Source organism: Lysinibacillus composti (assembly GCF_016908465.1).
Classification (GTDB): Bacteria; Bacillota; Bacilli; order Bacillales_A; family Planococcaceae; genus Ureibacillus; species Ureibacillus composti_A.
In genome coordinates, this window is sequence record NZ_JAFBDY010000014.1 from 1 (window position 1) to 57,671 (window position 57,671).

Sequence of the window (57,671 nt, forward strand, 5' to 3'; positions counted from 1 at the left end):
TCACACCCGTTCCCATACCGAACACGGAAGTTAAGCTCTTTAGCGCCGATGGTAGTTGGGGGCTTCCCCCTGTGAGAGTAGGACATCGCTAGGCTCAAAAAGTCATTACTGATTAAAATCGGTAGTGGCTTTTTTATTATTGATTTCTAACCTACGCAAGAAAGTAAAACTCCAAATTAATAGAACTAGCAAACTATTAAACTCAACCAATCAATTTGTATTACATTCCCATGTAACATTTATAGTAACTCAGAAAAAGAGTAATAATTAAAATAAAGAACAAGAGAAACAGATGGTAAGAAGATAAAAGGTTCTAACTTGTCTAGAATATTTTGAAATGTTGGAAATATACTACGCAAAACTTAAAAAAGCTAAAAAGTGTAAGAATATTATATAAATATATTTCCGAATAGTTAGAATAAAATTAAAATAGTTATTGACTTAAATATAAAAGTTTATTAATCTATGAAAAGACTAATTTAAATAGTTAGATAAATCTAACAATTCTGCGTAAGAAAACTAGAAGTTGTATTACATAAACCGGAAATTACCGCTTAAGGGAGTGTGGGTACTTAAACTAGAAAGTGGCTAGCCCTTATGCAAGTATAATTTTATCTTAGTTCGGAAAACAGAGGTTATAAAGGTTGAGCAGCCGGCTTAAAGAGACCCATAAAAAACTAGCACGTCATACATAAGCTACCTTTATCATGGTTAGATTGCTTGACCTTAGCTTTTTGAAATCCTCGTCGAAATCAAGTGGATAGACATAAACTAGGTGAACACAACAGAGTAATGTTTTAATAATTATCTGAAATTTCAAACAACAATGCTAGGTGATTAATTGTCTGGCAGTCCTAACATATTAATTATCGATGTTAGCCTAGTAAAAGTGAATGTAGATCGAATATCGATTGCAGATACAATTGGAATAGCTATACCAAAAGCAAAATTGCCTATGACTTACTTTTAAAAGTAATAAATATACGGGAGATACTCCTGTCACAGTTCAATTACATAATACAAGGGGATTAGGGTTTGTAAATTCATATAATACGTATGAAGAAGGTGTAACTATTTTTAGAGTGTAAGAATGAGAAAATAGAAAGAAAAAGGAGAATAAGTGATGAAGAAGATTTGGAACTTAATTATGGTATTAACTATTGCTACAATTCTTGCAGCTTGTGGTGGTGGAGAGAATGAAGAATCAACAACAACGAGTGGAGAAGCTAGTGGAGACTCTTATGAAAAGGCAACAATTCGCTTAGCTTATAATTTACCAGCAGAACACCATATTTCAAAAGGTATTGAAGAATTTGCAAAACAAGTAACAGAACGTTCAGGTGGACAAGTTGAAGTAGTAGTATATCCTTCTGGTCAGTTGTTAAGTGATAAAGATATGAACCAATCAATTCTAACTGGTGGTGTAGAAATAGGATTAAACTCAGCTACACTTTGGTCATCGACAGTTCCTGAATTAGGTGCTTTAGATTTACCATATATTTTTACTGACTACAACCAAGCTGGTGAAGCTTTAGCTGGGGAATTCGGTGATATTTTACGTCAAGCAATGGAAGCAAAAGGGGCAAAAGTACTTCTATTTGGCGATTATGGTTTCTCACAATTTGCCAATAGCGTACGTCCATTAAAAACTCCTGATGACTTTAAAGGTTTAAAGTTCCGTAGTTTCGGAGATATTCCATCAGTATTAATCGAAGCTTATGGTGGTGCACCAACGTTTATGGGTAGTGGTGAAGTTTATACTGCATTACAACGTGGTACTGTTGATGGTGCTACATCTGGTACAACTGCGATGCTTCAGCGTAACTACAATGAGGTTACAAAATATTTAACAATTAACAATTATGCATCTTTACAATTCCCATTAGTAATGAATAAAGCGTACTGGGATAAACTACCAGAAAAAACTCAAACTTTAATTGAAGAAGTAGCATCAGAACAAGAACAATGGATTCGTGAACAAGCTAAAATTGAAGACGAACGAACTGCTAAAGAACTTGAGGAAAAAGGTATGGAAGTTTATGTAGTTCCTGAAGAAGAATTAGTTGAATGGAAAGAAAAAGCACAACCAGTAATTGACCAATTCATTGAAAACAATGGTGAACAAGGTCAGAAATTATTAGATTTAGTGCAATAACATTCAATCGTGAACAGAAGGGGAATCCCTTTCTGTTCCGTTTCATTTAAAGGAGGAGAGATTTAATGTCAGCATTATATAAGGCTGTTGACGGATTAATCAAATTTGCTGGGATAATCTCTGGAATATTAATTATTCTTACAACTATTATGACCTGTTATGAAGTTGTTTCTAGATCATTTTTTGATAAGCCAACTTCTTGGGCAACTGAATTATCTGTTTATGCGGTTATTGCTAGCTGTTTCTTAGGTAGTGCATATGCAATTCGTACATATTCTCATATTACAGTCGACTTAATTATTAATTTAGTATCATATAAAGGAAAAGTAGTTTTAGGTTATTTAACAAGTTTATTAGGATTATTATTTACATCTATTTTTACATTTTATAGCCTTCATCATGTGATGAATACATATGAAATTGGTACAACTTCTGCTTCGTTATTACGGATTCCTATGTATATTCCTGAAATGGCTTTACCAATTGGTGGATTTTTAATGTCCTTAGCATTTATTTTGCAAATTATTGACGGAAAAGCGCATCAGGGAGGGGACCATTTATGAAATTATTCTTTACAGGTGGTTTAATCGCGCTTTTACTTCTAGGTTTACCTGTGGCGTTTGCCTTAGGGTTATTAGCTGTTGGGGGAATGTTCTTTTTTAATGGAGGAACACTTGCCTTTCCACAAATCCCAATTATCTCATATAAAACATTAGATGACTTTACTTTAACAGCTCTACCAATGTACGTACTTATGAGCCAAGTTCTTGTAATATCAGGTGTAGGTAGAGATTTATATGAAATGGCAAGTCGATGGTTTAGACATTTGCCAGGTGGTTTATCAATTGCAACAGTATTTTGTTGTGCTATATTTTCTGCAATTTCAGGTTCTAGTGTTGTAACAGCTGTAACCGTTGGGATGGTTGCTATTCCTGAAATGACAAAACGTGGTTATGATAAAACACAAGTATTAGGATTACTTGCAGCAGGGGGGACATTAGGTATCTTAATTCCTCCAAGTGTTCCGATGATAGTTTATGGATCGGTAACTGGAGAATCTGTCGGGAAGTTATTCATTGCTGGTATTGTACCGGGACTTCTATTAATGCTTATTTTTATGGTTTATGCTGCATGGAAAACTCGTCATATAAAAGAGGCGCCTGCAACTTGGGCTGAGCGTATGGAGGCCTCTAAAAAAGCGATTTGGGGATTACTCTTACCAATTCTTATAATTGGTGGAATCTATACGGGAATTTTCACACCAACAGAGGCTGCAGCTGTTGGGGTATTCCTAAGCTTCCTCATTGCTTGGTTAGTCTATAAAAGTATCAATAAAGAAACGATTAAAGATATGTTACTATCAACAGTTAAGACAAATGCAATGATCTTAATGATTATGGTTGGAGCTATGTTATTAGGTTTTGTAATGACAATATTGCAAATTCCACAGGATATTACAAATTGGGCAACTTCTTTTGATGTTTCAAGATGGATAATCTTTGCGTTAATCATAATTGTCCTATTAATTTTAGGTATGTTCCTAGAAACAATATCAATCTTAGTAATTACTGTTCCAATTTTATATCCAATTATTACTGCTTTAGGATTTGACCCGATTTGGTTTGCGATTATTTTAGTTATAACACTTGAATTAGCGTTAATTACGCCACCAGTTGGCTTGAATCTATTTGTATTAAAAGGAATAGATAAATCTTCAACGATTAGTCAGATTGTAAAGGGTTCTTACCCATATGCAATTATTATGTTGTTATTAATTGTAGTTCTATCGTTCTTCCCAGAATTAGCAATTGGCTTAATTGGTGAAGTAGAGTAAAAAAAGAAGGCTACTCAACAATTCAGATGAATGTTGAGTAGCTAAATTTTTATCTTAGAAAAGAATAAGTATAAACCCCAAAAATTGTGATTGTATAAAATAATAGTGGTCAAAGTTGGAATAAATTAATTGTTTTGACAATTTTCGCTTGCATACATGATAATTTTTGCTATAATAATCAATGTACTTAACAACGTTCCGAAGTAGCTCAGTGGTAGAGCAACCGGCTGTTAACCGGTTGGTCGTAGGTTCGAGTCCTACCTTCGGAGCCATTTTTTTTTTTTTTTGAAAAAATGATCTATAATCCAATGAAAAAAAGTAAAAAAGTGTTGCACTGTATTATTAATGATGTTAATATAGTAAATGTCTTGTTTGAGACGGCCAACTACATAGGCCCGTTGGTCAAGTGGTTAAGACACCGCCCTTTCACGGCGGTAACACGGGTTCGAATCCCGTACGGGTCACCAAAATTTATTAAGCTTATAAATACACTTTCTAAAATGGAGGATTAGCTCAGCTGGGAGAGCACCTGCCTTACAAGCAGGGGGTCGGCGGTTCGAGCCCGTCATCCTCCACCAAAAGTGTTAAGCTGGAGGGGTAGCGAAGTGGCTAAACGCGGCGGACTGTAAATCCGCTCCTTCGGGTTCGGCGGTTCGAATCCGTCCCCCTCCACCATTTTACTAATGGGGTATAGCCAAGCGGTAAGGCAACGGATTTTGATTCCGTCATGCCCAGGTTCGAATCCTGGTACCCCAGCCATTAAAATTATAAATGGTAAAGCTCAACAGGTTGATCAAATACATACTTTAATCCAATCCTTTACTCAATAGAGTGAAGGATTTTTATTTATTCAAATTTGAGATTGTAGATTAAATTAAAACTGTATAAGCCTCTGCGATAACCCATTCATAAAACAATGAACAATCGATAGCATGTTATTAAGGTGTGTTGTATTTAAAATTAAACAAAAATCTAAAAACCTGCTTAGTTGTGCAATATGCGTCTCACACTATAAAATAAAGGAACAATAAGGGGAAGATAGATGGGAAATGAAAGAGTATCAATTAGTGGGGTTCCTTCAAATAATGGTCAACATAGACGAAATCCTAGATGAAGGCGATATTTTAGTCGAGTGTGAATGAATAATCAAAATGAGTTTAAACGGCAGATGCTGCAGTTACGTTAATCTGCACTTTTTTTGGTGAAAACTTACTGTAGGTAAAATAATGCAAAAGGCTCATGATAAATGGATTAATTTGCTAAATTAGCCTTTATTACGAACTGCTGAATTTTGTTATAATAAATTTTAAATGAAACTTTTTTTTCAGTTTATCGTAAGTAGTAGTGAGCCAAAGAAGGTGGAGAGGAAACACAATGGATGCGTTAGTGAACAAAAGAATAAAACAAGTGCTTAAAGGTGATCAAAACGCATTTACAGATATCGTGAGCCTCTACCAGCACAAGCTGTATCAAATTTGTTATCGTATGTTAGGAAACAAACAGGAAGCTGAGGATATTGCACAGGAAGCATTTGTACGTGCCTATATTAATCTTCATTCTTTTGATCAAAAAAGGAAATTTTCCACTTGGTTATATCGAATTGGAACTAATTTATGTATTGATCGTATAAGAAAGAAAAAGCCAGATTATTATCTAGACGCACAAATTGCAGGTACAGATGGATTGGATATGTATTCACATATTGCAGCAGACGAAAAATTGCCTGAAGAAACTGTCGAGCAAATGGAGCTCCAAGATCGCATACAATATGAAATAAGCAGATTACCTGATAAATACAGATCGGTGATTGTATTAAAATATATTGAAGAATTATCGCTACAGGAAATTAGCGAAATATTAGATATGCCTTTAGGCACTGTCAAAACTAGAATTCATAGAGGGCGCGAAGCTCTACGTAAGCAATTAAACAATTTGTAATGTAGGAGGGAAAAGCATGAGTACGTGTCCAGAATATATTGTTGACTATATGCACGAATACTTAGATGGCGATATTAGTCGTGAACATGAACAGCAATTGAAAAAACATTTACAAATGTGCTCTGATTGCCAACAACATATGCATCAACTCAGTGACACAATTGCTTTTGTAAAGAGCGCATCGCATATTTCTGCACCTCCACATTTCGAAAATGAGGTAATGAATCGTCTGCCAAAAAGAGTACACGGTGTAGGTGTACAAAAGTGGATTAGAAGACACCCTCTTTTCATTGCAGCTGCAGTATTCTTTTTATTTATGAGTGTAACGTTACTAGGTAACTATCCAAATGATAATCAGTTTTCTGTAACCAAACAACCAAATTTAGTAGTTGAAGGAGAAACGGTTATTGTTCCCGCAGGTGAAGTTGTAAAAGGCGATATCGTTGTAAAAAATGGTGATATTGTTATTGAAGGTGAAGTGGATGGAAATGTAACAGTCATTAATGGAGAATATATGGCCTCTACAGCTGTTGTAACAGGGCAAATTGAAGAGGTTGATGAAGTTTTTGAATGGATTTGGTATGAGATGAAATCGATGGCCAATGACTTTATGTCACTATTCGACTCGGGAGAAAAAAATAATGAGTAAAAATAATTAAATCAATATAAAAATTTAATTAGGTTGGACTACAAAATTGCCATTGTATTATATATTATAAATTTACTACCATTTATACGAACATATACGTGGATGAAATTGCGTAAAAAGAATAAAGTAAACGAAATAGGGGCTGTGACTACGGCTAATGTCACAGCTCCTATTTCGTGAGGAAAGCATTATTTGGTTATATTGTGATATACTGTCTATAACCATATTCAACTTCTTAAGGACATTAATAGACAATTGACATGTTCTTCTGTCTGTCTCAATTTTTATTTCCAGATGTATTAAAGCCTCCTAATGTAGTGAGAGCCAAAAGTATGTCACATTTATGTGACAACAAGCTAACAGACATGTAATACAGTGTCTGAATTGGCTTACATTCATACATATTATGGCCAAAATTACGCGGAGGCGTGGTTGATTTATGATTAGCTAGGAAAAGTGGGGGATGCCACATGCAAATTATTGAGCAATTTATAGACTTAACTCCTGTAAGTGTTGTTTTTAGCTTTTTAGATGTACTTCTCGTTTGGTACGTTATATATAAACTTCTAACCCTCATTAAAGGAACAAAAGCTGTTCAATTGTTAAAAGGGCTATTCTTTATTGTTATAGCAAGAATTGTTACGGAAATATTTGCCCTTGATACGCTAGGATGGTTGCTTCAGGAGGTAATTGATTGGGGATTCCTCGCAATTATTATTATCTTTACACCTGAAATCCGGCGTGCCTTAGAGCAAATAGGGAGAGGGAAGATATTTCAAAGGGCAACTAATCAGCTAGAAGATGAGCAATCACGCCTTATTGAAGCAATGAAGAAGGCAGTCAGTTATATGGCTAAACGTCGAATTGGTGCGCTAATCTCTATTGAGAAAGAAACAGGTCTCAATGAATATATTGAAACCGGTATCAAATTAGATGCGGATATTACCTCTGAACTGTTAATTAATATTTTTATCCCAAATACCCCGTTACATGACGGTGCAGTTATCATGAAAAAGGATAAAATTACTGCTGCCGCATGTTATTTACCTCTATCTGAAAGTCCGTTTATTTCAAAAGAGTTAGGTACACGTCATAGAGCCGCCCTGGGATTAAGCGAAGTAACAGACGCGATTACAATTGTTGTGTCAGAAGAAACAGGTGCAGTAAGCTTAACGAGAAATGGTAACTTATACAGGAATCTTTCTATTGAGGAATTTGAAGAACAATTACGTAAAATGTGGTTTGGGCCCGATCAAGATTCGGAAGTAGCCTCTAAGTGGACTTGGAGGGGGAAAAAGAATGGATAAACTATTTGATAGTTATTGGGTATTGAGAGTTACGGCTCTTGTCTTAGCAATATTGCTTTTCTTATATGTAAAAGCGGAGTTAAACGATAATGACCAAAATAATACAACGTCAAATACCGATGTGGACATTATTACTGATGTTGAACTAGAGGTATATTATGACGATGAGAATCTAATTGTATCAGGGTTGCCAAAAACGGTAGATGTGACAATTGAAGGTCCGAAACCAATTGTTTTACAAACAAAACTAGCAAAGGATTTTAAAGTATTTGTAGACTTAAATTCATTGCTAATTGGTGAACATCAAGTCACAATTGATTATGAAAATCTGTCGGATAAACTCGATGTATCCATCGAACCAAAGACCGTAGATGTTGTTATAGAGGAGAAAGTAACGGCTGAAATGCGTGTAGAACCGGAAATGAATAACCGCTTAATACATGAGGGTTATGAATTAAACGGTATGATAGCTGATCCCGGTACTGTTTTTATAACTGGAGCTAAAAGTGTCATCGAGAGTATCAGCTATGTAAAAGCAACCGTAACAGGTGAACCTGGGATCAAAGCTCCTTTTGAACAGAATGCTAACGTAAAAGTTCTAGATAGTAATTTAAACAAGCTTGATGTCGTCATAGAGCCGGAAAGTGTAAAAGTGAAAGTTGATGTTTACGAATATAAACGTGAAATTCCAATTGTCATTAAACAAAAAGGAAGTCCACCAAAGGGCGTAACCATTAGGCGCTTAACCCCTGAAAGTAACCGGATTACAGTGTATGGACCAAAATCTATTATTGACGCATTTGCAGAATTAGTCGTAGAATTTGACGTATCGGAAATTGAAGAATCTGGAGCTTACAAGGTTGACCTTAGTTTACCAAATGGAGCAACAAGACTTTCATCTAAAACAATCGATATCCAGGTAGATCTCAAACGTGTGGTTCCAGAAGTTAAACCAGAAGAAACACCAACAACATCACCTAATAATACGAATAATACGGGTGGTGCAGATACAGGAACAACAGAGACTGAAACAGAAACAGATGTAAATGTGGAAGATAATACAAATGAACAACCATTACAATAATAATAATCAAGTCATCAAAACTAGAAATTACAGTATATAAATGTCATTAATGAAGCATGGAATGTCTAGCATTGAAGGAGAGAAAAGGAATGGGAAAATATTTCGGAACTGACGGCGTCCGTGGAGTCGCTAATAGTGAATTGACGCCAGAGTTTGCATTTAAACTTGGACGAGTTGGTGGATATGTTTTAACGAAGAATGCAAAAGATCGTCCAAAAGTAATTATTGGGCGAGATACTCGAATCTCAGGTCACATGTTAGAAGGTGCTTTAGTGGCTGGCCTTTTATCAATCGGAGTAGAAGTTATGCGATTAGGTGTAATTAGTACACCAGGAGTAGCGTATTTAACACGTGTTATGAATGCTGATGCGGGTGTTATGATTTCAGCATCTCATAATCCAGTAGCAGATAACGGTATTAAATTCTTTGGTCCAGACGGTTTTAAACTTACTGATGCACAAGAAAATGAAATTGAGCAATATATTGACTCGGAAGAAGATACAATACCGAGACCTACCGGCAAGGATTTAGGATCTGTTAGTGATTACTTTGAAGGTGGACAAAAATATATATCTTATCTAAAACAAACAGTAGACGAGGATTTCGTAGATATTCATGTTGCGCTTGATTGTGCACATGGAGCAACCTCCTCATTAGCAACACATTTATTTGCTGACTTAGAGGCAGATATTTCGTCTATGGGATCATCACCAGATGGTTTAAATATTAACGAAGGTGTTGGATCAACACATCCAGAAAAACTTGCAGCATATGTACTTGAGCGCGGTGCTGATATAGGACTAGCTTTCGATGGTGACGGGGATCGCTTAATCGCCGTTGATGAAAATGGCAAAATCGTGGATGGAGATCAAATTATGTTTATTATTGGAAAATATTTAAACAGTGTTGGTCGTCTAAAGAAAAATACCATTGTTTCGACTGTGATGAGTAATATGGGATTCTATAAAGCTTTAGAACAAAACGGAATGACAAGTGTAAAAACAGCTGTAGGTGATCGTTACGTTGTAGAAGAGATGCGTAAAAATGATTATAACGTAGGTGGAGAACAATCAGGTCATATTGTATTCCTTGATTACAATACTACAGGTGATGGTTTATTAACGGCTATTCAATTAGTGAATATAATGAAAGTAACTGATAAACGATTATCTGAGCTTGCATCTGAAATGAAAGTATTCCCACAACGTTTGGTAAATGTACGTGTTACGGATAAACATGCAGTAACTAATAACGAAAAAGTGGCTGCGGTCATCGAAGAGGTTGAATCTGAAATGGGTAATGATGGCCGAGTATTGGTTCGTTCTTCTGGTACAGAACCATTAGTCCGTGTCATGGTAGAGGCAGCTACTGAAGAAGAATGTGAAAACTATGTTAATCGAATTGCAAACATAGTACGTGAAGAAATGGGCTTAGCAGAATAAGATCATGTAAAACCAGTTTGACAATGAACTTTTCCTCATTGTGAACTGGTTTTTTGTTTAGCACGAAATATATTCGGAAATAGTATTAGGTGTACAGTGAAAAAAGGAGTGAACATGATGGCAAAAATAGCAACTTTAATAACAGACAAATTTGAGGATATTGAATTTACAAGTCCGAAAGAAGCACTTGAAGCTGCAGGTCATACAGTTGTAACGATTGATAAAGAAGGAAATAAATCGATTAGAGGAAAACAAGGAGAAGTAAGAGTTGAGATCGATTTTGGTATTTCAGATGTAAATCCAGAAGAGTTCGATGCGCTATTTATTCCGGGTGGATTCTCGCCAGATTTACTGCGTGATGATGACCGAGTTGTGGCATTTGCAAAATCATTTATGAAAGAAATGAAGCCTGTTTTTGCTATTTGCCATGGACCACAGCTGTTAATTACAGCTAGATCTTTAGAGGGCCGTGACATTACAGGATATAAATCAATCCAAGTAGATTTAGAAAATGCGGGCGCGAAATTCCGTGATGAAGAAGTAGTTGTTTGTCAGAATCAACTAGTTACAAGTAGAACTCCTCAGGATCTTCCTGCTTTTAATCGTGAAATTGTTAATGTGCTAAAGGAAAAGGAAGTATAAGTTGTTTCCACCAGGCTAATTACCTGGTGGAAATTTTTATCCTAGCAAATAGAGGAACGTACCTTAGTAAAGAATCTAATCTATATGAAAAAATCTGTTTACTATTACGCAAAGGTGTACATAATTAAATATTTATTACAATATTAGTTCTATATATACAAGTGATTGACGAGAGTTTGCATATTATGTATGATGAAAATGCTTGGTGTTTGAATATAAGAAAATATTACCAACACCAATCAAGCGAGCGCATATAAGGAGGAATAATTAGCGCTATAGAAATTACTAGGAAAACAATGAAAGCGCCTGAGCTAAGGAAATAGGACGGAAAATTAATCCTTAGTTGACGAGGTGGAGGATTATCGATATTTCGGCGGATGCCTCCCGGTCGAATGCCCGATCGTTATTTTCGTTTTAAAACATAAAAGTGATTTTATGGACAGGAAAACGAAAAAGGCAAATAATAACTTGAGCAATATTGAACTGCAAAGGTTTTGATGTAAAAGTGGTTTTAATCAGAATTCCACCGCAAAATAACCATTTGTAGTTTTTTAAATACTCTTATTAACGAAGTTTTGTTATTGCTCATCATCGGAGGATAAATAATATGTGTGGTATCGTAGGATATAATGGCGAATTAGATTCGAAAGAGATTTTATTAAAAGGTCTAGAAAAATTAGAATACCGTGGCTATGATTCAGCTGGTATTGCTCTGCACAATGCAGAAGGTATTACAGTCTTTAAAGAAAAAGGTCGTATTGCTGACTTAAGAACAGCCGTAAATGACGATGTAATTGCGCATATCGGAATTGGCCATACTCGATGGGCTACACATGGTGTTCCTAATAAATTAAATGCGCATCCTCATAAAAGTGCATCTGGCCGATTTACTTTAGTTCATAACGGGGTAATTGAAAACTATCACTTACTACAAAAAGCTTATTTAAAAGGTATCCAAATGCAATCAGATACAGATACAGAGGTAATCGTACAACTTGTTGAATTATTCGCTAATGAAGGGCTAACTACTGTTGATGCATTCCGCAAAACGTTATCTTTATTACACGGTTCATATGCGTTAGCTTTATTAGACAGTGAAGATGAAAACACAATTTACGTTGCGAAAAATAAATCACCATTACTTGTAGGTGTTGGTGACGGGTTTAACGTTGTTGCTTCTGATGCTATGGCAATGTTACAAGTTACAGATCAATTCATTGAACTTCGTGATAAAGAAGTAGTATTAGTTCACAAAGATCGTGTTGAAATTTCGACATTAGATGGTCGTCAAATTGAGCGTAAACCATTCAAAGCAGAATTAGATATGAGTGATATTGAAAAAGGAACATATCCTCACTACATGCTTAAAGAAATGGATGAGCAGCCAGCTGTTGTCCGTAAAATTATTCAAGCTTATGAAAATGAAAACGGAGATTTAGCAATTGACCAAGATATTTTAGATGCAATTTCTAATGCTGACCGTTTATATATTATTGCTGCAGGAACTAGCTACCATGCTGGTTTACTTGGAAAGCAATACTTTGAAAAATTAGCTGGGATTCCTGTTGAAGTTCATATTTCAAGTGAGTTCGGCTACAATATGCCTTTATTATCAGAGAAACCTTTATTTATTTTCATTACGCAATCAGGAGAAACTGCAGATAGCCGCCAAGTATTAGTGAAAATTAAAGAACAAGGTTATCCAGCATTAACGATTACAAATGTTCCGGGTTCAACTTTATCACGTGAAGCGGATTATACTTTATTATTACATGCAGGTCCTGAAATTGCTGTAGCTTCAACAAAGGCTTATGTTGCACAATTAGCGGTATTGGCAGTTGCAGCGTATGTAAAAGGGAAATCTGAAGGTAAAAATATTGATTTTGATTTAAAAACAGAATTAGCAATTGCTGCGAATGGTATTCAATCAATGATTGATTTAAAAGATGAATTAGAGCAAATTGCAGAAGATTATTTAAAAATTGCTCGTAATGCATTCTTTATTGGACGTAATGCTGACTTCTACGTAAGTTTAGAAGGTGCTCTTAAATTAAAAGAAATTTCATATATCCAAGCTGAAGGTTTTGCTGGTGGCGAATTAAAGCATGGAACAATTGCTTTAATTGAAGATGGCACACCTGTATTTGCCCTTGTAACACAAGAGCAAGTTGCTTTAAATATCCGTGGTAATGTAAAAGAAGTAGTAGCGCGCGGAGCAAATGCATGTATTATTTCGATGGAAGGACTTGAGGAAGAAGGCGACCGTCTAATCATCCCAAAAGTACATCCAATATTAACACCGCTAGTTTCAGTAATTCCATTACAATTAATTAGCTATTACGCAGCACTTCACCGTCGCTGTGATGTCGATAAACCACGTAACTTAGCTAAATCTGTAACGGTTGAATAATGTTTAATAATAAAAAGACAATAATTTATTACTCTTAAAGATCCAGGACCGAGAATGTACTAATGTACGTTTCTCGGTTCTTTTTTGTATCTAAATTTAATATTCGCATTTAGCACAGAAGCAGGTAAATCATTAATAGTATGTAAATCAAATTTTAACTTGATGAAGGTCATTGTTGCAAATATGCATCAATGATTTTTTCTTTTAGCTTAGTGGTGAAGTCAAATTATTACCCTCCTTTTTTGATGTAACTTTTTGTAAGTTGAAATTTTGAGCTCAAATCATAAGATTATACACAAATAATGACTCACTTTTTTAATGGAGCTTTTTTATAATAGACGTGTAGGAAAGGACGAAAGGAGGATATAAAGAAAAATAAGTAATAAGTAAAAAGTAGCTAAATAATCTCTTGTTTCATTAAATTTCTATAGTGTAATAATTCTTATCTAATTTAATTCTTAATATTTACGTCTAAAAAATGCATTACTAAGGTTTTAAAGAAAAAGTAGAATGTACAGTTAATATAGGAGGACTAAAAATGGAAAATGGTTATAAAGGCACAAACAAAATGATTATTGGTATTGTGTTCGGTGTTATTACGTTCTGGTTATTTGCTCAATCAATGGTTAATGTTGTTCCGGATGTACAAGCAGATTTAGGCGTATCCATCGGAACACTAAACATAGCAATTAGTTTAGCTGCCTTATTCTCAGGTCTATTTATCGTTGCAGCAGGTGGTCTTGCAGATAAAGTTGGGCGCAAAAAAATAGCGGTTATTGGTTTTATTTTAAGTATTATTGGTTCACTTTGTTTAGTATTTGCTCAAGGTGCAATGTTATTAGTTATTGGACGTATTATTCAAGGGATTTCCGCGGCGTTCATTATGCCATCAACAATTGCTTTGATGAAAGCGTATTTTGAAGGTGCAGATCGCCAACGTGCATTAAGTTTCTGGTCAATCGGTTCTTGGGGTGGTTCAGGGTTCGCTTCATTTGCAGGTGGGGCCATTGCAACATCATTAGGTTGGAGATGGATTTTCATTTTCTCAATTGTCTTTGCAATCGTTGGATTATTCTTACTGAAAGATACACCAGAAAGTAAACAAGAATCATCTGGTAAGTTCCAATTTGACTATGCTGGCTTAGGAATCTTTATTGTTACAATGTTAGCATTAAACTTATTTATTAACTACGGTGCGGATTGGGGTTGGACAAGTGTTAATACACTAATCGCTCTAGCGGTTGCAGTGATTGGTTTAATTGTGTTCATTAAAGTTGAAAAAAGTAAAAAGGTTGCTTTAGTTGATTTTGCAGTATTTAAAAACAAAGCATACACAGGTGCGACAATTTCTAACTTCTTACTTAACGCGATTGCTGGTGCGTTAATTGTTACAAATACTTATGTACAACAAGGTAGAGGCTTCACTTCTCTACAATCAGGTATTTTATCATTAGGTTATTTATTTGTTGTATTAGCAATGATTCGTGTTGGTGAAAAAATCCTACAAAAAGTCGGAGCTAAGAAGCCTATGGTTTGGGGCGGAATCATTACAACAGTTGGTGTTGCTATGATGGCTTTAACATTCTTACCAGGGTTTACTTATACTGTTGTTGTATTTATCGGATTTGCTTTATATGGACTAGGTTTAGGACTTTATGCAACACCTTCTACAGATACATCTGTATCAAATGCACCTTCAGACAAAGTAGGTCAAGCAGCGGGAGTTTATAAAATGGCAAGTTCATTAGGTGGAGCATTTGGTGTTGCAATTTCAGCAACAGCCTATGGTGCAGTAGCAGCAAGTGGAGATTATCACACTGCAGGTTTAGTAGGGTTAATTGTTAATATCATCTTCGGTGTTCTGTCAGTTGTATCGGTAATGTTCCTTGTTCCTAATAATGCGGGTAAAACAGCAGCAACATCTAAAAAAGTAAGTAAAAAACTAGCAATGGGTGCAAAATAAAAAGCAGGAATGCGTATTGGTTAATTAAATAATCTAATACGCATTCTAAATAAAATTAATCGCATTATCATTTTCATAATCATATTGAATAAAGGACGTGCATTCTTTTGAAAACAAAATTAATGGAAATGCTTGAATCTCGTAAAGACGAAATGATTGAAATTCGCAGACATCTACATGAAAATCCAGAGATCTCTTTTAAAGAAGAAAAAACAGCAAAGTATATTCTTGACTTTTATAACGGAAAAGACGTTGAAGTGCAGTCAAATGTAGGGAATGGATATGGAATCGTTGTGACAATTAAGGGCGGGAAACCTGGGAAAAATATTGGTCTCCGAGCTGATTTCGATGCACTTCCGATTAATGAGGAAGCTGATGTTCCTTTTAAATCAAAAAATGAGGGTGTCATGCATGCATGTGGTCATGATGGTCATACGGCATACTTACTTGTGTTAGCAGATTGTTTGATTCAATTAAAAGACGAAATACCTGGTACCATTAAAATCATTCACCAACATGCAGAAGAGGTACCACCAGGTGGAGCGAAAAGTATCGTAGAATCAGGTGTTCTTGATGATCTAGATAATGTTTTTGGTATACACCTTTTACCAATAGGACCATCTGGATTTGTCGGTTATAATTCAGGTTTTGCTTTTAATGGTCGAGCATATTTAAAATTAAAAATTCAAGGTAGAGGTGGGCATGGCTCTTCTCCGCATTTAGCGAATGATGCAATCGTGGCAGGTGCTCATTTTGTTACAGCAGTTCAAACGGTAATTAGCCGTCGCTTAAGTCCATTTGATATTGGAGTTATTACAATTGGATCGTTTGATGGAAAAGGAACATTTAATGTTATTAAAGATAGTGTTGAACTTGAAGGCGACATTCGATACATGACACTAGAAACAAAAGCAAGAATTGAAGAAGAAGTAAGAAGACTTGTAAAAGGTTTAGAAGTGGAATTTGATGTTACTTGTGAATTAACGTATGAAAATGACTATCCACCATTGTATAACAATCCAGAATTAACAGAAAAAGTTGCTGAATTTTTAAGAAATGCAAATGATGATGCGATTACAGAAGTTAAGGAAATTCCACCAATGTCACCATCTGAAGATTTTGCCTATTATGCTGAGAAGTTCCCTTCAACTTTCTTCTACATTGGTTGTACACCAAAAGGAGTGGAAAAACCTTATTTCAATCATCATCCTAAATTTGATATAGATGAAGATGCTCTTCTAGTTGCTGCAAAAGCAGTAGGCCATGTTGTTTGTGGTTATTATGAATTAGACTAAGATTTAAATGAACTGATAAAAGTAGTCATCTCTCCAAGCTTGTAAATGGGGAGATGACTTTTTTTTGAAAAACAAACGTTTATTTATAAGAAGGTTCTGCATGGGAGAAAGTAAATTTTATATATATTACATTATAAAAAATTCATTTTTGTAGAAAACTCAAGACAAAATGATTGACGAATTATAAGTAAACTTGTAGGATTTTAATTACTTAACTGATGAGTCAGTCAGGAGGTGTGACGTTGCAAGCACAAGATCGCAGGCAGGAAAGAAAACGGCAATTATTACAAATCGCATTAGAACTTTTTGCAACCAGAGGATATGAGAATACAAAAGTTTCTGATATCGTGGCGAAAGCTGGTGTTTCCCAAGGTACATTCTATTGGTACTTTGAAAGTAAGGAAGCAATTTGCTTAGAGATGCTAGAAGAAGGTCAGCAAAAAATATTAGAAGCAATTAATATTGGATATCGTGTTACAAAAGTTGATGTTCAGGAATCATTAAGATCATCTGCAAGTATTTTTGAACATATTTTTAAATTTGCTGAAGAAAACCCATTTTTAATGCTAATTATTTTAAAGGGAATTCATTCCCAGACGGATTTACAAGCAAAAGTCAATACGATTAAAGCGAATATGGAAGCTGCTTTTGAGAACAATATAACTAGAGCGAAAGAATTAAATATGGTCGCTGAAAAAGTAGATCCCGCTATGCAAGCTGTTTTTATCATGAGTCTTCTTGAAGGTGTTTTATCAAGATGGCTATTTAATACAACATCTTCAACCAATGTTTTGCAACAAAAATCACTACAACAAATTATTGAGGAAACAGTACACTTTGAATTCTTCGGGATATTCGGTGTATAAACAGGAGGGAAAAACATCATGAAAAAAGCAAAATGGTTAATGACACTTGTAGCCGTTTCGTCACTTGCATTAGCTGCATGTGGCAACAATACTACGAAAGAAACGGAAGACAAAGAGTTAAATGCCCTTGAACAGATACAACAAGAAGGAAAAATGACTGTGGGTATTATGGGAACGTACGCTCCATATAACTTCTTAAATGAAAATAAAGAATACGATGGGTTTGACGTGGATATAGCGAAAGAATTAGCAGAACGTATAGACGTTGAAGCAGAATTTGTAGCACAAGATTTCTCAGGACTAATACCAGGTTTGCAAAAAGATAAATTCGATATTTTAGTCAGCCAAGTAACCATTACAGAAGAACGACAAAAACAAATAGACTTTACAGAACCTTATATTACAAACCAAGTAAAAGTAATTGTGAAAGAAGACAATTCGGATATTCAATCGGTAAAGGACTTCCCTGGAAAAACAATCGGGGTTGGTTTAGGTACTAATGATGAAACGTATTTACGTACAGAATTAATGCCAGAAGTTGGTGACTTTAAGATTAATACGTACGATGATGTGATTACAACATTAAAAGACCTAGATGCAGGACGAATTGATGCCACTATTAACAATAGTTATGCATTAAAACCAATCATTGAGGAAAATGGTTATGCGGTAAAAGCGGTTGGTGAAGCAATTAAATCTGACAAAGCAGCTGTTGCAGTTAAAAAAGGGAACACAGAACTTGTAAATGCTTTAAATACGGCACTTGAAGAAATGAAAGCCGACGGAACGTATGAAGAAATCTTTGTGAAATGGTTTGACGAAGCGCCACCAGCAGAGTAAGAAAGTAGGATAGGCCAGATGGATATTGTTATTGATAATCTCCCTTTCTTATTGAAAGGAGCATACTATACATTACTGATTACAGTGGTGTCGATGTTTTTTGGTTTAATCATTGGCTTACTAACTGCGATTGCTCGAATTAAGGGCAATCGCTTTCTGCGTATGATTGCCAGAGTATACGTGTCTATTATTCGCGGAACACCACCACTAGTCCAAATTGTCATTGTTTATTACGGTTTAGTAGACTATGGCATAGAATTAGGACCATTAACGGCTGCATACATTGCGCTGAGTGTTAATATTGGGGCTTATGTTTCGGAAGCTTTCCGTGGTGCAATTCAATCTGTACCAAAAGGACAGACTGAAGCAGCTATAGCGACCGGTATGACAGAACGTCAGGCTATGCGTCGTATTGTTATTCCTCAAGCAATCCGTTACGCCATTCCGCCATTAGGAAATACATTTGTTGGTATGTTAAAGGAAACGTCACTTGTATCGGTTATTGCAGTAACGGAATTAATGCGTTCAGCTCAATTATTAGTATCGCAATACTATGTGTACATGCCTTTTTATTTAGCCATTGCTGTAATGTACTGGATTATGAGTACAGTGTTTACTATGATATTGCACCAAATTGAAAAACGGTTGTCCGTTTACTAAGGGGGACGACGAATATGATTAACATCCAACAACTACAAAAAAGCTTTGGCGAATTGGAAGTATTAAAAAATATTTCTCTCTCAATTCCAGATCATCAAGTTGTTGCAGTAATCGGTCCAAGTGGTTCGGGAAAGAGTACATTTTTAAGATGCCTTAATGGACTAGAAACGATCACAGGTGGAACGATTACAGTAAACGGCCATGAGATTAGCATGAAAGCGCCAAGAAAAATATTACAAAGGGAAATCCATGCAATACGTCAAGAAACGGGTATGGTATTCCAACAATTTAATTTATATCCGCATAAATCTGTTGTGGAAAATGTGATGGAGGCTTTAATTGTCGTAAAAAAAATGGAAAGAGGAGCGGCACATAAAATTGCGTCTGACTTGCTTTCTAAAGTAGGTCTTGCTGAAAAGGAAGATGCTTATCCGTCTCAATTATCAGGTGGTCAACAACAGCGTGTTGCGATTGCGAGAGCACTTGCGATGGAACCAAAGTTAATGCTATTTGATGAACCTACATCTGCTTTAGACCCTGAGTTAGTGGGTGAAGTATTAAAAGTAATGAAGAATTTAGCAGAGGATGGCATGACGATGGTCATTGTCACACATGAAATGAACTTTGCAAAAGACGTGGCAGACCGGATTTTATTTATGGCGGATGGTGTAATTGTTGAAGATGCTGAACCAATTTCATTTTTCGAAAACCCACAAACTGAAAGAGCACAGAAATTTTTAAGACAAGTTTCTGAATTTTAGTTTTTACGTATTATGAGCGAATTGAAAAGAAGAAGGGAATTGAATCGATATGCAAATTAAAGCAAAATGGCAAGGTGGCCGTGCTTTTGAAGCTGTTGGACCTACTGGACATCCAATGCTGATGGATGCAACAGCTAACTATGGTGGAGAAGGTAATGCCGCAACACCAACAGAAATGCTACTAGCCGCACTAGCGGGGTGTATAGGGATCGATGTGACGATGATATTAAAACCGCACTTAGATGATATTGAAAACATAGAAATAACAGTAGATGGTGAACGTCGCGAAGAAATGCCAACTGCCTTTACAGCTGCAACCCTAACATTTACAGTAGATGGCAATATTACACCTAAAAAAGTATGGCGTGCAATTAACTTAGGTGAAGAAAAATATTGTGCGGTTTCCGCATCATTAAAAGCAGAAATAACGTATAAATTAATCTTAAACGGTGAAGAAATCACTACAGACCAAATATAAAATTAAGCGATTGAAAGAGGATTTTTATTCCCTTTCAATCGTTTTTTTGCAATAAAGGGAGCTCTTAATAAAAAACTCCACTAATAATTCCTTTAATTGGTGTATAGTATTGATATCGATTCTATTCTGACAGAAAGAGGAAATTTCCATGCTAGATAGTTTAAATAAAAGGCTGCAAAAATGGATGCCAATCTTAACACCAATTAGTTTAGTAATTGGTGTGCTGCTAGAGGATATGGGAGGGCACTTATTATTTTTAGTACCTTTACTTTTTGCATTTATGACGTTTGCTGGTAGTTTAAGTATGAACTTCGAAGGGCTAAAAAGTTTTACGAAATTTCCTATTGTTATTTTAGTTACTATTGCGTTTTTACATATCGTGATGCCTGTTTGGGCGTATTTTGTATCAACAATTTTATTTGATGATCACTTATTGACAATAGGTTTTGTTTTATCTGTAGCGGTACCAACAGGGGTAACAAGTTTTATATGGGTAAGTATTTGTCGAGGAAATCTTGCTCTTTGTTTATCCATCATTCTTATAGATACTTTGCTGTCTCCGATAATTTTGCCTGCTATTGTTTATATTACTGTAGGAAAGGCAATTGAAATTGATACCCTATCTATTATGGTCGATATGTTATGGATGATCGTCTTGCCTTTGATTGTTGGTCTAATTTTAAATGAATGGACAAAGGGGAAGATTGATGAAACCCTTGGGAAAAAACTCGCCCCTTTTCAGAAATTAAGTTTGTTCTTAATTGTAATGATCAATAGTAGCGTGATTGCTCCCTATATTAAAAACATTTCATGGGAGCTAGTTGGAATCATTTTCGTTGTGTTATTCATTTCAATAAGTGGCTATGCGTTTTGTTTAATCATTGGACAGTTTCTTTGGAAAGATGTCAGTATTATTACCTCCATTGTATTTACCGGTGGGATGCGGAATATTGCAACTGGAGTGGTTGTTGCGACGACGTATTTTCCTTCAAAGGTAGTAATGCCAGTAGTATTTTGCATGCTTTTCCAACAAGTATTGGCATCTCAATTTAGTAGAATAATAGAAAGATATCGGGGGAAACTTGAACGCGTTCCAACACATGAAAACCCGGATTAGTAAGTTGTCATTGATATGATTCTACTCTAACTCTCTCTTAAAAATAAGATATATAATAAAATAGATTACAATTTTCAACTTTGGAGGAATTTATGATATTAAAAATAATGCTTCCACTACTAGCCGTAGTAGCGGGAATGGTCATGGCAGTACAAGGACAAGTAAATGGTGGTTTAGGAAAGAAAGTTGGTGTGCTAGAAGGATCATTTATTAGTTTTAGCATCGGTACAATCGCATTGTTATTATGTTTAGTATTCTTCGGCAATGGCAATATTTCAGCGATTTCAAGTGTTCCGAAGTGGCAATTAACTGGTGGTTTACTAGGCGCATTCTATGTTCTAGTCATGGTGTTTGTAGTTCCTAAAATTGGAGTTTCCGCTGCTTTAATAGCCGTCATTGCAGGGCAAATTATTTTGGGTGCAGTTATTGATCACTTTGGCTTTTTTGGGGGCAACCGCTTTCCATTTGATAAACAAAAGGCAATCGCTATTGTATTATTGTTCGCCGCATTGTACTTATATAATAAAAAGTAATTTATATGTAAGTGTGCATTTCCATTACTACTGGTTCAAATAAAGACCTTAATAATGAAGGCCAGTCTCAATTTCAAAGAGACTGGCCAGTTTTGTTAGTTATTTAAATCTTTTAACCCTGGGCTATGTTCATTAGGCATTTCAGGTAAATCTGGAACAGGGTAAGGTGTTGGTGGATCAGTAACTCGTAATTCACCATTATTACGGCTTGGAGTTACTCCCTTAAATATTTCACCTGCTCGATGTTCATCTAAACGGAAGTTGAAGAATGCATTATGGAAGCCCATATCGATATACTTTTGACACTCAGGATATTTGTTAATATCATAATTCGGAATTGGGAGGATTTTACCCCAATCTACACCTAAAGTTTCTAATGCTTTTGCAAATGCATTTTGATGGGCATTATCTCGAACAATTAAGAAAGCAAGAGTTTCCCTAAATGTTTTATTAGAACTCATTTCGTATATACGTGTTTTTTGTAGTACTCCAGTTGATTCAAGAACAAGGTTATCAAGAAGATCAGCTACTAGATTCCCATGACTATAAACATAATTGCCCATCCAAGGATTCCCGGCTGCATCCACCGGTAACGAGGCTTGAGCCCCCATAATAAAGTGATGTGGATTAGCATGCTTTATTGCTTCGTCTAGTGGTGCATCATCTATTCCTGCACTTCCGACTCCCGGTTCTCCTGAGCCATTCAATAATTGGTTAATTGTTGTTTGTACAAGTTCAACGTGACTTATCTCTTCTAAAAAAATCCCACGTATTAAGTCTCTATATTGCTTTTCCTTTCCACGGAAATTAGCAGATTGGAAAGAAAACTGCATCATCGTACGCATTTCACCAAAACGACCGCCTAAAGCTTCTTGTAATACCTTCGCAGCTGCAGGGTCTGGTTTATCTGGGACAATAATATTTATTAAATCTTCTTTATAAAAATACATACGAGAACCACCTTTCAATTGTCTGTCCACAAAAGAAAGTATTTGATGATATGAGATTTTTATTCTATAGAAGTGAAAAATTATAATAAAAAACTTATTCATAAAAGTTAATTCTCAACTGAAGCGCTTAAAAAGTTTAAGATTTGATAAAACTTATAACTAAAAGCAATAGACTATATAAAAACCTCAGTGATATTGATTGTAAAAAAATGTTGTAATCGAGGGTTTGCCAATAATTCAAATAAATAAGCGGTATGTAGGAGTGAATAGTTATTCTTTTTTGATACGTTAGTTTTCAAATAGATTGTAGAGAGGTATAAAAATGATTAACTTTGTAGCAATTACGACTGAAAATCACCTCGAAAAAAATATTTCCATTACAAATGCAGATTTCACCGAATATAAATGGATTTGGGTTGACTTTAGTGAACCAACAGAGGAGGAAATCCAACGATTATCGGACATTTTCCATTTCCATCCGTTAGCAATTGAAGATTGTATTCAAGAAACCCAACGTCCTAAATTAGATTATTATAAAAATTACTCTTTTTTTGTAACCCACATCGTAGAAGAAAATGATGGGAAAATCATACGCGATCAATTAAACTTTTTTGTTGGTGAAAATTGTATTGTAACCTTTCATAAAATACCTTCTATGGAGGTCACAAAAGTTTGGAGTCAATTATTAGGGCAGGAAACGCTTGAAAAATGGGACCCATATTATGTGTTTTATGAAGTTTTAGACAAAATAGTTGATAACTATTTTCCATTGATTTATAAAATTGAGGATGAACTCCAAAAAATGATTGAAAATACAGACGATCAATCAATGAATCAGCTTATGAATGAGTTATTTGAGACGAGAAACCGTTTATTAAAGCTCTTACATACGGTTAATCCAATGAGAGACTTATTATATCGAATGTTAAATTCTCATCATTTAAATTTAAATGGAATTGAGAAGAGACGGGAATACTTTTCGGATATTTATGACCATTTATTAAAGCTGTCGGATATGGTTATGACTAATCGAGAAGTAACAGCAGATATAAGAGACAGTTATCTTTCCATGAATTCTCATCAGACAAATAACGTTATGAAACTTTTAACCATTACAACTTCTATTTTTGCTCCTTTAACATTTATAGCTGGTATTTATGGGATGAATTTTAAAAACATACCAGAGTTACAATGGGATCACGGCTACTTTATCTCTCTAGGGGCAATGTCACTAATCGCATTATTTATGTTGCTTTACTTTAAGCGGAAAGGTTGGTTTAAGTAACAGCCTAGCATATAAAGAGAGTGCTGTTTCAACTATAGATGCAAATATCACTATTACGGGAAAAGACAGTAAACAAAAAAGGTGAAACAAACTAAACTGTTTAGTTTGTTTCACCTTTTTAATTTTGAATTTATAATGTCTTATTTTTGAGTAAATCATTTAACAATTTTGCTTGTGTTAAGGCAATTTCATCACTTTGGATTTGCCCGGGCCTACTTGCTTTTCCGATAATATAATTAGTGAAAGGCATACCTAAAAAATCAAATGTGTAGCGGAACTGTTGCATGAGGGGCAAGCCTTTTATTCGTGGGTCATCGCCACCTACTGCAACAACAATCGTTTTTACTGTTTTGAGATGTTCTTTAAATAATGGATAGCGTTCATCACGGATTGCCTGGCTAAACCGATCAATCATGTTTTTCATTAAACCAGTCATACTATACCAGTAAATTGGAGTAGAAAATATAAGTACGTCACTTGCTAAAATTGCTTCAATAATTTGATCATAATCATCATCTACATATTGGAAACCATCTTCAGTGTGCCTTAAATCTTCTATTGGCTTTATGGAAAGATCCTTTAAGTAAATTTTTTGATGATCAACATCTTTAAGTAGTAAATCAGTAAGATATTCCGTATTACCATTTGGTCTTGAGCTACCGATAAAGGTAACGATGTTCATAGTCTAGACTCCCTTCCAAATTATTGAAAATTGAGATTCAATATAAATCATTATAATTGATAGGTTGATTCTAAGTGTAAAATTTATTTAGACAAAATGAATTATGTATGTCTTTTACTTCATTTTGAGGCTAATTAAAATTAGTACGATTCCGCCAAAGAGACAAATCATTTTTGCAAAGGAAATTTTTTCGCTTAGCCCCGATATTCCAATCCCTGTTGTTATAAGTAAAATACAAGGGCCGACTAAAGCTAATAAAGTATTAATATAAAAGGCCTTTTCTAAATCATTAAATTTGAGCATAAGAGTAGCAGCAGTAATTTCGATACTTCCCGATAAAAACCTCAATAAAATCATATAAATCAGCGCTGTTTCCAATCACACACCACCATGAAAAAAATTAAAGAACAATCAGCCCTCTTACAAATCTATGTTTGACCAATACGATTTATTTATCATCTAGCGATGAGAAAGGAAAATAAAAAAGATGCACAGTAGTTGTGCATCTTTTAAGAAACTTTTACTCTTTAAAGTAATTTAATGAGTTTGTAATATTACAGCTGATTAATAAGAGCGTGAATTGTTTCTTTTAGCTCATCATCGTTATCAGAAAGCTCAACTAGGTTTGCAAGGCGTTCTTTTAAAATTGGACGCTCAATAACTAACTTTTCATCAAGTACTTTAACTAATAATTCGATAATTAAACGGTCACGAACTTGAAGAGCTTCATCAACACGTTCAGGTGCAATTTTACCTGTTTTCAATGCTTTTGCCATTGGTCAGTTCCCCCTTAGATTATTTGACAATAATTTTATCATACTATTGATTTTTTAGAAATATATTGGCAGTTAAAGATTTAATGAATAGCGCTAAACTATTATATTAAAAAAATTTTAATTTTAGTAGGAAAAATAAAGATGTATTTAGAATATATATTTAGAGGAAGGGAGAGAGTAATATGAGAGGGACAATCCATAATAGAAAACGAGAAGTTACAGAAGAAGAAGCATATCACTTTTTAAAAATGGCTAAAGTAGCACATGTTGCGACTGTTGGCGAAGATGGGTATCCATATGTTATTCCACTAGTTTATGTGTATGAAGAAGGGAATAAATTATATTTACATATTGGAAATTTGAGAGAAAGTCATTTCTGGACAAATGTAAAGCAAAATCAAAAGGTAAGTATCGAAGTATGCGAGATGGGAGCGTTGGTTCCTGGCAAAAAACATGCCTGCCATTTAGCTTTAGGGTATACGAGTGTTGTTTTATTCGGAACAATTAAACACATTGAAGAAGTACCGAAAAAAGAATGGTTTTATGACCAATTGTGGAAAAAATATGGTGATCCAAATTGGGTATTTGAAAAAGAAGGATATCCAGCACTTCCAGCAACAGAGTTGTTTGAAGTGGAGATTGAAAAAATTACTGGGAAATATAGTGACGCAACTAGTCATTAAAACAAAAAGGATGGGGACCGTTTTAAAAATGGTCTCCACACTTTTTTATGACCTTATAAAACTATTGAACGGTGATACAAATACAAGTAGCGCTTGAAGAGGAAAATGGAATAAAGTTTTGACCATCTGGTATCAATGCATTAGTTGAAGGAAAGATTCACGTATATTTCCAAGTTCCAAAACTAGTATCTGAAACAGACAAACCACTTGTATTAACAGTAATGATTGGTGAGGAGCCATACGAAATAAAATTACGATAAATGTGGGGTTGTCCAATATGGGCAACCTTTTATTGTTTATCAAACATATAATATGTATAAGCCTGTAGAAGAACTAGATTCTTTTCGAACTTTTCTACAGGCAGCTTTCATAGAAGAAAATATCATCAAATCATTTTTAAAAGTGCTTCTTCACCAATCATACCTTTTGTTATCCCAATCTTTTCTGCTTCAAGAGTAACCGATTCTAATGGGGCATTAAGCAATTCATCGATTGTCTTGACTCCAACAGCTCGACCAGCAATAATTTTGCGATCGGCTAATCGAGTATTTAAAAGTTCAACGTCCAGTGCCCCACACATGATATACCCATTTTCATTAGAAATTGTTAACAAAGTAGTTTTTGGCAAACGAACAGTGACAGCAGTGAAACTATGTCCATTTAATTCCATTGGTTCTATCGAAACCATTTCAATCGCCCCTTTCCTATATATATAAATATGGAAAGACGCAAAAAATGTTCTAGTTTTTCCCCTGAATTGAATACCTTCTTAAAAAAATCTCTTTTTACACTTAACGTTAATCAGTGTATTCTTTTGTATAAAGAAGGTGATGTGTCATGTATAGTCTACTTGCTCAAATTAGTGGGTTGATTAGTGAGCCCATTACGACATTCTTGAATTCATATGAGCATTCCCACATAGTGGTCGCTTTTCTCCTTGGGATGGTGGGGGCCTTTGCACCGTGTCAATTAACAGGAAATATCAGTGCCATCACATTCTACGGGAACCGAAATATTCAAAAGGAAAACATTTGGATTGATATTGCTTATTTTATATTGGGGAAAATTGTAGTCTTTAGTTGTATTGGATTGTTAGCTTGGTTCTTTGGCCAATCTTTCGAGTCGGCGATGACAAAATACTTTCCAATCTTCAGAAAAGCAATTGGACCTCTGCTAATCATGACTGGTCTAATCCTATTGGGAATCATTAAGTTGGTATTTCTTCATAGAATGACATCAAAATTACCGTTGATTATGAAAGAAGGGAAATGGGGCGCATTCCTTTTAGGAGCTAGCTTTGCATTAGCCTTTTGTCCAACAATGTTTGTCCTATTTTTTGTTTGGCTAATGCCAACAGTTGTGACGTCCACTTACGGATTTATATTGCCAGCAGTATTTGGAATTGCCACTTCCATGCCACTTCTCATTATTTTTGGGTTAATTGAGGCTTTCGATACTAAACGTTATCTATTGAAGAGGAGCAAAAAGATTGGATCAATTTTTGAGAAAGTAACAGGTGTTATTCTAATTTTGATTGGAATACTTGATACAATTACGTATTGGGGTACGTAGAATAACATGGCATTTCCATAATACTGAAGAAGTATTTACGAATTACAAATTAATTGGATTAAGTTCCTTCATATTCTTATAGATGAATAAGCGTTAGGTTTTTGAAATTAACGTATAGTTTTACAGTATTGAATCATACTAAAATGGATTTCACTAAGATATCTCACATGATAATTAGGAGGGAAATCCGATGAGTAGACTGGAAAAGGTAGATCCAACAGCTCAGAAGTTTCGTCAAAATTGGACTAGAAATAAGCATACTGGTTCTCAAATAAATGGTAAAACGGAGATTAGTCTTCACAACCGAATATTGAGATCTAATGCAAAGGCCCATAAGTTCTAACCAAATCATGTAAGATTTTGTGAGATCATGCCCGGATTTATTCCGGGTTTTTTTATTTAGTAAATATTATTAACGTGTTTTTTAAACTGATACATTAGAATGTTACTCACACTTAAATGGTGGGAGTAAAACGAAAATTAGAATATGAAATGGAAATGTAAATAGAATGTATGAAACAAACATAGTGAGTGATACTATAAAAGATTTCACTTAACAATCCGACATGAAAGCAGGAGGGATTTGCGATGAAAAGGGACGGAAGCAGTTTTGATTCAGACAATCCACCAAAAAAGTGCTGTATAAGAAAGTAGTATTATTATGTCCTTTAATCGAATATTGGTTTGTCCAAGTCGAACAGAGGTGTAACCGATGCGAAATCTAAACAGTTTTGCGTACATGTAGGAATAGTGAAATTAATCCCGGAAATTAATTTTCCGGGTTTTTTTGTGATACAAGTGCTTAAAGCTAATCTGCTTTAAGCTTTTTATTTTGCCCTTGTATAGCTGTTAAAAAAAGTAATTAGCCAAGAGGCCGTATCTTACTTGTACAATAAAATGTAGCTCGAATTGCCCCAATTATTTTAGCTAATTTTTTTAACTCACATTGTTAAAAAGGCTAGTCCTTTTGGTTGTTTTTTCATTTATAAAAAATGCAGCATCGTATTGAATTTTGGTATGTTGAATAGTACAATACGTCTCTAGGCCTATATTCGAATATTTCTCCAGTCGGTTCCGTAAAGCTAAAAAAGTTTTTAAAATATAAGGGATTACGAATGAAGGAGAATATATGTAAATGGAAAAAGTGTATTTATTATTAACTGATACCGGAACAATGTTCACAAGGATGATCAAGTTATATACAAAAAAAACATATAATCATGCTTCTATTTCATTTGATAGGAACTTCTTGGAGGTATATAGTTTTGGGCGAAAAAAACCACAAAATCCTTTTATAGGGGGATTCGTGATTGAAGATGTAAGGAAAGGGTTATTTAAAAACGCAAGATGTGCCATTTATAGTTGTTCAATATCAACAGAGCAGAAGGAAAAAATGAGCCATTTTATAAAAGAAATTGAAAGTCAAAAGCATTTATACCGATATAACCTCATTGGGTTAATAAATTTTGTAATAAATAAACCAATCCGTAGAAAACGTGCTTATTTTTGCTCAGAGTTTGTTGCATGTGTGCTGTATGAAGGTGATTTATTACATTTTCAAAAACCCCTATCGCTAATTTCCCCATATGATCTACAAAGTTTACAAAATCTGAATTTAGAGTATGAAGGACATTTATCAGACTTGTTCATGAATGAGACAAAAAAGCATGTATATTCACTTGCAGTAAGGTAACTAATGTGAATTTTACGCGGTATTGTTAACAACTGTTTGCAATAGTCGGAATAAATAAGGCTAAATATGTTTAAAGAGTAAACGAATTCAACTGGAGGTAATGCATGGAAAGTTTACAACAGAGAAGTAATATATTTGGAAACAGAATTGTATCTGCCATTATGGCATCAAACTTTTTATTACAATTAGGTATTTGGATTAGAAACTTTGCAATTCTTTTATATGTAACAGATATTACGGACAATAATCCGATTTACATTTCATTGATTTCGGTAGCAGAATTTGCACCAATTTTTATTTTTTCATTTATTGGTGGAACTTTTGCTGACAGATGGAAACCAAAATTGACGATGGTCTGGTGTGATTTCTTATCGGCTATCTCCATTTTTGTTGTGCTAATAACACTAATTTATGGTTCGTGGTACAGTATCTTTTTTGCTACATTAGTGTCTGCCATACTATCACAATTTTCAATGCCTTCAGCAATGCGTTTATTTAAACAGCATGTTCCTGGTGACCAATTACAATCAGTAATGGCTATTTTCCAATCGTTAATGGCTATTTTCATGGTGGTCGGTCCACTAATTGGTACATTCATTTATCAAAAGTTCGGTATATACACTTCGATTGGCATAATGGGTGTCATGTTCTTATTATCGGCCTTTGTTTTGTTATTCTTACCTAGAGATGTTGAAAAAGATAAATCTGAAGAAGCATCAAACTTTAAAAAAGAGTTTGTGGATGGTTTCCGTTATGTATTATCAAACGATATCTTAAAATCAATGGGGGTCGTTTTTGCGGTATGTGGTTTAGCGGTTGGAATCGTTCAGCCACTTGCTATTTTTTTAGCAATCGAAAATTTGGGAATGACGAAGGAATTTCTTCAATGGTTATTAATGGCTAGTGGGGTAGGAATGTTAATCGGAGGTGGTGTAATCTTTGCTCTATCCCGTAAAGTATCACCACAAACGCTTTTAACCATCGGAGTCGTTGTCAGTATGATTGCTACAATTATTATAGGGTATTCTACAAATGTAACCTTAACGTTAACTTTACAGTTTATTAATGGTTTATTCTTACCTTGTATTCAAATAGGAATTAACACTTTAATATTAAAAAATACAGAAGAATCCTTTATAGGACGCGTAAATGGCGTGCTAACACCAATGTTTATGGGAATGATGGTAATAGGTATGTCTATTTCAGGAATTATTAAATCTTCATTAACTCTCCCAGGCGTTTATTTAACATCAGGGATTCTATTTCTGATTGCAGCTTTGTTTACGATCCCATTATTCAAACATAAAGAACAAAAGGATCATTTGCCTAAATTAAATTAGTGGATTTCAAAGCATCTCTGAAAAGAGGTGCTTTTTTAAATCTAAAAAATAAGCATAAATATGAAATGTTTAGAAAGAATAGTATCAGTAAGATTGAAGAGGTGACTAATTTGGATAATCAAATACCACGCGAAGAAGGTCTTGATCATAGCATAGCCCTGTTAAAAGAAGGATACAATTTTATTCTAAATAGAAGTCAAAGTATGCAATCAGATATTTTTGAAACAAGGATTTTAGGGAAAAAGGCCATTTGCATGATTGGAGAAGAAGCTGCAGCACTTTTTTATGACGAAAATAAATTCCAAAGAAATGGCGCGGCACCCAATCGAGTAGTCCAAACCTTGTTTGGTAAAAACAGTGTACAAACATTGGATGGGGAAGAACATAGACATCGTAAGGAGATGTTAATGTCTATGATGAATCCTGAGGAAATTGAAAAACTTGTAGAGATCGTGAAAATGGAATGGGAGCACTCAATCGATCAGTGGGCGCAAATGGAACAAATAGTTTTATATGAAGAGATGAAAAAGTTACTCTGTAAAGCAGCATTCAAATGGGTTGGGTATCCTCTCCATGAAGACGATGTAAAGGTAATAACGAAGGGGATAGCGGCGATGTTTGAAACCCCTGCAGTTCTTGGCCCGACTCACTGGATTGGAAGAAGTGCGCGGAATCAAATCGAAAAGAAAATTGAAGGACTTATTCAAGAGGCGCGAAATAAACAAATAATGTTCTCTGAAAACACAGTATTACACAAGTTTGCATTTTATAAAGACTCAAATGGAAACCTTATGGATGGAGAAACGGTAGCTGTTGAAGTACTAAACATGCTACGTCCGATTGTCGCAATAGCAATCTATATGAATTTCACCGTGTTAGCATTGCATAATTTTCCTCATGAGAAAGAGAAACTAAGAAATTATTCTGATTACTCTCAGTTGTTTGTGCAAGAAGTAAGGCGTTATTATCCGTTCTTTCCTTTTGTTGCAGCGAAAGTAAAAACGAACTTTACTTGGAACGGTTACAAATTTGAAAAGGGTACACTTACACTGTTAGATTTATATGGAACAAATCATGATCCAAATATATGGGGGCAACCTAACGAATTTAAGCCTGAACGTTTTGCGAGATGGAAAGGAAGCCCGTTTAGTTTTATTCCCCAAGGTGGCGGAGATTATAACAATGGGCATCGGTGTGCAGGAGAATGGATCACAATTGAAGTAATGAAGGGGAGTTTAGACTACCTAGTGAAGCGTTTAGAGTACGAAATCCCCGAACAAGATTTAAGTTTTAATATGGATGATATACCAAGCATTCCTCAAAGTAAAATTATATTGAAAAATGTAAGACGGTCGCTAGAAAGCTTACATTAAAGTAAAGAGGCTGGGACAAATCCAAAAAACTGCTGTTAATTCTAATAATGAATCCTTTAAGTATCCGGTGAGAGCGGACTAAGAGGCCAACACGACGTTGGTCATGGGAGCAAGACATGCGGACGTGGCGCTTTCGCTCCCCACACAAGCCGAAAAGCCACGTGGTACGTGTCTTTACGACTTGTCTTTGAGGCCGCGCGCGTGCTTGGTCATGGGGGCAAGACATGCGGACGTGGCGTTTTTGCCCCCGGCTTTGTGTTAGGTCCGCTCACATAAAATTTGTCCTTCTAAACTTTCCGGAAACTGGCGCGGCTTACAGTGGTAGGCCGCGTTTTTTCGGAGAAGGGCTACCACTTATTGCTCTCAAACTATAAAATATCAATATCTTACTAATAATAATAGTGGCCTTCCTTAAAAATTCTACTTATGTCCCGGCCTCTTTTTCCTATATATGGTGTTTGTTTATCGAATACATTTAATTAATCATTGGAGCCGTATTACTATCATATTGAGTCTATGAACAGCATTTCCCCATAAAATATTAAAAACGAAACATAATCACTTATTTAAACCATATATTTTTATAGTAATTAAATGGGGTGAATAAATGTTTTTTACTGCGCTAATTGGTATGTGTTTAACCACAATTGGATTTTGTTTTGGAGGCTGTATTGCAATTTTATTAAAGGGGTTTCAAACAAAAGTTTCAATTATATATGCAATCTGTACTGGAGTCATTTTGGGCATGATTGTTTTGGATATTGCACCAGAGAGTATTGAGATGGGGAACAACAAAATATTCTTCTGGGGATTGTTAATGGGAGGAATTCTATTCCTTCTTTTGCATGAAGCATCTCATCAACTAACTCGTTTTCAAGTTAATAAAAATACATACTTACGTACTGCTAAATTACTAGCATTAAGTATCTCGGTACATAACTTGCCGGTAGGAATTGCAATAGGATCAAGCCAAATGTTTGAGATGAACAGTTCAATGATTTATTTGCTCATTCTGCATAATATTCCTGAAGGAGTTGCCTTATTTACACCTCTATTATTGGGGAAGGTAAAAGTTCGCACTTGGTTTATGTTAATAGGAATCATCATCACTCCAGTCGGTATTGGAATTCTTTTAGGTAGTTCTTTAGGGTATTTTATTCCTGCATCTCTTTGTGCGTTGATTCTAAGTCTTGCGATAGGGATGATGTTAACAGTTACAATAAAAGAGATGTTTATCGTAGCGATTAAGAATTCATCAGCAAGTTTATGTATAACCTATACTATAATCGGATTTATATTAATATGGACCTACTTAATATTAATATAAATAATATAGTATTTGCCCATTTGCTTAAGTAGTAGGACATGAATTGATACTAAAGAAGGGTAAGAAACTTATATCTCGAACATACTAATATTAGGAAATTACATATGTCTGAAATTCTATTGAAGCTTATTGAATATTTAATAACTAAATAAGTGGGTTATCGACGTCGTAGATTAGAAATATCCATTTGATCAATTTTAAAGATCCAGCACGTTTATAATTAACCAAAATTTGTGTTATAATATACTTACTTATGAAAAGAAGGGAAGATGGGTGGCCGATGATTAACTAATCTTATTTTAACTTTGAAGTTACGCATTAAGTATTTCAAATTACAAAATAGGATTAGTCTGCCCATTTTTCAATATTATTTTTGTAAAGCTATTAAAAAGAGATAGCTTCTTTTCACATTGAAATTGCGACTAATCCTTCCAAGTGAAATTGGGAGGATTTTTTATTTGCTTTTTAAAGTGTGATTGGAGAAAATGTAATGCTTTTTTCTGTCACTCTTTTTAGAGCAAGTTACCTCCCTAAAGAAGGGATGGATTTTATGATAGAAATTTTAAAACTCAAAGATATAAGTTATGAAATTCTAGATTCTATACTATTAGAAAACATTCATGCATCTGTACAACGTGGGGATATTATTGGGATCATTGGTAAGAATGGCGCTGGAAAGTCTACATTACTCCATATGATAGCTGGAGAAATTCACCCGACGAAAGGTCAATGTATTTGGCTTCAACAAAATGTAGAGACTTCGATTGTAGAGCAGGAGACGCAAAACTTCTCAACACTTGACGTACCTGCACATGAGGCTACATTATTATCGAAATGGAAAGTACCCTCAAGCAACTTTTCAGTATTGAGCGGTGGAGAAAAGTTGAAAAGTCGACTAGCGAAGGGTTTTTCAAAAAACGCACAATTACTTCTATTAGATGAACCAACGAATCATTTAGATGAAGAAAGTACTAAGCTATTGATTGATCAAATTAAGCAATATAAAGGAACTGTCATTTTAATTTCCCATGACCGGTATTTCTTAGATCAAGTTACAACTAAAATTTGGTCAATTGAAAATAAGAAACTCTATGAACATAAAGGGAATTACACTAGTTACATGAAGGCTAGAGAACAAAGAAGACTAACTCAACAAAGAGAGTTTGAAAAACAGCAGAAAATGGTTGAACGAATTGAAACTCAAATAGCGGAGCTTTCTTCTTGGTCGCAAAAGGCACATTCACAGTCAACAAAACAAGAAGGTTTTAAAGAATATCATCGAGTGAAAGCGAAGCGTACGGATTCACAAGTAAAATCAAAGAAAAAAAGACTAGAAAAAGAGCTGAAAAGGGCAAATGTAAACCAGGTTGAACCGGATTATGAAGTGAAATTTACATTACAGGCAAATGAAAAACGAGGTAGACGTTTTTTAGAAGTAAAGAACTTAAATAAGAAGTATCACGAAAGGACCTTATTTAATAATGTAAACTTTACCATCCAACATGGTGAAAAAGTAGCCTTAATGGGAGTAAATGGCTCTGGAAAAACGACATTGCTTAAAATTATTATGGGATTAGAAGCAGCAGTGGATGGTGATGTATGGATTTCACCAACTGCAAAGATTGGCTATTTAACGCAAGATGTATTTGACTTGCCCCTTACTAAAACTCCTGAAGAGCTTTTTCATAAAGAAACGTTTAAGGAAAGAGGTAAAATTCAAAATTTAATGAAGCATTTAGGCTTCTCAGAGTCAGCATGGAAAGAACCAATACAGAATATGAGTATGGGTGAACGCGTTAAATGCAAATTGATGGTTTATATAATGGAAGAAAAAGATGTGCTTATTTTGGATGAACCGACGAATCATCTTGACTTACCATCTCGTGAGCAGTTGGAACAAACATTGTCAAACTATAATGGTACATTACTTGTTGTTTCCCATGACTACTACTTTTTAGAAAAAATAACAGATATAAAACTTGTCATAAAAGACCAGGGGATTAGCAGGCAGCTTAAGAATAAAAGACCTAAAGAAAAAGAGGAACAAGAGGAATTACTTTTAAGACTTGAAACTGAGAGACAAGAAATATTGGGGAAAATAAGCTTTATGACACCAAAAGATCCACAGTACATTGAACTTGATTTGAGATTTAATGAGGTAACGAAGCAGATATTAGGCTTGAAGGAGAAATAATAGAAAGAATGAGGTCTTTAAAAGAGGGGATATATTCAATTTCGTGTGGTATATAAGAAAGGAATACGAAAGGATAGCAACTTATTATAGGATTTGACTAATGACCTCAATGAATGGGGTCATTTTTTTAAACTGTTTAAAGGTATTAATGGAATTACTTTACAATCATTAATAAAACATTAATACTACATTAATATCCTCAGAATAAAATAGGAAATAATCCCCTTACGGAAAAGGAGTAATTATGAATTCAGTCTTACATAATAGAGGAAATTATATTAGCCTTTTTTCCTATCTAAAATACATTAAGCACCGTAGACAGCAAGATAGATTATATTTGAAACGCTTTGCAGAATTGAAAAGGATTATGAAAAACCATGCCTTAGATACTTATTTTCAGCCCATAGTAGATTTACAATCAGGGGAAACATTCGGATTTGAAGCCTTAAACCGTCCCGATTACTCAAATCTTTTTCCAAATACAGATCAGTTTTATGAATTTGTAGGGCAAACAAACATGGTATTTCAATTTGAAATCTTTTGTCGAAATCTTTCTTTAAAGCGTTATATTGAAAGCTTAACGGAAGACAGAAGAGATCTAAAGTTTGTACTATTTTTAAATATTCACCCTCATGTACTTCTTGATAAAAAATATCATAGTGGTGAGACATTACAATTATTAAAAGAACTTGGGATTTCGCCACAGCAAGTGGTTTTTGAACTTACGGAAAGAAGTGCAGTTACAGATTTCCAAGAATTTGAACGGGTACTTTCACATTATCGTTCTCAAGGTTATCGGATTGCTATCGACGATGTAGGGTCAGGTTACAACAGTTTGAAAACAATCATATTTCTTCAGCCAGAATTTATTAAACTTGATCGCTCACTTATTCAAAACATCGATCAGAGCAACACAAGCCAACAGCTCGTTTCATTAATATTTGAGTATGTGAAACTATCAGGAACAAAAGTAGTAGCGGAGGGAATTGAACGTATTGAAGAAATGCAGTACCTTCAACAATTAGGAATCAATTATGCACAAGGATATGCATTAGGTAGACCAGATAAAGAAATCAAGCTAGGAATATATCCTTTAAAATAAAAATTTCCGCATGATGATCGTGCAAATAAGGTGAGAAAATGGTGGCAAATTTAGGTGAAATGGTAACGAATATAGGCGAAATTGCAAAGAAAGTACCCACTATCAGCCCAAATATGAAAAATAAACAGGTGGATGAAATCTTTACCAAAAACCCTAACATGCGAGGAATTGTTGTCGTTCATAATAATAAGCCAATTGCACATATAACACGAACACATTTTTATCAAAAAATTGGTACCATGTACGGCTATAATCTTTATATGGGTAGAGAGAGTAAATTATTAGCAAAAATAGATCCGCTGATTGTCGATTACTTACAACCAATCACTGAAGTTAGTAAGTTAGCGATGCAACGAACAGAAGAAGATTTGTACGATGACGTCATTGTAATACAAAATGATGAATTCTTTGGTGTGGTCAGTATCCGTGCATTATTAATGAAATTCGTAGAAATTCAAGTGGAATTTGCTAGTTTTTTAAATCCGTTAAGCAATTTGCCTGGGAATCATTTAATCGAACAAAAATTAAAAGAATCATTAGAACTACCTCAGTTTAGTATATTATATTTCGATCTTGACTTTTTCAAAACATACAATGATTTATATGGTTTTAATAAAGGTGACAAGGTATTGCTCCACCTAACAGAAATATTAAAAAGAAACATCCAACAGCTTGGGTATTTCCTAGGGCATATTGGTGGTGATGATTTTATGGCGGTAATTCCTCAATACGATATTAAAGAAATTTGTGAGAATATTATTCATGAGTTCGATGAGACAATCCCTTATTTTTATGATCAAGCTCATTTATCAGAACCTCATTTTAAAGTGAAAGGTCGCGCAGGGCAATTGGAATTGTTTTCGATTATGTCATTATCAATTGCCGTATTAACAAATAAGGAAATTAAGTTTGAGAAGGTAGAAGAACTTTCAAATTGTGTTGCAGCCGTAAAAAGAAAGTGTAAAAAAGTAAAGGGTAGCTGTTATCTGATCAATGAATATGAATTAGCAACGTAAGTCCAAACGGAGGGGTTAATTTCCCTTCTTTTTTATTTACATTTTCTTGTAGTTCCTATACTTTTTTTGTAATCTACAACAAAAGAGGTGATTGAAATGAACTTTTTGACGGTTGAACAATATCAATTTGTTAAAAAGCAGGCTAAGAAGATTCTTAATACCTGTGTAACATCAAGGGATAGTAAAGTCGTTCAAGCAGTACAGATGCTTGTCTCACAAGAAATTGCTGAAAAACTAAATCATATTTCAGAGGAGAAACAAAAAATCCTGCAGCCAATTTTAACTTTGCAAACAAAAGAACAATTAGAATCATTTATTAATGAATTAAAACAATATGTTATCCCGTTTGATATGCCAACTGAAAGTGAAATAAAGAAACTATTCTTAAAGGATAAAAAGCTAAAACTCCCAAAACTCGATCAATTCAATCCAATAGAAGTATCCTATTTAAGTTGGTTTGACTCGGGGACGAATCGTAAGTATTTGGTTTATAGAGAAGCAGGAGTATTAAAGGGTGTTCGAGGTGTCTTTAGTCCGTCTAACAACAAAGGGATTTGTACAATTTGTAATCAACATTCAAAAGTTGGGATGATTATGGTTTCTAAAAAAGGTACGGCACTTGGTACTTATAAGAAAAGAGGAAATTATATTTGTGAGGATAGTGCGATTTGTAATGAGGCATTAACAGATATGAATCGATTTATTAACTTTATTGATGTTATACAACAAAAGTACTAATGGAGTGTAGAAGGTCATGTAAAGCAGACCTTCTCTTTTTTATTTATAAATATTAATAATTAAGTTATTCTAAAAGGATATTTTGATGGAAAGTTCTGAAAAATGATAAATTATACGTTTTTTTATTACAGAATTTCTGTTTTAATGATGGGGTGGATGACTTTGTTAATATAATATATCGTTTGTAAAATGTTAGCGAAAATGGAGGGCGAAACAGCTAATTTTGTAAAATAAGCAAATTGTTTAATAGTATAAATTTCTAACAGTTTTGCTAGAAAAATAAAATAATAGTTTATTTATCAAATAATTTTTGCTATTATGTAAATTGCTAACATCTATTTTCAGAAAATATAGAATAGATGGAAAAGTGGAATAGCAAAAAGGGGGATTTCTATGAAAAGACATAATATTCTTTTGTTATTACTGTTGCTAGCGTTATCTCTAGTATTAGCGGCATGTAACTTCGGAGGAGAAACAAGCACTGAAGAAACAGATGGTACAGAGACAGAGGGGACTGCTGAAGAAGGACCAAAGGAAATTAGTTTAGTTGTTGCTTCAGAACCACCATCATTACACCCACAATTGGCAACAGATAGCACATCTAGTGCAATATTAAAAAATATATTTGAAGGTTTGACTAGTATTAAAGACGGCGAAGTAATTAATGCTGCCGCTCAAAATATAGAAATTAGTGAGGATAAATTAACTTATACATTTACTTTACGTGATGCAACGTGGTCAAATGGTGACCCTGTTACTGCAGAAGATTTTGCATATGCATGGCAATTTGCATTAAACCCGGAAAATGCTTCTGAGTATGCATCAATTCTTTATCCTATTAAAGGGGCTCAAGCTTATAACCTTGGAGAAGGTACAGCTGAAGAATTAGGTATTAAAGTAGTCGATGAAAAAACTTTAGAAGTAACATTGGATAATCCAACTCCATACTTTTTGGAATTAACTGCATTTAAAACTTACTTCCCGATACACAAAGCAACAGCTGAAGCAAATGAAAAATGGTATACAAACGCTGGCGACAGCTATATAACAAATGGACCATTCAAATTAACTGATTGGCAACATAGTGGCTCTCTAACTTTAGAAAAGAATGAAAGTTACTGGGATGCTGCAAACGTTGATTTAGATAAAGTAAATATCGCAATGGTTGAATCTGAAACAACTGCTGCTACAATGTTTGATGCTGGGGAAATTGATTTCTTAGGTGCACCATTCCAAAACGTAGCTTTAGATGTCATTGACCGTTACAAACAAGAAGGCAAATTAACTATTAAAGATTATGCAGCTGTTTATATGTATAAATTTAATACAACAGGTGAATTCACATCGAATGCTAATATTCGTAAAGCATTGACACTAGCGATTGATCGTCAAGCATTAATTGATAATATTACTAAAGGGGAACAAACACCTGCTTTAGGTATGGTTCCTAATGCAGTTACAGGGTTTGAAGAAGATCGTGGTTATTTCAAAGATAACGATATTGAAGAAGCAAAAAAGGCGCTTGAACAAGGTATGAAAGAACTTGGAATTACTGATCCTAGTCAAATTAAATTGGGCTTATCTTATAACACAAGTGAAGCACACGCAGCGATCGCGCAATTTATACAAGAAGGTTGGCGCACAAACTTAGGGATTGAAGTGACTCTTGATAACTCAGAATGGCAAGTATTCCTTGATAAACTAACGAATTTAGACTATGATATTGGCCGCTTGGGTTGGATTGCCGACTATAATGATGCATACACATTCCTGGAAATGTATAACTCTGCTGATAATGGTAACAACGATACAGGTTGGGAAAATGCAGAATTTACTAAGTTACTAGACCAATCGAACGCTGAAACAGATCCAGCCAAACGTCTAGAATTATTAAAACAGGCGGAAGCAATTTTAATGACAGAGTTCCCTGTGGCACCAATTTACTACTATACAAATCTATCAATTAAAAAAGATGGTTTAGAGAATATTGAGCCAGATAATTTAGGAAACGTTAACCTGAAATATGTTAAATATAATAATTAACTTCATAAAATGATTAGGTTTTTAAAGTCAACAGTTCATCCTAAAGAGGGTGGGCTGTTTTTTTTATTAAGTGATAAAAAATTGTTAAAAGTGTCTTATGGTTTATAAGTGTGTATTTCATAAATCGGAATGTTCAGATTTATTAATTAAGCAATAATTCCTTATATTCAGATAATTTTATTGTTATATTTTAATTGGTTTCGGAAAACGCTTACATAAAATGGTATAATTGTTATACTTGAAAAATGGCTTATAATTTATGGGTAATGAATTTATTAGAAAAATTAAATTTTAGTTTATTTACTGAAAACTTTTTGGTAATATAATAATTACACTAAACACCGTTTTCTGAAAAATGGAAAATATATAAGATAAGTTTTCTGAAAAATGGCGAACAACTTAGTAAGAGGAGGATTCTAAACTATGAAAAAAAGTAATTTTCTATTATTAGTAATGTTACTAGCATTATCCTTAGTATTGGCTGCTTGTAACTTTGGAGGAGAAGAAGCTACTACAACAGAAGATGGTAAAAGTGCAAAGGAACTTAATTTAGTTATTCCATCTGAACCACCATCATTACACCCTGCATTAGCAACAGATACTACTTCAGGTGTGATTTTACAAAATGTATTTGAGGGATTAACAACTTTAAAAGATGGTGAAGTTGTTGAGGCAGCTGCTGAAGACATTAAAATCAGTGATGATCAATTAACATATACGTTCACATTACGTGATGCGAAATGGTCTAATGGGGATTTAGTTACAGCTGAAGACTTTGCATATGCTTGGAAATGGGCTTTAAATCCTGCTAATGCTTCTGAATATGCATCAATTCTATATCCAATCAAAGGTGCTGAAAGCTACAACGTTGGAGAAGGTACTGAAGAAGGATTAGGTATTAAAGTGATAGACGAAAAAACTTTAGAAGTAACTTTAGAAAACCCAACACCTTACTTCTTAGAGTTAACAGCATTTAAAACATATTATCCGGTTCACAAAGCAACGGCTGAAGGAAATGATAAATGGTATACAGATGCTGGTGAAACTTATGTAACAAACGGGCCATTCACATTAGCTGATTGGCAACATGCAGGTTCAATCACTTTAGAGAAAAGTGAAAACTACTGGGATAAAGAAAATGTCGCCCTAGACAAAGTTAACATTGCAATGGTTGAAAATGAAACAACAGCTGGAACAATGTTTGATGCTGGTGAAATTGATTTCTTAGGAGCGCCATTCCAAAACGTCTCTTTAGATGCAATTGACCGTTATAAAAAAGATGGCACTTTAAACGTAGAAGACCTTGCATCAATTTATACGTATAAGCTGAATACAACTGGTGAATTTACTTCTAATGCAAACATTCGTAAAGCTTTAACATTAGCGATCGACCGTCAAGGATTAATTGATAACGTTGCTAAAGGTGAACAAACACCGGCATTAGGTATGGTTCCAAAAGCTGTAAAAGGCTTTGAAGAACAAGCTGGTTACTTTAAAGATAATGATATCGAAGAAGCGAAAAAAGCACTTGAACAAGGTATGAAAGAACTTGGAATTTCTGATCCAAGTCAAATCTCAATCGGCTTATCAATTAACACAAGTGAAGCACATGCCGCAATTGCACAATATGTACAAGAAAGCTGGCATAAAAACTTAGGTATCGAAGTAACAATTGATAACTCAGAATGGCAAGTGTATTTAGAAAAATTAAATATGTTGGATTATGATGCGGCTCGTATGGGTTGGGGAGCAGACTATAACGATGCATACACATTCTTAGAACAATACGATTCAGCTAAAAATGGTAACAATGATACTGGTTGGGAAAATGCAGAATTCACTAAGCTATTAAAACAATCCCAAGTTGAAACAGATCCAGAAAAACGTATTGATATATTAAAACAAGCTGAAGCAATTATCATGTCTGAATATCCGGTAATTCCTGTTTATTACTATACAAATTTATATGTAAGTAAAGATTATGTTGAAAATATTGCCCCAGATAAGCTTGGAAACATTTATTTAAAATATGTGAACGTTAACAAGTAATAAATAATGCATTAAAGTACTTTTTACTTAACACTATAGTAAAAAGGCTGCTGCTCCTCGAGTAATCGAAAAGAACAGCAGCCTTTTACACACTATGAATCTTTTTTTAATCTAGAAGGAGGGATATAGAATGATAAAGTACATTTTTAAGAGATTAATATATATATTAATTGCTCTGTTTATTATTGTTTCTGCAACATTTTTCTTAATGCGGCTAGCACCTGGTAGCCCATTTGCAAGTGAGAAAGACTTCCCACCTCAAATAGAAGCACAATTGAATGCTAAATATGGCTTAGATAATCCTTGGTACATTCAATATAAGGATTATTTAATCGATACTGTGACATTTGATTTCGGCGAATCAATGAAATATAAAGGCCGTTCAACTAACGATATGATTGCTGAGAGTTTTCCTATTTCATTAACACTTGGTATTGAAGCAATGCTGATTTCTATCGGCTTCGGGATACTTTTGGGGGTAATTTCGGCACTCTATCATAATAGATTCCCAGATTACCTAGCATCGACAATTGCGGTCTTGGGTATTTCAATTCCTTCATTTATACTAGCAGGCTTAATGCAATATTTCTTAGCATTTAAGTTAGATCTTTTCCCTGTAAGTGGTTGGAAGGGTTTTATTTATAGTATTTTACCAGCAACAGCTATCGCAATTACTCATATGGGGTTCATTGCAAAGTTAACTCGCTCAAGTATGCTTGAACAACGTAGTAGTGACTATGTAAAAATGGCTCGTGCGAAAGGCCTCGGTAAATGGACTACGGTGTTTAAACATACATTACGTAACGCTTTATTACCAGTTGTTACATACTTAGGTCCACTTACTGCTGGTGTAGTAACGGGTAGTTTCATTATTGAACAAATTTTTGCAATTCCTGGATTGGGGAAACACTTCGTAACAAGTATTACAAACCGTGATTATACTGTAATTATGGGAACAACCGTTTTCTATTCAATCATTCTATTATTTGCAGTTTTAATTGTTGATATTTTATATAGTGTAATCGATCCTCGCATTAAGCTGAAAGGAGCGAAAAAATAATGTCACAACAAGAACAACAAATTAAAAAGTTTTCACCAGATATGTTTCAAGTTGTTGGTGGTCGTCATAATGAAACTGAAAAATTAGCAGACAAATCAGTATCATTTTGGAAAGAAGTATTCTATCGCTTCTCTCAAAATAAATTAGCGATTTTTGGTTTGATTGTGATCATTATCGTTACACTACTCGCAATTTTTGTTCCGTTTTTATCACCATATAGCTATCGTGAACAATTAGGAGTATATAATGCGGCCCCATCCGCAGCGCATTGGTTCGGAACAGATGATTTAGGACGAGATATCTTTGTTCGTGTATGGCAAGGTGCTCGTATTTCATTATTCATCGGAATTACTGCAGCGGTAATTGATTTAATTATCGGAGTCTTATGGGGAAGTATTTCAGGTCTTGCAGGAGGCCGTGTAGATAACATCATGATGCGTATTGCGGATATTTTATCGGCTGTACCTTATTTACTAGTAGTTATCATTTTATTGGTCGTTTTACAACCAGGTTTGATACCAATGATTATAGCCTTATCGATTACGGGATGGGTAAATATGGCCCGTATTGTACGAGGAGAAGTATTATCTATTAAAAATCAAGAGTATGTATTGGCGGCAAGAACTTTAGGTGCAAATACTTGGCATTTAATAATTCGTCATTTAGTACCGAATGCTTTAGGGGCAATCCTAGTTACAATGACATTAACGATCCCTACTGCAATTTTCACTGAGTCATTTTTAAGTTATTTAGGTTTAGGTGTTCCAGCACCGATGGCAAGTTGGGGAACAATGGCTTCAGAAGGAAATAAGGCGTTAACTTCTGCACCATGGCGTCTATTCTTCCCAGCATTCTTCATTTCGTTAACGATTTTTGCGTTTAATGCTATAGGGGATGGGTTACGTGATGCACTAGATCCGAAATTACGTAAATAAAGAAGGTGAAAACGATGAGTAAAAAGCTCTTAGAAGTAAAAGATTTAAAAATTAACTTCAAAACATATGCAGGATTAGTCCAAGCAGTTCGAGGGGTAAATTTTGAACTGAACGAAGGAGAGACGCTCGCTATCGTTGGAGAATCAGGTTCGGGAAAAAGTGTAACTAGTAATGCAGTTATGAAACTTATTCCTCAACCACCTGGCATATATGCAGATGGTCAAATACTATTTCAAGGGAAGGATTTAATTCCTCTAACTGAAAAGGAAATGTCAAGGATTCGAGGAAATGAGATCGCTATGATTTTCCAAGATCCGATGACAGCATTAAATCCAACTATGCGTGTAGGAAAACAAATTACAGAAGTAATTTTAAAACATAAAAAGGTCTCTCGTGAGCAAGCAAAACAACGTGCAATTGAGCTGTTAGATCAAGTAGGTATTCCAATGCCTGAAAAAAGATTTAGTCAGTTTCCTCATGAATTTAGTGGTGGGATGCGCCAACGTGTTGTTATTGCGATTGCATTAGCAGCTGATCCGAAGCTTTTAATTGCCGACGAGCCAACAACTGCACTTGACGTAACAATCCAAGCACAAATATTAGAATTATTAAAAGAAATTCAAAAGAAAAATAATACATCTATTATTTTCATTACCCATGATTTGGGGGTAGTGGCCAACATTGCTGATCGTGTAGCTGTAATGTATGCTGGACAAGTTGTGGAGTATGGAACTGTAAATGATATTTTCTATAATCCACGCCATCCATATACATGGGGGTTATTAGGGTCTATGCCGGATTTAAAAAATAATGTCAAAGAAGATTTACGGACAATTCCTGGATCACCGCCAGACTTAATTCACCCACCTAAAGGGGATGCATTTGCCCCTCGAAATGAATTTGCTTTGGCAATTGATTATGAGCAGGAACCACCGATGTTTAAAGTGTCAGATACACACTATGCCAAAACATGGTTATTACATCCTGATGCACCGGAAATTCCAATTCCTGAAACAATTTCGAAACGAATTGAAGGATACTTGAAGGAGGCTGAAAATAAATGACAAATAAGTTACTAGAAGTGAAAAACTTAAAACAGTATTTCGGCTCACCTAAAAATCCAATCAAAGCAGTTGATGGAATTAGTTTTGACGTGTATGAAGGAGAGACTCTTGGTTTGGTAGGGGAATCAGGTTGTGGTAAATCAACAACAGGTCGTTCTATTATTCGTTTGTATGATATAACTGATGGTGAAATCCTGTTTAGAGGAAAAAACATCCGTGATGCAAAATCTCGAAAAGAATTAAAACAATTCAATCGTGAAATGCAAATGATTTTCCAAGATCCATATGCTTCACTAAATCCCCGTATGACAGCTGGAGAAATTATTAGTGAAGGTTTTGACATACATGGGCTTTATAAAAACAAAACAGAGCGTAAAGAAAAGATAGGTTCCTTATTAGAAGCAGTGGGATTAAATAGAGAACATGCAAATCGATATGCTCATGAGTTTTCAGGTGGTCAACGCCAACGTATCGGAATTGCACGTGCCCTAAGCCTAAATCCAAGCTTTATTATTGCAGATGAACCGATTTCTGCTCTTGACGTATCTATCCAAGCACAAGTAGTTAACTTATTAAAACAGCTTCAAAAAGAACATAAATTAACTTACCTATTTATTGCTCACGATTTATCGATGGTTAAATATATTAGTGATCGTATCGCGGTAATGTATCGAGGGAAGATTGTAGAACTTGGAACTGCTGATGAAATATATCATCATCCGATTCATCCATATACGAAATCGCTATTATCTGCTGTTCCACTCCCTGATCCTATGTCGGAAAGAAAACGTCAGCGAATTCCATACGTACACGAACAAAATGATGGGTCAGAAAAAGTGCATGAAGTATTGCCGAATCATTTTGTTTACGGAACAGATAGCCAGATTAAAAAATGGACGAAGTAGTTTCCGTGAAAAGGTTCACTTTCTTTCATAATTTGGAACCTTTTCTTTTATAGTAAGTCAATATAGATGAAGCCAACGAATCTTATCGTTGGCTTTTTTTATTTACTATAGGATTTTTGGCAGCGTATTTGTAATATTAATGATGCATTTTATTAGTTTTTAAAAAAACGAGATTTTTAGTGATGATTTAAAGTTTAATTGAATAGGGTTTTATAATAGGGTAGCATTATACACAAGAAACATATCGTGATGTTCGTTACAATAATAATATATTTATACATAAGGAGAGTTTAATGGAAAACTGGATAACAACGATAATGGAAGACTTCGGATACGTTGGTGTGTTCTTATTAATTATGTTGGAAAATTTATTTCCCCCAATTCCATCAGAAGTGATACTAACCTTTGGAGGGTTTATGACAACTCAAACAAACTTAACTGTTACAGGTGTTGTTATTGCCTCAACAATTGGTTCAGTCGTAGGAGCGATTATCTTATATGGAATTGGTGCTATTGTAGGCATTCGACGTATAGAGAGATTCGTGGATAAGTGGGGGAAAATACTAAGGTTAACTAGTTCTGATATTCACAAAGCGAATGCGTGGTTTGAAAAATATGATGTATGGACAGTGTTTTTCTGCCGCTTTGTTCCTTTAATCCGTAGTTTAATTTCGTTACCAGCGGGTCTTGCTAAAATGAACTTCTGGATTTTCTTATTACTTACGACTTTAGGTACATTGATTTGGAATTTAGTTTTAGTAAAAGTTGGAGCAGCAGTAGGTGATTCGTGGGAGACGATCGTTCATTACATGGATATCTACTCAAACTTTGCATATGCAGTACTAGCCATTATCCTTATAGTAGTAATCATTCGCTTTTATCGCAAAAAGATGAGAAGTTAAAAATTAAGGAGGAATCTCTAGTGATCTAGAGATTCCTCCTTTTTATAAATCACACCGCTTTTTCAACTTGGTCTTTAGGTAAGAAGAAAGCAACCACTAATAAGATCGGAAGAACTGATATTATTTGCATAGTTGTTTCAATTCCGATTGAATCCAGTAATATTCCAATGACAACAGAACCAATTGCACCCATTCCAAATGCAAAGCCAGTAGTTAATCCAGCCATTGTTCCTATTTTACTTGGTACCAGCTCTTGTGCATACACAACGGTCACAGAGAAACTAATCATGATAAGGGTACCGATGACAATTAAGAGAACAGGAACAAGCCAAATAGGAACGTAAGGTAGAATTAAACATAATGGAACTGGTACTACTACTGAAAGTAATATGACGTTTTTCCTGCCAATACGATCGGATAGAGAGCCGCCAAAGAATGTACCCACTACACCAAAGGCCATAAAAATAAATATAAATACTTGTCCTAATTTTAATGTTACATCGTAATGATCCATTAAATAGAAAACGTAGAAACTCGTAATGTTAGTTGTGTAAAATGACCGAGCAAAAATAATCATCATTAACAGAGCTAATGCTATTCCAATTTGCTTTTTCGTTAATGGTGGGAGTGATGAAATAAGAATTCGTTTTTTCTTTTTTTCGGATTTTTCAGCCATTAGTTGACGGTAATACCATCTTGAAATTTTTAATAAAATCCCGATTCCAATAGTGGTTAATAAAAGAATTATTGCGGCACCATGTTGGCCGTATACATCCAAAATGAAAGCACTAATTAACGGGGCAAGGGCTTGTCCTGAATTTCCACCAACTTGATAAATAGATTGTGCCAGACCACGCTTATTGCCTGCAGCCATAAAGGAAACACGTGAACCTTCTGGATGGAAAATGGCAGAACCGAAACCTAAAAATAAAACTGAGATTAGAATTAGCCAATAATCTTTCGCCAAAACAAGCATGAGTAACCCTACAAAAGAGCTCATCATACCAAGTGGTAGAGCGTACGGCATCGGTTTTTTATCGCTAATGAACCCAACAACTGGTTGTAGTGTGGATGAAAACATATTTAAAACAAATGATATCATTCCAAGTTGAGTAAAGGTTAATCCCAAATCTCTTTCAAGTAGGGGAAACATTGCAGGGACTACTGATTGCATTGTATCGTTAATTAAATGTGCAACCCCAATAGCGATCATAATTGGGTAAACGGGATTGTTAGGTGTTGATTTTATTTCACTCATTAGTCTTAGCACCTCATAATATAAATCAAATAAACACTTGGCCAACCTGAGTCCGAATTTTGAATTGTATTTAGGCATAAACCATGGCCAACAAACATGAAAACGACGCTTAACGGGCTAAGGTCAGTTAGCTGTCATGTTTACTTTTGATGTGTTATTGCAAAGGATACCATGGATTAGATGCACATATGCTAGCCTCACTTCAAAATGCTTTTAAGAATATCCTTGGCAACCTTAGAGAATTGTATTAACAATTATACCCTTTTATTTCGAAATTCAAAGGGGTTATATCTAAAACAAAATTAATGTTTGTTAAAATATTCTAAATAATTGATTGGCAACTTTCCTTGTGGTGCTATTACGCCTTAAAGAGTACCTGAAGATTAGCTTAATGAGCTTATAGGAAGTATGGTATACAAGCACTAGTCATTCTTTAATCACTTATGACAAGCGGACAGTATGATCATTAACTACAATAGAATTTACTTTTTCAGAAATGTAATTACAGCTTTTATTCCATTGTCATTTTAGTATTCATTAATAGAATGGCTTTTAATGTACACCGAATAAGGAAGTTTATAATTGGGAGTAGAGAATTAGTAAATGATTTAAATAAAAAAAGATTTCGGCTAAAACCGAAATCTTTTTTATTTAAATCATATTAATATGCTAAACCATAAAGAGCTTTAATGTGTGATAAGTAGCGTACGTGACTAGCTTCTTTCATTAATGAAGCTGTAATTCCTTTTAGTTCGATGTTGTTTGAACCAACTTGTGCTACGCCGTCTTTACGTCCAAGACTTGCTAGTGTACCAGAGTTGATTGGATTAAATTCTTCTAATTTTTGACCTCTGATTGTAGCGAATAGGTTATAACCAGCAGTTTCACCCATTTGCCATGCGTTTTGCGCAGTTGGAGCATATAATGGACGACCTCCACCTTCAGGTAAAGATACTGATGCATCACCTACTACAAATACGTCTGGATGTGATTTAGAGCGTAAGTATTCATCGATGATTGCTTTACCGCGGTCACATTCAAGACCAGATTCTTGTACGATTGGAAGTGCAGCAACACCGCCTGTCCATACGAATGTATTAGCAGTAATAGTAGAACCATCTTTTAATGAAATAACATTTCCTTCAACACCAGTTACAGGTAGACCTGTTAAGAATTCAACTCCACGAGCTGCTAAACTTTCAGTTGCGCGTTGAATTAATGAGTCAGGTAAAACTGGTAGAATTTTTGGACCAGCTTCAACAAGTTTAATGTCTAGTTCTTTGAAGTCTACACCGTATTTTGCTGCAACTTTAGGGAAGTTGTCGATGATTTCTCCTACAAGTTCAACTCCAGTTAAACCGCCTCCGCCAATAACGATTGTTGCATCAGCAGGATTTTTCGATTTTGCATATGAAGCAATTTTGCTTTCGATATGATTGTAAATTTTGTTAGCATCTTCAACTGATTTCAATACCATACTGTTTTCTTCTAGACCAGGGATGCCGAAGTAACCAGTTTGACTTCCTAATGCAACAACAAGGTTGTCGTAAGAAAGTACTGAACCATTAGCAAGGTAAACTTCTTTTTTATCAACCGAGAAAGATTTAACTTCTTGGATGACAACGTTCACATCTTTACCTTTGAAAAGTTTTTCTAAAGCGAAAGAGATTGCTTTTTCAGTTGTTGTACCGCCTGCTAAACGGTGTAATTCTGTAATAAGTTGGTGAGTTGGATATTTATTTACTACTGTAATTTTAGCTTCATCATTATTTAAATATTTACGCAATGTTTGGGCAGTTAGTAAGCCACCATAACCTGCTCCTAAGATGACGATTTCTTTTGACATGATTAATCCTCCGTCCTTACTTAATTATCAACAAACTATTCTTGATTTTTACGTTCTGCAGTAACTTGTAGGAATGCATTTGCAAAGCGGAAAAGTTTTTGAGCTTCTGGGTCTTTTAGGAGTTTTAATAAACCAAATAAACCAATAGCTTCATTTGATGCTTCAGCGCGATCTTTTGCCTCAATTGCTGTAGCTGCAACATTTTTCACTGATCCAATAACTGGTTCTGCTACTTCTTTTAGTGCGCTAACAGTATCACTTTTTAATACTTCATCAGTAGATACTAATTGAGCATAGTCATAAGCTTTAGTTAGTAGAGTTACTACTTCTGCTAATTTAGGTAGTTGTTCTACTAATGTAGATAGTGAATCTTGAACCTCAGGTTTTAATAATTGATCTAGTAAATCTTGTTTCGTAGTCGCTTCTGACTGAGTTTGAGTAACCAATTCTTCTGCCATTTCCGATTCTCCTTTACAATTTTCTCAAGTAATTTTCCAGAATAATCTAGAAATACTTTTGAGAATATTTCATCAATAGTCACATAAGTTTAATAATTTGAAGTAACGTATGCTTTTGTATCAGATAGCGAAACTTCAATAATCCCATCTAATACATCATAATATAAGTAGTTAGTAAATTAAATGACATTTTTGACTTTTGTTCACAAAAGTTCATGACTTTACAATATTGGTTAAAAAACCACAATAACTATTAGCACAGATTCCCTCTGTAATAATAGCTACTGTGCCTTTTCGTAATTGATATGAATTGAATTTATTAACTTTGTGTACCATCATATTAAATTATACGGTGTATTGTTAGTAATTACTAATAAAAAAATGCCATATTATATCACTTTGTTGATATGGACTGAATATTCCGTGTGTAAAATTTATTATATTTTCGTAAATTTAATTTGCCGTTATTTTTTTCTTAAACTCTGATGTGTAATTTGTAGCTTCCATTAATGCTTTCTCTTCCAATGGAATCCTAACGGAAAGCATGATGAAGTTTAAAAGTGTAAACATGATGGCTGTAAAATAGGCCTGAAACATTGTTGGTAAAAGGAGGATTTCAACACAAACAACAAGATAGTTTGGATGTCTAATAAACATATACGGTCCTTTTTTTACAACATTGGCACCTGGTAAAATAATTATCTTTGTATTCCAATATTCTCCTAAAGTCGATAAACACCATATGCGTAATGCTTGGGTACATATAAAAATAATAAATAAAAGAAGAAAAATAGGTGATAGTGGACGGTCGACAAGTAATACTTCAACAATTAAGCTAATGAAAAAACTTACATGAAGTAAAATCATAACTGGGTAATGAGAAGCCCCAACTTCATAAGCTCCTTTACGCAACATTCTTTTTTCATTGCGCTTTGCTACACTTACCTCGATTAATCTTTGAGCGATTACAAACGAAACAATCATGAAAAAAACCAAGCTAATCCCTCCATTGAACTAATGCTGCTTCCCCACTGAAACCAGGACCTAGTGCTACTAATAGTCCAAAATCATCGGAAGCATTCTCTTTTAACATAAATTGTTCAAGAACATATAAGACAGTAGGGGAAGACATATTCCCGTGTTTTCTTAATATTTCTCGAGAAATAGCTGTTTGATCTTCTGACATTTGTAGGGCTTCCTCATAAGCCTGCAATACTTTTTTGCCGCCTGGGTGGGCAATGAAATTTGTTAGTTGTTCTTTCTTAAGGTTTTGTTCATTTAAAAACTCGTAAATAAAGGGGCCAAGCCAAGTAGAAATAATTGTAGGAATACTTCTAGCGAAAATGACATGAAGACCATCGTCTTTAATGTCCCAACCCATTACATCTTCAGAGTTTGGCATCCATTTTGAAGCAGTATTAATTATATAAGGTACTGCCTTCTTATTATTAATTTCTACAAGATCTCCGCAAACTAATACACATGCAACGCCATCTGCAAAAAGTGAGGTTCCTACAAGATTGCTTTTGCTGTAATCATTTGGTTGGAAAGTAAGGCTGCATAGCTCCAAGCATACAACTAGTACTTTTTCGGTTGGATGTGATAGGCAATAATCAAATGCCCGACTTATACCTGATACACCACCAGCGCAACCTAGTCCCCATAATGGAATGCGTTTTAATCGGTCTGAAAACGGTAGACGATTCATAACACGTGCATCAATACTGGGGGTTGACATTCCAGTGCTGCTTACAAAAATAATGGCATCAATTTCTTCAGTTGAGATAGGAGTTTCTAAGAATTGCCTGTTTTGTAGACATGCTTTAATCACTTCAACACTATAATCTACGGCTAATTCAATATATAAATTATTTCTATCTTCAAATGAATGTTTGGCCTGATGCCATTCAAGAGGTACACAAAACGAGCGTGTTTCAATTTCTCCGTTTTCAAATACCTTTAATAATCGATCTAGGTTAGGGATGTTTTCGTTAAATAGTTCTTTTGTAAATTGCTCTACAGTAGTTTGTTGCAATGTAAAGGGTGGTTGATATGTACCAATTGATGCAATTTTAGGCATGTTAAATCTCCTTTTTGAGATTAGTTTTTGCTACTTGTCTACTTAATATGCAAGATATATTTTTGTAAAACTAGTTGGTGGGTTTTAGGGAAAGTGAGTTATTTGTATGTTGGGTTTAACAAAGGATTTTGAAGAGATTATAAAAGAGAATTCGCATTAGTTTTAAGGTTTAATTGGTTTAAGTTAACCCTAAAAGTTTGCGAATTCTCTTGTATATACGACGATAATCTAGAGGTTTAATAAATTTTACGCATCTTGTCTGCGTTTATCATTTAAAGAAAATGTCTTTAGTAATAACTCCATATAAAGAAGGAAGTAATCAATGCAATCTTTCACGAGCGAAATATATGAATAGAATTCTGCAGATTTTTGATAGTGTAAATAATCATTTTTTAAAACCTCGAGTAATTTCTTAGAGAATAGGTGCATATTCGTTGAATGAAAATGTTCTAAGCATGCAATTAAATTACTGAAAAGGATATCATCTTCTGCTCTAGGATGTTCAAGAATGGCAATATCTTTTACTAAAATTTCAAGAGATTTAATATATCCAAAAAATGCAATATCATTATACCCCAATAGTTCTGAATTAACCGATTGAGTATATAGATTTTGAAACTTTTTGGTTGTGTTTCTTACAAGCAAATTCTCCGTAAATCCATATTTAGGTATTGTAAAAAGATACTTTTCCGGATAAGGTATATCCTCTTTAAAATCATTAAAGATAAAATAGTCTTTTTTACAAGATGGACAGGTTAAAGAAAGAACTTTGATTTTAAAATTTTTATTTTCCAATGGCTCAACCTTATCAACAGCTGGATAGATATCTAAGTTACAATGAGGACACTTATTTAAAATTATGTATTCCTGACTGTCGTATTCATATTCAATTTTCTTCAGTTTACTTTCATTCTTTTGCATAATTAAAATGATTCTCCTTTATGGGTTGCATACAATCATTTATCAAATAAAAAATTTGGTAGATATCTTTTTAATTTAATTAGATTAAGGGGACAAAATTACAATTCAAACACCATCTTGGGCAAATTTCCATTATATTATTCCTTATCTTTTCCAATTTAATAAAAAACATTCGCTTATTAGAATGGATAGTTAGTAATTGTTACTTGCAGTACATAAAAAAGTTCGACTCAAACCTGCTCGAGTCGAACCACTTTTGCTTATTAAGATATTTAGTTTTCTTTTAAAAAGAATAAAATTGCATCTCGTAGAAATTCAGTGCCACCTTCACTTTTGTTATCGTAATATGCTTTGAATCGTTCATCAGCCACATACATTTCAGCAAGTCCAGCATGAGCCTCTTTTGAATAGGAAGGCCAAGTAAATGTAAGCCATTGTTTATGTTTGGCGGCCAGTTCTTGTGCTAATGGTGATTCGGGATCTCCTGTTTCAAATGCTCTGGGAAGTAGCTCAAGGATTTCTTGGCCAAGTTTCTCCATTGCTTCATAAGTTTCTTTTGACATTCCACGGAATTTAGCATTGGATTCTTCTACAACTTTATCACCGTACTTTTCTCGGATTTCTTCACCGTACTTCTCCTCATTATCTGAAATTAATTTATCTTTAAAGGCTTTGAACTTTTCTTGATTATTCATAGCAATTTCCCCTTTCTGATGAGCAATTGTTTTTTCAACTGTCTCAATTAACTGATCTAGGTGGGATCGTTTGCGTATAAGCTCGTCGTAATGATGCTGCAAGGCATGCGTATGGTCAAAATTAGGATCATTCATAATGGAAGTAATGGTTTCTAAGTCAACATCTAACTCTCGGAAAAAGAGTATTTGTTGTAATCGGTCCACTTCTTTTTGACCGTATATGCGGTAACCAGAACTATTAATTCTTGCAGGCTTTAGTAAGTTGATTTCATCATAATAACGTAATGTTCGAGCACTAACATTCGCTAGTTTTGCTAATTTACTAATCGTGTACTCCACAAGTATCCCTCCTGATAACCACATCTTAAAGTATGACGTAACGTCAATGTCAACGGGTATAAACCCGTATAAACTAACTTTTATAATATTACTAAATAACGAATGAATTATTATGTACACCGATTCTGTGAAATCTGTGGCATCATTAGTGTAAAATGTTTAATATTATTCATGCATGAATAGGAGATAGGATTCATTATGTTTGAAAGGTATGTGCAAGAATGGAAAATAAAAAGCTTCAAGTAAAGCAACCAAAATATCAAAAGATTGCAGCCGATTTAGCATCCAAAATTGTAGAAAAGAAATATTTAGTTGGGGAAAGAATTTATGCCCGCTCATCCTTAGCTAGTCAATATGGTGTCTCAGCGGAAACAGCAAGAAGGGCGATTGCGGTGTTACAGGACTTAGAAATAGTGGAGGCTACAAAAGGTAGCGGTGTAATGATTAAGTCTTATGAAAAAGCAGCGCAGTTTGTTCATCAATTTTTAGAGGTACAGTCAATTCATCAAGTGCAGCTTGAAATGCTTGAAAGTATTAAAAGACAACGAGTGGAATTAGAGGTTTTACAAGAGGTTACCGATCGCCTAGTTAGCCGTACTGAAAGATTTAGGTCTGTAAATCCTTTTGTACCATTTCAAATTGAGATTTTAGAAAACTGCCCTTACATTTCGCAAAATATCGGAACAATTAACTTCTGGCAAAATACAATGGGAACGGTTGTAGGAATTAGAAGAGGAGAAGAACTGATTCTATCTCCTGGTCCGTATGCAACATTACAGTATATGGATATTATTTACTTCATTGGAAACGATGAGTGTATAGAGCGAGTTCAAAAATTTTTATACCCGGTTTAAAAGGTCTATTAGACACTATTATATCAGTGTCTGTAGGCCCTTTTTTATTGTAAGTAATCAATAGTTTGAAAGAATGGTAATTTGACACAAGTAACAACTCTTTGTTAACATTAAGTTGTTACTTTGCTAGAGTAAAGGCTAAAGTTAGAAAGGAGAATGTTATGACGAAATTAAAAGTAGACCATGTAACGAAAATATTCGGTAAACATATTGGTAGTGCTCTTAAACTAGTTGATCAGAAAAAGAGTAAAACTGAAATCTTAAAACAAACTGGTGCAACGATTGGGGTTTATGATGCAAGCTTCACTGTTAATGAAGGTGAGATTTTTGTCATTATGGGACTTTCAGGGAGTGGGAAATCTACACTGATCCGACTATTAAATCACCTAATTGAACCTACAAGTGGGGGCATCTATATAGATGGTGAAAATTTATCGGACATGAACAAAAGCCAACTAAGAAAAATCCGACGAGAAAAAATGAGTATGGTATTCCAAAACTTCGGGTTATTCCCTCATAGGACAATACTTGCAAATACCGAATATGGATTAGAAGTGCGCGGCATTTCAAAAGAAGAAAGACGATTGAAAGCAGAAAAGGCTTTAGAGAACGCTGGATTATTACCATACAAAGATCAATACCCAAGCCAGCTTTCAGGTGGTATGCAACAACGAGTTGGTCTTGCTCGTGCTCTTGCAAACGACCCTGATATTTTATTAATGGATGAAGCTTTTTCTGCGCTCGATCCGCTAATTCGTAAAGATATGCAAGATGAATTACTAGATTTACAACAAAAGGTGAAAAAGACTATTATTTTCATCACACATGATTTAAATGAAGCGCTTCGAATAGGGGACCGTATTGCCATTATGAAAGACGGTAAGATTATTCAGGTTGGAACAGGGGAAGATATTTTAACGAACCCTGCCAATGAATATGTAAGAAGTTTTACAGAAGATGTGGACCGCTCGAAGGTGATAACGGTTGAAAAAGCTATGATTCGACCAATCTCTGTCAATGTTGAACTTGATGGACCTAAAGTGGCCCTTCAACGAATGAGAGAAGAAGAAGTAAGTGTTTTATTAGCTGTAGATAAGAAAAGAGAATTCAAAGGATACATTACTGCAAATGATGCATTAGAAGCTTCAAAAAGAGGAGAAAAGTCTGTACTCGGATTCCTTAAGACAGATATGCCTACTGTTTCCTCTGATACATTAATTCAAGATGTATTAGGCACTATTTCTGATTCACCAACACCGATTGCAGTAGTGAAAGGTGAACGATTAGAAGGCGTCTTAATTCGAGGCGTTGTAATCGAATCTCTTGCTACAAGTTCAGTGGGAGGTGATGGAAATGAATAATTTCTTAGACCAAATCCCAAGCCTACCAGTAGCCGATTCAGTCGAAACAATCATGGATTGGTTAACAAGTCATCTTTCCTCGTTGTTTGATTTCGTCCAAACAGGTGGTCAATCTGCAATGGATGGAATTACAGATTTATTAGTCATGATCCCCCCAATTCTTTTCATTCTTATCGTTGCCTTAATTTCCTTTTTA

At 34.6% G+C, this 57,671-nt stretch carries 53 protein-coding genes, 5 tRNA genes and 1 rRNA gene (1 of these 59 running past the window's edge); 47 read left to right on the plus strand and 12 right to left on the minus strand.

The window, feature by feature from the left end:
* The 25 genes from rrf to JOD29_RS13865 form a co-directional block, all read left to right on the plus strand.
* Positions 1-94: ribosomal RNA gene (rrf, locus tag JOD29_RS13745) — 5S ribosomal RNA — on the plus strand; the annotation flags it as partial.
* 1,029 nt (positions 95-1,123) lie between these two features.
* Positions 1,124-2,155 (plus strand): TRAP transporter substrate-binding protein, encoded by a 1,032-nt coding sequence (locus tag JOD29_RS13750; protein WP_124765769.1) that lies wholly within the window; start codon positions 1,124-1,126, stop codon positions 2,153-2,155.
* 65 nt (positions 2,156-2,220) lie between these two features.
* Positions 2,221-2,718, plus strand: a complete 498-nt coding sequence (locus JOD29_RS13755; RefSeq protein ID WP_124765771.1) for a TRAP transporter small permease — start codon at positions 2,221-2,223, stop codon at positions 2,716-2,718.
* A complete protein-coding gene (locus tag JOD29_RS13760; RefSeq protein ID WP_124765773.1) occupies positions 2,715-3,989 on the plus strand; it encodes a TRAP transporter large permease in 1,275 nt (424 codons plus the stop codon). Before JOD29_RS13755 ends, JOD29_RS13760 begins: the two co-directional genes overlap by 4 nt.
* Positions 3,990-4,186: 197 nt before the next feature.
* A tRNA-Asn gene (locus JOD29_RS13765) sits at positions 4,187-4,261 on the plus strand.
* A 120-nt stretch (positions 4,262-4,381) separates the two neighbouring features.
* Positions 4,382-4,456 (plus strand) — tRNA-Glu (locus JOD29_RS13770).
* Positions 4,457-4,491: 35 nt separating this feature from the next.
* Positions 4,492-4,567, plus strand: a tRNA-Val gene (locus tag JOD29_RS13775).
* 13 nt (positions 4,568-4,580) lie between these two features.
* Positions 4,581-4,664: transfer RNA gene (locus JOD29_RS13780), tRNA-Tyr, on the plus strand.
* 9 nt (positions 4,665-4,673) lie between these two features.
* Positions 4,674-4,748 (plus strand) — tRNA-Gln (locus JOD29_RS13785).
* 615 nt (positions 4,749-5,363) lie between these two features.
* Positions 5,364-5,927 (plus strand): RNA polymerase sigma factor SigW, encoded by a 564-nt coding sequence (sigW, locus tag JOD29_RS13790; protein WP_124765775.1) that lies wholly within the window; start codon positions 5,364-5,366, stop codon positions 5,925-5,927.
* 16 nt (positions 5,928-5,943) lie between these two features.
* The gene (locus JOD29_RS13795; RefSeq protein WP_124765777.1) at positions 5,944-6,576 is read left to right on the plus strand and encodes an anti-sigma factor family protein; all 633 of its coding nucleotides are present in this window, start codon (positions 5,944-5,946) and stop codon (positions 6,574-6,576) included.
* A gap of 470 nt (positions 6,577-7,046) precedes the next feature.
* Positions 7,047-7,883: a diadenylate cyclase CdaA gene (gene cdaA, locus JOD29_RS13800; protein ID WP_124765779.1), complete on the plus strand. Its 837-nt coding sequence runs from the start codon at positions 7,047-7,049 to the stop codon at positions 7,881-7,883.
* Positions 7,876-8,967, plus strand: a complete 1,092-nt coding sequence (locus JOD29_RS13805; protein ID WP_124765781.1) for a CdaR family protein — start codon at positions 7,876-7,878, stop codon at positions 8,965-8,967. Before cdaA ends, JOD29_RS13805 begins: the two co-directional genes overlap by 8 nt.
* Before the next feature lie 89 nt (positions 8,968-9,056).
* Positions 9,057-10,409, plus strand: a complete 1,353-nt coding sequence (glmM, locus tag JOD29_RS13810; protein ID WP_124765783.1) for a phosphoglucosamine mutase — start codon at positions 9,057-9,059, stop codon at positions 10,407-10,409.
* 117 nt (positions 10,410-10,526) lie between these two features.
* The gene (locus tag JOD29_RS13815; RefSeq protein ID WP_124765785.1) at positions 10,527-11,051 is read left to right on the plus strand and encodes a type 1 glutamine amidotransferase domain-containing protein; all 525 of its coding nucleotides are present in this window, start codon (positions 10,527-10,529) and stop codon (positions 11,049-11,051) included.
* 607 nt (positions 11,052-11,658) lie between these two features.
* Positions 11,659-13,461, plus strand: a complete 1,803-nt coding sequence (gene glmS / locus JOD29_RS13820; RefSeq protein ID WP_124765787.1) for a glutamine--fructose-6-phosphate transaminase (isomerizing) — start codon at positions 11,659-11,661, stop codon at positions 13,459-13,461.
* Positions 13,462-13,999: 538 nt separating this feature from the next.
* A complete protein-coding gene (locus tag JOD29_RS13825) occupies positions 14,000-15,424 on the plus strand; it encodes an MFS transporter (protein WP_124765789.1) in 1,425 nt (474 codons plus the stop codon).
* Positions 15,425-15,531: 107 nt separating this feature from the next.
* Positions 15,532-16,719 (plus strand): amidohydrolase, encoded by a 1,188-nt coding sequence (locus JOD29_RS13830; RefSeq protein WP_124765791.1) that lies wholly within the window; start codon positions 15,532-15,534, stop codon positions 16,717-16,719.
* 242 nt (positions 16,720-16,961) lie between these two features.
* Positions 16,962-17,585, plus strand: coding sequence for a TetR/AcrR family transcriptional regulator (locus tag JOD29_RS13835; RefSeq protein WP_158610575.1), 624 nt, complete (start codon positions 16,962-16,964; stop codon positions 17,583-17,585).
* Positions 17,586-17,603: 18 nt separating this feature from the next.
* The gene (locus JOD29_RS13840) at positions 17,604-18,425 is read left to right on the plus strand and encodes a substrate-binding periplasmic protein (protein ID WP_124765795.1); all 822 of its coding nucleotides are present in this window, start codon (positions 17,604-17,606) and stop codon (positions 18,423-18,425) included.
* An 18-nt stretch (positions 18,426-18,443) separates the two neighbouring features.
* Positions 18,444-19,085, plus strand: coding sequence for an amino acid ABC transporter permease (locus JOD29_RS13845; RefSeq protein WP_124765797.1), 642 nt, complete (start codon positions 18,444-18,446; stop codon positions 19,083-19,085).
* 14 nt (positions 19,086-19,099) lie between these two features.
* Positions 19,100-19,846 carry an amino acid ABC transporter ATP-binding protein gene (locus JOD29_RS13850; RefSeq protein WP_124765799.1) on the plus strand — a complete coding sequence of 249 codons (747 nt, stop codon included), beginning with the start codon at positions 19,100-19,102 and terminating at the stop codon, positions 19,844-19,846.
* Positions 19,847-19,895: 49 nt separating this feature from the next.
* Positions 19,896-20,324 (plus strand): OsmC family protein, encoded by a 429-nt coding sequence (locus JOD29_RS13855; RefSeq protein ID WP_124765801.1) that lies wholly within the window; start codon positions 19,896-19,898, stop codon positions 20,322-20,324.
* Between the two features lie 148 nt (positions 20,325-20,472).
* Positions 20,473-21,441 carry a bile acid:sodium symporter family protein gene (locus JOD29_RS13860; protein WP_124765803.1) on the plus strand — a complete coding sequence of 323 codons (969 nt, stop codon included), beginning with the start codon at positions 20,473-20,475 and terminating at the stop codon, positions 21,439-21,441.
* Between the two features lie 92 nt (positions 21,442-21,533).
* A complete protein-coding gene (locus JOD29_RS13865; RefSeq protein ID WP_124765805.1) occupies positions 21,534-21,974 on the plus strand; it encodes a DMT family transporter in 441 nt (146 codons plus the stop codon).
* A gap of 95 nt (positions 21,975-22,069) precedes the next feature.
* On the opposite strand, the gene JOD29_RS13870 is transcribed toward JOD29_RS13865, so the two are convergent.
* Entirely contained in the window at positions 22,070-22,924 is an 855-nt protein-coding gene (locus JOD29_RS13870) for a manganese catalase family protein (protein ID WP_124765807.1), read from the minus strand.
* A 322-nt stretch (positions 22,925-23,246) separates the two neighbouring features.
* On the opposite strand from JOD29_RS13870, the gene corA reads away from it, so the two are divergent.
* Positions 23,247-24,209, plus strand: a complete 963-nt coding sequence (gene corA / locus JOD29_RS13875) for a magnesium/cobalt transporter CorA (RefSeq protein WP_124765809.1) — start codon at positions 23,247-23,249, stop codon at positions 24,207-24,209.
* Between the two features lie 130 nt (positions 24,210-24,339).
* On the opposite strand, the gene JOD29_RS13880 is transcribed toward corA, so the two are convergent.
* The 3 genes from JOD29_RS13880 to JOD29_RS13890 all read right to left on the minus strand — a co-directional run bounded on the left by JOD29_RS13880 (position 24,340) and on the right by JOD29_RS13890 (position 25,667).
* The gene (locus JOD29_RS13880; RefSeq protein WP_124765811.1) at positions 24,340-24,891 is read right to left on the minus strand and encodes a flavodoxin family protein; all 552 of its coding nucleotides are present in this window, start codon (positions 24,889-24,891) and stop codon (positions 24,340-24,342) included.
* 114 nt (positions 24,892-25,005) lie between these two features.
* Positions 25,006-25,269 (minus strand): YqhV family protein, encoded by a 264-nt coding sequence (locus JOD29_RS13885; RefSeq protein WP_420844558.1) that lies wholly within the window; start codon positions 25,267-25,269, stop codon positions 25,006-25,008.
* A gap of 176 nt (positions 25,270-25,445) precedes the next feature.
* Positions 25,446-25,667, minus strand: a complete 222-nt coding sequence (locus JOD29_RS13890; RefSeq protein ID WP_124765813.1) for a phosphate-starvation-inducible protein PsiE — start codon at positions 25,665-25,667, stop codon at positions 25,446-25,448.
* 182 nt (positions 25,668-25,849) lie between these two features.
* Between JOD29_RS13890 and JOD29_RS13895 the strand changes: the two genes are divergently transcribed.
* Entirely contained in the window at positions 25,850-26,350 is a 501-nt protein-coding gene (locus tag JOD29_RS13895) for a pyridoxamine 5'-phosphate oxidase family protein (protein WP_124765815.1), read from the plus strand.
* A gap of 385 nt (positions 26,351-26,735) precedes the next feature.
* On the opposite strand, the gene JOD29_RS13900 is transcribed toward JOD29_RS13895, so the two are convergent.
* Entirely contained in the window at positions 26,736-27,038 is a 303-nt protein-coding gene (locus JOD29_RS13900; protein WP_124765817.1) for a YunC family protein, read from the minus strand.
* 149 nt (positions 27,039-27,187) lie between these two features.
* Here JOD29_RS13900 and JOD29_RS13905 point away from each other — a divergent pair, with 149 nt between their 5' ends.
* The 17 genes from JOD29_RS13905 to JOD29_RS13985 all read left to right on the plus strand — a co-directional run bounded on the left by JOD29_RS13905 (position 27,188) and on the right by JOD29_RS13985 (position 47,663).
* Positions 27,188-27,922 (plus strand): urease accessory protein UreH domain-containing protein, encoded by a 735-nt coding sequence (locus JOD29_RS13905; RefSeq protein ID WP_124765819.1) that lies wholly within the window; start codon positions 27,188-27,190, stop codon positions 27,920-27,922.
* Between the two features lie 190 nt (positions 27,923-28,112).
* Positions 28,113-28,265: a YpzG family protein gene (locus JOD29_RS13910; RefSeq protein WP_124765821.1), complete on the plus strand. Its 153-nt coding sequence runs from the start codon at positions 28,113-28,115 to the stop codon at positions 28,263-28,265.
* Between the two features lie 792 nt (positions 28,266-29,057).
* Entirely contained in the window at positions 29,058-29,615 is a 558-nt protein-coding gene (locus JOD29_RS13915; protein ID WP_124765823.1) for a hypothetical protein, read from the plus strand.
* Between the two features lie 104 nt (positions 29,616-29,719).
* Entirely contained in the window at positions 29,720-30,955 is a 1,236-nt protein-coding gene (locus JOD29_RS13920; RefSeq protein ID WP_124765825.1) for an MFS transporter, read from the plus strand.
* 110 nt (positions 30,956-31,065) lie between these two features.
* The gene (locus JOD29_RS13925; protein ID WP_124765827.1) at positions 31,066-32,328 is read left to right on the plus strand and encodes a CYP152 family fatty-acid peroxygenase CypC; all 1,263 of its coding nucleotides are present in this window, start codon (positions 31,066-31,068) and stop codon (positions 32,326-32,328) included.
* 607 nt (positions 32,329-32,935) lie between these two features.
* Complete coding sequence (locus tag JOD29_RS13930; protein WP_124765829.1) at positions 32,936-33,655, plus strand: ZIP family metal transporter; 720 nt, start codon at positions 32,936-32,938, stop codon at positions 33,653-33,655.
* Between the two features lie 550 nt (positions 33,656-34,205).
* Positions 34,206-35,849 carry a ribosomal protection-like ABC-F family protein gene (abc-f, locus tag JOD29_RS13935; RefSeq protein WP_124765831.1) on the plus strand — a complete coding sequence of 548 codons (1,644 nt, stop codon included), beginning with the start codon at positions 34,206-34,208 and terminating at the stop codon, positions 35,847-35,849.
* A 367-nt stretch (positions 35,850-36,216) separates the two neighbouring features.
* Positions 36,217-36,951: an EAL domain-containing protein gene (locus JOD29_RS13940; RefSeq protein WP_239585724.1), complete on the plus strand. Its 735-nt coding sequence runs from the start codon at positions 36,217-36,219 to the stop codon at positions 36,949-36,951.
* A 41-nt stretch (positions 36,952-36,992) separates the two neighbouring features.
* Entirely contained in the window at positions 36,993-37,967 is a 975-nt protein-coding gene (locus JOD29_RS13945) for a GGDEF domain-containing protein (protein ID WP_240033618.1), read from the plus strand.
* Between the two features lie 96 nt (positions 37,968-38,063).
* The gene (locus tag JOD29_RS13950; RefSeq protein ID WP_124765835.1) at positions 38,064-38,705 is read left to right on the plus strand and encodes a FusB/FusC family EF-G-binding protein; all 642 of its coding nucleotides are present in this window, start codon (positions 38,064-38,066) and stop codon (positions 38,703-38,705) included.
* A 393-nt stretch (positions 38,706-39,098) separates the two neighbouring features.
* Positions 39,099-40,748: a peptide ABC transporter substrate-binding protein gene (locus JOD29_RS13955; protein ID WP_124765837.1), complete on the plus strand. Its 1,650-nt coding sequence runs from the start codon at positions 39,099-39,101 to the stop codon at positions 40,746-40,748.
* Positions 40,749-41,171: 423 nt separating this feature from the next.
* Positions 41,172-42,797 carry a peptide ABC transporter substrate-binding protein gene (locus JOD29_RS13960; protein ID WP_124765838.1) on the plus strand — a complete coding sequence of 542 codons (1,626 nt, stop codon included), beginning with the start codon at positions 41,172-41,174 and terminating at the stop codon, positions 42,795-42,797.
* A 130-nt stretch (positions 42,798-42,927) separates the two neighbouring features.
* A complete protein-coding gene (locus JOD29_RS13965; RefSeq protein ID WP_124765840.1) occupies positions 42,928-43,857 on the plus strand; it encodes an ABC transporter permease in 930 nt (309 codons plus the stop codon).
* Positions 43,857-44,792, plus strand: coding sequence for an ABC transporter permease (locus JOD29_RS13970; RefSeq protein WP_124765842.1), 936 nt, complete (start codon positions 43,857-43,859; stop codon positions 44,790-44,792). Before JOD29_RS13965 ends, JOD29_RS13970 begins: the two co-directional genes overlap by 1 nt.
* Before the next feature lie 14 nt (positions 44,793-44,806).
* The gene (locus JOD29_RS13975; protein WP_124765844.1) at positions 44,807-45,856 is read left to right on the plus strand and encodes an ABC transporter ATP-binding protein; all 1,050 of its coding nucleotides are present in this window, start codon (positions 44,807-44,809) and stop codon (positions 45,854-45,856) included.
* Positions 45,853-46,761 (plus strand): ABC transporter ATP-binding protein, encoded by a 909-nt coding sequence (locus JOD29_RS13980; protein WP_124765846.1) that lies wholly within the window; start codon positions 45,853-45,855, stop codon positions 46,759-46,761. Before JOD29_RS13975 ends, JOD29_RS13980 begins: the two co-directional genes overlap by 4 nt.
* Before the next feature lie 293 nt (positions 46,762-47,054).
* Positions 47,055-47,663: a DedA family protein gene (locus JOD29_RS13985; RefSeq protein WP_124765848.1), complete on the plus strand. Its 609-nt coding sequence runs from the start codon at positions 47,055-47,057 to the stop codon at positions 47,661-47,663.
* Between the two features lie 49 nt (positions 47,664-47,712).
* On the opposite strand, the gene JOD29_RS13990 is transcribed toward JOD29_RS13985, so the two are convergent.
* The 7 genes from JOD29_RS13990 to JOD29_RS14020 all read right to left on the minus strand — a co-directional run bounded on the left by JOD29_RS13990 (position 47,713) and on the right by JOD29_RS14020 (position 55,260).
* Entirely contained in the window at positions 47,713-48,921 is a 1,209-nt protein-coding gene (locus JOD29_RS13990; protein WP_124765850.1) for an MFS transporter, read from the minus strand.
* A gap of 661 nt (positions 48,922-49,582) precedes the next feature.
* Positions 49,583-50,767 carry an NAD(P)/FAD-dependent oxidoreductase gene (locus JOD29_RS13995; protein WP_124765852.1) on the minus strand — a complete coding sequence of 395 codons (1,185 nt, stop codon included), beginning with the start codon at positions 50,765-50,767 and terminating at the stop codon, positions 49,583-49,585.
* 35 nt (positions 50,768-50,802) lie between these two features.
* Positions 50,803-51,225: a DUF1641 domain-containing protein gene (locus JOD29_RS14000; RefSeq protein ID WP_124765854.1), complete on the minus strand. Its 423-nt coding sequence runs from the start codon at positions 51,223-51,225 to the stop codon at positions 50,803-50,805.
* A gap of 453 nt (positions 51,226-51,678) precedes the next feature.
* A complete protein-coding gene (locus tag JOD29_RS14005) occupies positions 51,679-52,209 on the minus strand; it encodes an isoprenylcysteine carboxyl methyltransferase family protein (RefSeq protein ID WP_239585729.1) in 531 nt (176 codons plus the stop codon).
* 13 nt (positions 52,210-52,222) lie between these two features.
* Positions 52,223-53,305, minus strand: a complete 1,083-nt coding sequence (locus JOD29_RS14010; protein WP_124765856.1) for a type III polyketide synthase — start codon at positions 53,303-53,305, stop codon at positions 52,223-52,225.
* 246 nt (positions 53,306-53,551) lie between these two features.
* Complete coding sequence (locus tag JOD29_RS14015; protein ID WP_124765858.1) at positions 53,552-54,226, minus strand: hypothetical protein; 675 nt, start codon at positions 54,224-54,226, stop codon at positions 53,552-53,554.
* Positions 54,227-54,498: 272 nt separating this feature from the next.
* Positions 54,499-55,260: a MerR family transcriptional regulator gene (locus tag JOD29_RS14020; protein WP_124765860.1), complete on the minus strand. Its 762-nt coding sequence runs from the start codon at positions 55,258-55,260 to the stop codon at positions 54,499-54,501.
* Positions 55,261-55,481: 221 nt separating this feature from the next.
* Between JOD29_RS14020 and JOD29_RS14025 the strand changes: the two genes are divergently transcribed.
* From JOD29_RS14025 to JOD29_RS14035, 3 genes are all read left to right on the plus strand, one after another.
* On the plus strand, positions 55,482-56,114 hold the full coding sequence (locus tag JOD29_RS14025; protein ID WP_124765862.1) for a GntR family transcriptional regulator: 633 nt from the start codon (positions 55,482-55,484) through the stop codon (positions 56,112-56,114).
* Positions 56,115-56,275: 161 nt separating this feature from the next.
* A complete protein-coding gene (locus JOD29_RS14030) occupies positions 56,276-57,475 on the plus strand; it encodes a quaternary amine ABC transporter ATP-binding protein (protein WP_124765864.1) in 1,200 nt (399 codons plus the stop codon).
* On the plus strand, positions 57,468-57,671 hold the 5' portion of the coding sequence (locus JOD29_RS14035; protein ID WP_124765866.1) for an ABC transporter permease. 645 nt of this gene lie beyond the right edge of the window; only the first 204 of its 849 coding nucleotides appear in the window; it begins with the start codon at positions 57,468-57,470; its stop codon lies beyond the right edge, outside the window. The genes JOD29_RS14030 and JOD29_RS14035 overlap by 8 nt, the downstream gene beginning before the upstream one ends.

What these genes read in the sequence shown, in the direction of transcription:
- corA (WP_124765809.1), top strand. Translation starts at nt 23,247, where the DNA reads ATGATTAACTTTGTAGCAATTACGACTGAAAATCACCTCGAAAAAAAT.
- JOD29_RS13910 (WP_124765821.1), top strand. Translation starts at nt 28,113, where the DNA reads ATGAGTAGACTGGAAAAGGTAGATCCAACAGCTCAGAAGTTTCGTCAA.
- JOD29_RS13915 (WP_124765823.1), top strand. Translation starts at nt 29,058, where the DNA reads ATGGAAAAAGTGTATTTATTATTAACTGATACCGGAACAATGTTCACA.
- JOD29_RS14000 (WP_124765854.1), bottom strand. Translation starts at nt 51,225, where the DNA reads ATGGCAGAAGAATTGGTTACTCAAACTCAGTCAGAAGCGACTACGAAA.
- glmS (WP_124765787.1), top strand. Translation starts at nt 11,659, where the DNA reads ATGTGTGGTATCGTAGGATATAATGGCGAATTAGATTCGAAAGAGATT.
- JOD29_RS14025 (WP_124765862.1), top strand. Translation starts at nt 55,482, where the DNA reads ATGGAAAATAAAAAGCTTCAAGTAAAGCAACCAAAATATCAAAAGATT.
- JOD29_RS13965 (WP_124765840.1), top strand. Translation starts at nt 42,928, where the DNA reads ATGATAAAGTACATTTTTAAGAGATTAATATATATATTAATTGCTCTG.
- JOD29_RS14030 (WP_124765864.1), top strand. Translation starts at nt 56,276, where the DNA reads ATGACGAAATTAAAAGTAGACCATGTAACGAAAATATTCGGTAAACAT.
- JOD29_RS13750 (WP_124765769.1), top strand. Translation starts at nt 1,124, where the DNA reads ATGAAGAAGATTTGGAACTTAATTATGGTATTAACTATTGCTACAATT.
- JOD29_RS13880 (WP_124765811.1), bottom strand. Translation starts at nt 24,891, where the DNA reads ATGAACATCGTTACCTTTATCGGTAGCTCAAGACCAAATGGTAATACG.
- sigW (WP_124765775.1), top strand. Translation starts at nt 5,364, where the DNA reads ATGGATGCGTTAGTGAACAAAAGAATAAAACAAGTGCTTAAAGGTGAT.
- JOD29_RS13815 (WP_124765785.1), top strand. Translation starts at nt 10,527, where the DNA reads ATGGCAAAAATAGCAACTTTAATAACAGACAAATTTGAGGATATTGAA.
- JOD29_RS13900 (WP_124765817.1), bottom strand. Translation starts at nt 27,038, where the DNA reads ATGGTTTCGATAGAACCAATGGAATTAAATGGACATAGTTTCACTGCT.
- JOD29_RS13990 (WP_124765850.1), bottom strand. Translation starts at nt 48,921, where the DNA reads ATGAGTGAAATAAAATCAACACCTAACAATCCCGTTTACCCAATTATG.
- JOD29_RS13980 (WP_124765846.1), top strand. Translation starts at nt 45,853, where the DNA reads ATGACAAATAAGTTACTAGAAGTGAAAAACTTAAAACAGTATTTCGGC.
- JOD29_RS13845 (WP_124765797.1), top strand. Translation starts at nt 18,444, where the DNA reads ATGGATATTGTTATTGATAATCTCCCTTTCTTATTGAAAGGAGCATAC.
- JOD29_RS13870 (WP_124765807.1), bottom strand. Translation starts at nt 22,924, where the DNA reads ATGTATTTTTATAAAGAAGATTTAATAAATATTATTGTCCCAGATAAA.
- JOD29_RS13755 (WP_124765771.1), top strand. Translation starts at nt 2,221, where the DNA reads ATGTCAGCATTATATAAGGCTGTTGACGGATTAATCAAATTTGCTGGG.
- JOD29_RS13905 (WP_124765819.1), top strand. Translation starts at nt 27,188, where the DNA reads ATGTATAGTCTACTTGCTCAAATTAGTGGGTTGATTAGTGAGCCCATT.
- JOD29_RS13760 (WP_124765773.1), top strand. Translation starts at nt 2,715, where the DNA reads ATGAAATTATTCTTTACAGGTGGTTTAATCGCGCTTTTACTTCTAGGT.
- JOD29_RS13920 (WP_124765825.1), top strand. Translation starts at nt 29,720, where the DNA reads ATGGAAAGTTTACAACAGAGAAGTAATATATTTGGAAACAGAATTGTA.
- abc-f (WP_124765831.1), top strand. Translation starts at nt 34,206, where the DNA reads ATGATAGAAATTTTAAAACTCAAAGATATAAGTTATGAAATTCTAGAT.
- JOD29_RS13950 (WP_124765835.1), top strand. Translation starts at nt 38,064, where the DNA reads ATGAACTTTTTGACGGTTGAACAATATCAATTTGTTAAAAAGCAGGCT.
- JOD29_RS14005 (WP_239585729.1), bottom strand. Translation starts at nt 52,209, where the DNA reads ATGATTGTTTCGTTTGTAATCGCTCAAAGATTAATCGAGGTAAGTGTA.
- JOD29_RS13805 (WP_124765781.1), top strand. Translation starts at nt 7,876, where the DNA reads ATGGATAAACTATTTGATAGTTATTGGGTATTGAGAGTTACGGCTCTT.
- JOD29_RS13960 (WP_124765838.1), top strand. Translation starts at nt 41,172, where the DNA reads ATGAAAAAAAGTAATTTTCTATTATTAGTAATGTTACTAGCATTATCC.
- JOD29_RS13895 (WP_124765815.1), top strand. Translation starts at nt 25,850, where the DNA reads ATGAGAGGGACAATCCATAATAGAAAACGAGAAGTTACAGAAGAAGAA.
- JOD29_RS14015 (WP_124765858.1), bottom strand. Translation starts at nt 54,226, where the DNA reads ATGCAAAAGAATGAAAGTAAACTGAAGAAAATTGAATATGAATACGAC.
- JOD29_RS14010 (WP_124765856.1), bottom strand. Translation starts at nt 53,305, where the DNA reads ATGCCTAAAATTGCATCAATTGGTACATATCAACCACCCTTTACATTG.
- JOD29_RS13970 (WP_124765842.1), top strand. Translation starts at nt 43,857, where the DNA reads ATGTCACAACAAGAACAACAAATTAAAAAGTTTTCACCAGATATGTTT.
- JOD29_RS13840 (WP_124765795.1), top strand. Translation starts at nt 17,604, where the DNA reads ATGAAAAAAGCAAAATGGTTAATGACACTTGTAGCCGTTTCGTCACTT.
- JOD29_RS13930 (WP_124765829.1), top strand. Translation starts at nt 32,936, where the DNA reads ATGTTTTTTACTGCGCTAATTGGTATGTGTTTAACCACAATTGGATTT.
- JOD29_RS13825 (WP_124765789.1), top strand. Translation starts at nt 14,000, where the DNA reads ATGGAAAATGGTTATAAAGGCACAAACAAAATGATTATTGGTATTGTG.
- JOD29_RS13890 (WP_124765813.1), bottom strand. Translation starts at nt 25,667, where the DNA reads ATGGCAAAAGCATTGAAAACAGGTAAAATTGCACCTGAACGTGTTGAT.
- JOD29_RS13855 (WP_124765801.1), top strand. Translation starts at nt 19,896, where the DNA reads ATGCAAATTAAAGCAAAATGGCAAGGTGGCCGTGCTTTTGAAGCTGTT.
- JOD29_RS13865 (WP_124765805.1), top strand. Translation starts at nt 21,534, where the DNA reads ATGATATTAAAAATAATGCTTCCACTACTAGCCGTAGTAGCGGGAATG.
- JOD29_RS13995 (WP_124765852.1), bottom strand. Translation starts at nt 50,767, where the DNA reads ATGTCAAAAGAAATCGTCATCTTAGGAGCAGGTTATGGTGGCTTACTA.
- JOD29_RS13955 (WP_124765837.1), top strand. Translation starts at nt 39,099, where the DNA reads ATGAAAAGACATAATATTCTTTTGTTATTACTGTTGCTAGCGTTATCT.
- JOD29_RS13860 (WP_124765803.1), top strand. Translation starts at nt 20,473, where the DNA reads ATGCTAGATAGTTTAAATAAAAGGCTGCAAAAATGGATGCCAATCTTA.
- glmM (WP_124765783.1), top strand. Translation starts at nt 9,057, where the DNA reads ATGGGAAAATATTTCGGAACTGACGGCGTCCGTGGAGTCGCTAATAGT.
- JOD29_RS13940 (WP_239585724.1), top strand. Translation starts at nt 36,217, where the DNA reads ATGAAAAACCATGCCTTAGATACTTATTTTCAGCCCATAGTAGATTTA.
- JOD29_RS13795 (WP_124765777.1), top strand. Translation starts at nt 5,944, where the DNA reads ATGAGTACGTGTCCAGAATATATTGTTGACTATATGCACGAATACTTA.
- JOD29_RS13975 (WP_124765844.1), top strand. Translation starts at nt 44,807, where the DNA reads ATGAGTAAAAAGCTCTTAGAAGTAAAAGATTTAAAAATTAACTTCAAA.
- JOD29_RS13985 (WP_124765848.1), top strand. Translation starts at nt 47,055, where the DNA reads ATGGAAAACTGGATAACAACGATAATGGAAGACTTCGGATACGTTGGT.
- JOD29_RS13850 (WP_124765799.1), top strand. Translation starts at nt 19,100, where the DNA reads ATGATTAACATCCAACAACTACAAAAAAGCTTTGGCGAATTGGAAGTA.
- cdaA (WP_124765779.1), top strand. Translation starts at nt 7,047, where the DNA reads ATGCAAATTATTGAGCAATTTATAGACTTAACTCCTGTAAGTGTTGTT.